The sequence below is a fragment of the Streptomyces capitiformicae genome (genome assembly GCF_002214185.1).
In the GTDB taxonomy this organism is placed as follows: domain Bacteria; phylum Actinomycetota; class Actinomycetes; order Streptomycetales; family Streptomycetaceae; genus Streptomyces; species Streptomyces capitiformicae.
In genome coordinates this window covers 1,259,173-1,316,843 of sequence record NZ_CP022161.1, presented here as the reverse complement: position 1 = coordinate 1,316,843, position 57,671 = coordinate 1,259,173, and the positions used below count along the sequence as shown (strand labels likewise).

Sequence of the window (57,671 nt, the reverse complement as noted above, 5' to 3'; positions counted from 1 at the left end):
TGGTGGAGATCAGGGTGCAGGACTACCGCCAGATCGACGACTCCCCCTTCGACGCGATCTCCTCGATCGGTATGGCCGAGCACGTGGGCGGGAAGCGGTACCGCGCCTACGCGGACATCCTGCACCACCTGCTGAAGCCCGGCGGGCGGTTGCTCAACCACCAGATAGCGCGGCGCCCTGTGCGGGACGAAGGGAAGTACCGCATGGACCCCTTCATCGACCGGTACGTCTTCCCCGACGGTGAGCTGGCTCCCGTCGGCTCCACCGTGTCGCTGCTGGAGCAAGCGGGCTTCGAGGTGCGCGACGTCGAGTCCTTGCGCGAGCACTATGCCCTCACGCTGCGTGAGTGGGTGGCCAACCTCGAAGCGCACTGGGACGAGGCGGTCAAGCTGACCTCGCCCGGGCGGGCGCGGGTATGGCGCCTGTACATGGCGGCCTCGGCGGTCGGGTTCGAGAACAACACGATGGGCGTCAACCAGGTGCTGGCGGTCAGGACCGACGGCGACGGCCGGTCCGGCATGTCGTTGCGCAGGGACTTCCTGGCCGCGTCGGCCTAGGCGCTCGCCCGACGCGGCGTCGGTCCGGTGCGTCGGTGGGTGGGACACGCCGCAGGCGGCCTGACGTGCTGCCTGCTGACACCGTCCTGCCCAACGGCCATGTCTGGACCGTGGACGCCCACGACCGGATCCAGAAGGCCGTCGCGATCCGAGCGGGCCGGATCGCCCTGGTCGGCACCGAGGAGGGCGCGCGCCGGTACGTCGGCGAGCAGCCCGAGGTCGTCGATCTCGGCGGCCGGATGCTGATGCCCGACAGGCTGACCGGGTGGGAGAGCACGTCGTGCATCTTGCGGGCGAGCTGGGCGCGTTCGCGGGCGAGGACGGCCTGGGCGTGCGGCAGGCACTCGTGTTCGCGGGCTTCCTCGATCTCGGCGAGGCGGCGGCTCGCCGCCGCCCGTGACACAGCCAGGCGGCGGCTCGCCGCCCGTGACACAGCCAGGCGGGCGCCACATCCGCCGGGCCGCTCCCGAAGCCGACGGACTGCACGTCGTCCGGATCGCCGTGACGGCTACGGGACGAGTGCGGGCGGTGGGCATCCACGTGGAGCTGGTGGCTCAGGGTCAGCTGTACGCGCGGCCGGCGGCCGGACAGCTCCTGGCCCCAGCGCAATGACCTACTACTGGGAGGCCAACAAGGCTCTGCTGCCGGCCGCCGACTTCACCCAGGTGCCGAAGGTCCGCCACTTCATCGCCCCGGAACATCCAGACGTACACGCGGATGCCCACCAGTCGGCGGCAGCGGACCGTGACCGGGCACGGGTGGCAAGGGCCGTCGATCCGGTTCGCCGGAAGCGAGCACCCCCGAAGCGAGCACCCCCGAGGCGAGCACCCCCGAGGCGAGCACCCTCGGAGCGGGTCAGCAGTACTCGCGACACGATTCGACTCCCGGTGCGGGCATGTCCCTGGCCTGGTGGGCAGCGCGCGCCGTTCTGGCTGGTGAGGGCGGTGAATGTGGAGGGTGGACGGTCGCCGCGGGTTCGCGCGGACTGGTTTCCGATGTGTTTCATGAGCTTTGCGTGAGGTATTGACACCCGCACGGCCGACTCCTACCTTTCCTTCACGCGAACCGGTTCGACACCGGCTTCAAGGATCCCTCCCACCTCTGCCCTGACCGGTCTCCTTCTCCTCTGAGAATGTCGAACCGGTTCGATGAAGGAGTCCCGTGAACATCGGTGAGATTGCCAGGCGGGCCGGTGTCTCGCGGAGCACTGTCTCGTATGCGCTGAGCGGCAAGCGCCCGGTGTCGGACGAGACCCGCGAGAAGATCCAGCGAGTCATCGACGACCTGGGCTACCGACCCAACGCGAGCGCACGCGCCCTGGCCAACGGCCGGACCAGCACCATCGCTCTGGTCTTCCCGCCGGCCGGCGATCACTACACCGGCATGCAGCTCGATTTCATCGGCAGCGTGGTGGAGGCCGCGGCCGCCCATGACTACGACGTACTGCTCTCCCCGAGCGGCGTGGACAGCGACCGCTCGTTCCAGCGGCTGCTGGGGGAGCGGCGGGTCGACGGCGCGATCCTGATGGAGATCAGGCTCCAGGACGACCGGGTCGACCACCTCCTCGCCGAGAACTTCCCCGCCGTCTGCATCGGCCGCACGGCCCGGCCGGAGGGCGACTGGTGGGTCGGCCTGGACCACACCGCGCTGGCGGCGGCCTGTGTCCACCACCTCGCGGACCTGGGCCACGACCGGGTCGCCCTCGTCAACCGGCCGGAGCGGCTGCTGCGCGCCGGGTACGAGTCCGCGCACCGCGGTCTGGACGGCTTCACCAAGGCCGCCGCCGAGCGCGGGCTCACCGTCCGGACGTACAACTGCGAGGACGACGCCCCCTCGGGGCAGGCGTGCCTGGAGCGGATCCTGCACGACGACCCCGCCACCACGGCCCTCGTCACGCTGAACGAGGCCGCGCTCGGAGGTCTCTACCGGGGTCTGGCCCACGCGGGCCGCCATGTGCCGCGCGACTTCTCCGTCACCGGGGTCGTGGCCGCCCGGTGGGCGGAGACGGTGACCCCGCAGCTCACCGCGGCGGACGTACCGGCGGAGGAGATGGGTCGGCGCGCCGTCGACCTGCTCATCGAGCGGCTCGCCCACCCGGACGCACCCCCGCGCCACCAACTGCTCGCCCCGCCGATCTCGCTCCGCGCCAGCACCGGACCCGTCGGCCCCCGCTCTCCGGGGGGCACAAGCGGGATCCCCGACGACTCGACCGCCTGACAGGCCGCCCTCCGCATCCCCTGTAGATCAAGGGCGGCCCTGCTCCTCCTCCGCTCCTCCTCCTCCGCTCCTCCTCCTCCGCTCCTCCGTCACCTCCCGCCCGTCACCGTTCAACCCGCCGCTTCGCGACCTTGCGTCTCGGCGGCGCCGTTCAGCCTGCCCTGCCATCCGGTCCACTGGCATGCCCATGCCAGACACACAGAGCAAGGAAACCCGATGAACAGATCCACCAGACGCCGTCTCACCGCCACCGCCATGACCGTCGTCGCCCTTACCACCGTCACCACCGCATGCTCCTCCGGCACTGGCACGACGTCCGCGAAGGCGGCGGACAGCGGCACGTACACCGTCTGGGACCCGTACCCGCAGTTCGCCAAGGACTCGGCCTGGGCGAAGCTGCTGGACGGCTGCGGCACCGAGGCCGGAGTGAAGATCAAGCGGACCGCCTTCGACACCAGCGACCTGTCCAACAAGGCGCTGCTGGCGGCGCAGCAGGACAACTCCGCGGACATCCTCATCCTCGACAACCCCGTGGTGTCGACGCTCGCCGAGGCCGGCGTGCTCACCACGACCGACGAGAACAAGCTCGACACCTCGAAGGCGGACCCCAACCTGCTCGCCGCCGGGCAGTCGGGCGGAAAGACCTACGGCACCCCGATCGGCGCCAACACCCTCGCCCTCTACTACAACAAGGAGGTCCTGAAGAAGGCCGGTGTGGACATCACCTCGGTCAAGGACTGGAAGTCACTGACGGCGGCGCTGGAGAAGGTCAAGAAAGCCGGCAAGAAGGGCATCACCTTCTCCGCGATCGGCACCGAGGAAGGCAGCTTCCAGTTCCTGCCCTGGTTCTGGGGCGCGGGCGCCCAGCTGACCGACCTCGACTCGGAGCAGGCCGTCTCCGCGCTCTCCCTCTGGAAGGGCTGGCTGGACAAGGGGTACGCCCCCAACTCGGTCATCAACAACACCCAGACCACCAGCTGGCAGGAGTTCGCGAGCGGTGACTACGCCTTCGCCGAGAACGGCACCTGGCAGCTCGCGAACGCCGAGAAGGCCGGCTTCGACTACGGCGTCCTGCCCATCCCCGGCTCAGGGGGCGGCAACGCGGCGGCCCCGACCGGCGGCGAGTTCGTCACCCTCCCGGTCCAGGGCGACACCGGCCGCTACGCCACCACGCGGAAGCTGGTGTCCTGCCTGACCAGCACCGAGAACCTGTACGACACCGACACCACCCTCTCCTACGTCGCCCCCACCGCCGTGGTGCAGGAGAAGCAGGTGGCGGAGAACGCCGAGCTGAAGCCCTGGGTCGACGCGGTCAAGGCGGCCAAGGGGCGCACCAGCGACGACCTCGGCACCAAGTACCCGAAGATCTCGGAGCAGATGTGGAAGGCCGTCCAGTCCGCCCTCAGCGGCTCCAAGTCGCCCAAGGACGCGCTCACCGCGGCACAGGACGCCGCCAAGTAAACCGTCAGGCAACCGCGATCCCGGGCTCCTCGATGAAGCACACGCCACACCTGCCGGACCGCCGACCGGTGCGTGACGGGAACGGGGCGGCGGCCACCGTCGCCCTGCCCCCGGCCCGTACCGCGCACCGCCGCCGGCGTCACACGTCCCAGCAGTGGGCCGCCTGGGCGTTCCTCGCCCCGGTCACCCTCTACCTCGTCCTCTTCTACGCCTATCCGCTGTACCGCAACCTCGACCTGAGCCTGCGCAACTACACCGTCCGCTCCTTCGTCCAGGGCAACGCCCCGTTCACCGGACTGGACAACTACCAGAAGGTCTTCGACGACCCGACCTTCGGCCCGGCACTCACTCACACGGTGATGTTCACCGTGGTGTGCCTGTTCTTCCAGTACGCCATCGGCTTGAGCCTCGCGGTCTTCTTCCACCAGCACTTCCGGTTGTCGGCGACCTTGCGGGCCCTGTTCCTGGTGCCGTGGCTGCTGCCGCTGATCGTGTCGGCCTCCACCTGGTCGTGGATGCTCAACAGCGACTCCGGTGTCGTCAACGCCCTGCTGGGCGTCCTGGGGATCGACCCCGTGAACTGGCTGACCTCGCCGTCCTGGTCTCTGGCCTCGGTGATCATCGCCAACATCTGGATCGGCGTCCCCTTCAACCTGGTCGTGCTCTACAGCGGTCTGCAGTCCATCCCGGCGAGCCTCTACGAAGCGGCCGCCCTCGACGGCGCGAGCGCCTGGAGACGCTTCTGGAGCATCACCTTCCCGCTGCTGCGCCCCGTGTCCGCCATCACCCTGCTGCTGGGCCTGGTCTATACGCTCAAGGTCTTCGACATCATCTGGATCATGACCAAGGGCGGCCCGGCCGACTCGTCCACCACCTTCGCCACCTGGTCCTACCAGCTCGGCTTCGGCAACCTGCTGCCCGCCTTCGGCCCCGGCGCGGCCGTCGGCAACCTGCTCGTCGCCGCCGCCCTGGTCTTCGGCCTGGTGTACCTGAGGGCCCAGCGAAAGCAGTACGCCTCATGACCACCCCGGCCACACGCCGCCCGAGACGCGGACGAACCACCTGGTGGAAGACGGCAACGGGTCTCCTGCTCACCGCCGTCATGCTCTTCCCCGTCTACTGGATGCTCAACGTGTCCTTCACCCGCGACCAGGACATGCGCAAGTCGCCGCCGGACCTGTTCCCCGTCCACGGCACGCTGGACGGCTACCGTGCCGTCCTCGACCAGCAGTTGCCCTACCTTGCCACGAGCCTGGTCATCGGCCTGGGCACGGTCGTGCTGACCGTGGCGCTGGCAGCGCCCGCCGGATACGCCCTGGCGAAACTCCGCCCCCGCGGCGGGGGAGTCCTCGGTTTCCTCTTCCTGGTGGCCCAGATGATCCCCGGGATCATCATGGCGATGGGCTTCTACGCCATCTACCTCCAGCTCGGCCTGCTCCAGTCCGTGCCCGGCCTGATCGTCGCCGACTCCACCCTCGCCGTCCCCTTCGCGGTCCTCATCTTCACCGCGTTCATGTCCGGCATCCCCGGCGAACTGCTCCAGGCCGCGCAGATGGACGGAGCCGGGCCCTGGCGCACCTTCCGGTCCGTGGTGCTGCCGATGAGCCGCAACTCGGTCGTCACCGTGTCGCTGTTCGCGTTCCTGTGGTCGTGGTCCGACTTCGTCTTCGCCAGCACCCTCGCCAACGGTGGCGTCCACCAGCCGATCACCCTCGGCATCTACCACTACATCGGCAACAACAACCAGGAGTGGAACGCCATCATGGCCACCGCCGTCGTGGCCTCGCTGCCGGCCACGGTGATCCTCGTCCTCGCCCAGCGCTACGTCGCCGCCGGCGTGACGGCCGGAGCCGTCAAGGACTGACCACTTCATCACCGCCGGTGACCCCTGCTGAAGAAACGAGTACCACTTGATGACCGCCGCCCGATCCGGCCCGGCTTTCTCCATCCACGACATCCCGTTCAGCACGCACGGCTCCTGGTTCGGCATCTCGCCCGTGCTCGCGGAGAAGACACGTGCCGAAGACCTGCACCTCGTCTCGCACCAGAACGGCATGCACGCCGTCCTGCGCTTCACGCCCCTCGACGCGACGACGGGCGACCAGGCCGGGACCCGCGTCGAGGCGACTCCGGGCCTGCTCAGCTGGACCGGCGAGCAAGGGCGCATCCGCCTCGCCTACGCCTCACCGGACACCGTCCGCCTGCGCGGCGAAGGACTGGGCCTGCGCATCACCGCGGCAGCCGACACGCTGACCCCCTTCACGGGCACCTACTTCTACCGCGACCCGGTGGACGAGTCGTACGTGTTCACCTCGTACGAGACCGGGCGCCGTTACCGGGTCACCGTGCTGTCGGGCACGGTCGCCGAGGCGTCCGGCAGCCAGACCCTCGGCAGCGGCGAACGAGGCGTCGCCGTCACCGCGGCCCCCGGCGGAGTCTGGGAAGCGGCCATCGAGGAACTGGACAGCGCACGCCTGCCCTACACGTCCTCGGAGACGTTCGACGCAGTCGTGGCAACCGCGGAGCACGCCTTCACCGCCTTCATCGAGGCGGTGGCACCCTGGCGCTCGTCCGGTACCCCGGCCGCCGAACTCGCCGCGTACGTCCTGTGGTCGGCGACGGTCCGCCCGGCATCCCTGGTCACCAGGCCCGCGGTGCTGATGTCCAAGCACTGGATGGACAAGGTCTGGAGCTGGGACCACTGCTTCAACGCCCTCGCCCTGGCCCCCGGAGCACCCGCCCTGGCCTGGGACCAGTTCTCCCTGCCCTTCGACCACCAGGACGAGACCGGCGCCCTTCCCGACTCGGTGACCCACTCCGAGGTCCTCTACAACTTCGTCAAACCGCCCATTCACGGCTGGACTCTGTCCCACCTGCGCAGACGGCTCCCCGAACCGCTCACCCCGGCACAACTCGCCGATATGTACGATCGGTTGGCCCGTTGGACGGACTTCTGGCTCACCGCCCGCCGCGCACCCGGCGCAGCCCTGCCCCACTACCAGCACGGCAACGACAGCGGCTGGGACAACGCCACCACCTTCGACCCCGAGCGCGTGGTCGTCACCGCCGACCTCGCCGCCTTCCTCACCCTCCAGCTCCGCGAACTCGCCGGCCTGGCCACCGAACTGGGCCTGCCCGACGAGGCCCGCCGCTGGACCCGTACCGCCGAGACCACCCAGGCGGCGATGCTCGACGAGCTGTGGACGGGAGAGCGGTTCGTGGCCCGCGGCGTGGACAGCGCGCAGACCTGGGACAGCTCCAGCCTGCTGGACCTGATGCCGATGGCACTGGGCGAGCACCTGCCCGAGCACATCGGCACGACCCTGGCCGCCCGGATCGAGACCCACCTGACCCCGTACGGCCTTGCCACCGAACTGCCCACCTCACCCCACTACCTGTCCGACGGCTACTGGCGCGGCCCGATCTGGGCACCCGCCACCGTCCTCATCGAGGACGGCCTGCGCCGCGCCGGCCACCACCGCCTCGCCGACGAGATCAGCGCCCGCTTCCGCGCCCTGTGCGAAACCCACGGCTTCGCCGAGAACTTCGACGCCCTCACCGGCACAGGCCTGCGCGACCGCGCCTACACCTGGACCGCCAGCAGCTACCTCCTGCTGGCCGAGGCACACGCACGCCGAGACAGCCGCTGACCGGCCGTCTCCCCACAGCCCCGGGGACGTTCCAACCCCGGTCATCCTCCCCGCTCACGTTCACGTAGGAGCCGCAGCATGGAATCCCGCTGGACACTTCCCAGCCCCGCAACCCGCACCGGACGCGGAGCGACCTCGTCCGTAGCCGTCCTCCTGGCCGCCCTGGCGGCGACCCTGGTGCCCGCCGGCCCGTCGCAGGCCGCGGACACCGGCGTCACCGTCGACTTCGCCAGCGCCGGAGGCGCCCCCACCTACCGCGCCTCGGGCATGATCTACGGGCTGACCGCCGACGGGTCGCTGCCGCCGGACCACTTCTTCAAAGACATCAAGTGGCACTTCATGCGGGCCGGCGGCGCGCAGCTCAACGGTGGCGGCTACGCCACCAGCCTCGCCCACTACCAGACCCGCTGGAACTCCACCCTCGCGCAGTACAAGCGCACCAAGGCGCTCGGCGGCACGTTCGTCATCCTGCCGCACGACCTGTGGGGCGCCGACGGCACCACCAGCCAGGGCTTTCCCGGCGACAACGGCAACTGGACGCTGTTCGACAACTTCGTCAACCAGCTCATCTCCGACGTCAAGGCCAACAACATGACGGTGGAGTGGGACCTCTGGAACGAGCCGGACCTCAGCGGCTTCTGGGGCCGGTCCCAGAGCCAGTACCTGCAGATGTGGTCGCGGTTCCACGCGGCCGTGCGGGCCAACCTCCCCGGTCAGCTCATCGTCGGCCCCAGCACGGCGAACCCGCCCAACGCGTCCAACACCTGGTGGACCACCTTCCTGAACCACGTCAAGGCCAACAACGTCGCCCCCGACATCTACAGCTGGCATGCCATTCCGCACGACCCCGTCACGGCCGTCAGCAACGCCAACTCGACCCTCGCCGCCGCGGGCCTGACCAACACCCGCCCGTACCAGATCAACGAGTACGCCGGGCGCGAGCAGCAGCACCCCGGTGGCGGCGGCTGGTTCATCAGCCGCCTGGAGCGGGCCGGCGCCGACGGCCTGCGCTCCAACTGGGGAGGGGGCCCCAGCCTGCACGACTACGCGGCCAACCTGCTCACCAAGAACAGCTCCGGCCAGTACCTGCCGCTCGGCGAGTGGTTCCTGTACCGCTACTACGGCTCGCAGACCGGAAACATCGTGAACCTCACGCCCGGTACGAACACCGACGGGCTGGCGACGAAGGACAACTCCGCGCGGAACGCGAAGATCCTGCTGGGCAGCAACGGCAACACCGGCAATGTCACCGTCAACCTCAACCGCCTCGACACCACGTCGGTGGTGGAGAACAGCCGGGTCCGCGCGATCGTCCAGCGCATACCGAACAACGGCGGCGGCGCGGTAACGGGTCCGGTGACGGTCTCCGACCAGACCCTGACCGTGAGTAACAACTCGGCCTCGGTGAGCGTGCCGTGGACGGACGCCGCGGACGGCTACACCGTCACCCTGCTCCCGCCGTCGAACACGACCGTCTCCACGGTCGCGGTGGTACAGCACAGCGGTCAGTGCCTGGACGACACCGACCTCAGCACCGCCGACGGCACGCAGTACCAGCAGTACCACTGCGAGGGCGGCTATCAGCAGATGCTCGACTTCAAGCCGGTCGCCGGCCGGGCGAACACCTACACCATCGTGAATGAGCACAGCGGTAAGTGCCTGGACGTCTCGGGCGCTTCCACGGCCGACGGTGCCGCCGTCATCCAGTGGACCTGCAGCGGCACCACGAACCAGATGTTCACCCTCAAGCCCGTCACCTCGACCGGCAACAGCAAGGACTACCAACTGGCCGCGGTGCACAGCGGCAAGTGCGTGGACGTCAGCGGGATCTCGAGCGACCCCCGCGCGAAGATCCACCAGTGGACCTGCGACCCGGCGACCGACCTGACCTGGAAGAAGAACCAGATCTGGCGCCTGCAGGGCATGAGCTGACCTGCGTTCCTCCCATGGGGGCTCCCGGCCACAGCAGGGAGCCCCCACACCGTGCCTCCACCTGGACCGCCAGCAGCTACCTCCTCCTCGCCGAAGCCCATGAACTCCGGCAAGCCGCACCCGCATCCGCCGCGCACACCGGCGGCTGAGAGCCCCCTGGGCGCCCCATCCAGGCAGCACCCACCCCCTCGGGAGATCACATGAGCATGTCCCGCGTCCTTCCTCCGCCCAGACACAGCACCGCAGAGTCCGGCTCCGCAGGAGGCCGCCGCCTGCGCAGGACCACCGCGCTCGCCGCGCTGTTCGCGTCGGTCGCGGCCGTCGCCCTTCCCGGCACGACGGCGCAGGCCGCCGACACCACCGTGGGCGTGGACTTCGCAACCGCCGGGGGCGCACCCACCTACCGCGCCTCGGGCACGATCTACGGCATGTCCGAGAACGGCGCCCTGCCGCAGGAGCACTTCTACAAGGACATCAAGTGGCAGTTCATGCGGGCCGGGGGCGCCCAACTGGACAACCCCGGCGGCTGGGTCGCCGGCAAGTACGACCGTCGCTGGAACTCCACCCTCGCGCAGTACAAGCGCACCAAGGCGCTCGGCGCCACCTTCGTCATCCTGCCGCACGACCTGTGGGGCGCCGACGGCACCACCAACCCCACCTTCCCCGGTGACAACGGCGACTGGTCCCGCTTCGACGCCTTCTACGACCGCCTCCTCGCCGACGCGCAGGCGGCCGGCATGACCGACATCCAGTGGGACATCTGGAACGAACCCGACTGGCATCCCTTCTGGGACCGGCCACAGGCCCAGTACCTGGAGATGTGGAAGCGTGCCTACCAGAGGATCCGCGCGGTCTTCCCGAACGCGGTGATCGTCGGCGCCAGCACCGCCGGCAAGCCCGCGTCGGGCGGCTCGTCCTGGTGGAACACGTACCTGGACTACGTCAAGGCCAACAACGTCGAGCCGGACATCTACAGCTGGCACAACCTCCCCGGCGACCCCGTAGAGGACTCGAACGCGGTCAGGTCGAAGCTGGCGGCCCGGTCGATGACCACAAGTCGCCCGTTCCAGGTCAACGAGTACGAGAGCGCCACCGAGCAGAACCCGGGCCGTGGCGGCTGGTACATCTCCCGCCTCGAGCGGGCCGGGGCCGACGGCCTGCGCGCCAACTGGGCGTCCGCGAACAACCTGCACGACTTCCAGGCGAAGCTGCTCACCAAGAACAGCGCCGGCCAGTACCTGCCGCTGGGCGAGTGGTTCCTCTACCGGTACTACGGCTCGCAGACCGGGAACATCGTGAAGGTCACGGCCGGCACGAACACCGACGGGCTGGCGACGAAGGACAACTCCGCGCGGAACGCGAAGATCCTGCTGGGCAGCAACGGCAACACCGGCAACGTCACCGTCAACCTTGACCGCCTCGACACCACCTCCGTGGTGGAGAACGGTCGGGTCCGCGCGATAGTGCAGCGCGTACCGAACAACGGCGGCGGCGCGGTGACGGGTCCGGTGACGGTCTCCGACCAGACGCTGACCGTGAGCGGCAACTCGGCCTCGGTGAGCGTGCCGTGGACGAACGCCGCTGACGGCTACACCGTCACGCTGCTTCCGCCGTCGAACACGACCGTCTCCACGGTCGCGGTGGCTCAGCACAGCGGCCAGTGCCTGGACGACACCAACCGTTCCACCGTCAACGGCACGCAGTACCAGCAGTACTACTGCGAGGGCGGCTACCAGCAGATGCTCGACTTCAAGCCGGTGGCCGGCCGGGCGAACACCTACACGGTGGTCAACCAGCACAGCGGCAAGTGCCTGGACGTCGCCAGTGCCTCCACGGCCGACGGTGCCGCGGTCATCCAGTACACGTGCAACGGCGCCACGAACCAGATGTTCACCCTGAAGCCCGTCACCGCGCTCGGCAACAGCCAGGACTACCAACTCGCCGCCGTCCACAGCGGCAAGTGCGTCGACGTCAGCCAGATCTCGACCGCGGCCGGCGCGAAGATCCACCAGTGGACCTGCGACCCGGCCAGCGCGCTGAACACCAAGAGGAACCAGATCTGGCGCCTCCAGGGCATGAACTGACCCGCGTTCCTTCCATGAGGGCTCCCGGCCACAGCAGGGAGCCCTCATGGGCTGTAGACACCGGCGCCGTTCCAGCATGACCCGTGCCCAGCCGGACGGCGGCGTCCGGTCTTGAAGGCGGCGCCGGCTGTCTTCGCGGCCGAGTTCGACCGGCCGTCATCGACAAGGACACCGACGTCACCTACACCGACCAGCTGTACGCGCAGCTCGAGCAGCGCACTCCCGGACTGAAGCGCATACGCCTCGGCTGCACCGCTGAGACCACCGACTGCCCCGGTCGCCCTCACCGACTCACACGTCCAGCAACTCCCCTGCCACCACCGGCCTCCCCGTCTCCAGCGACCGGTTCGCCGCCAGCCCCGTCACCAGCGACCGCGCCCCGTCCACCGCGTCCGCCGCCCGGCCCAGCCCGTCCGGTACCCGCTCCCCGAACAGGTCGGCCAGCATCCGTACGTCCCCACCGCCGTGCCCGCCCTCGCCCGTGGCCACCTTCACCTCGCGCGGCCGCTCCCAGTGTCTGCGCACCAGCAGTTCGGTCCGTCCGGCCTGGTCGTCGGCCTCGGCGCCGTGCAGCACCGGACTCGCACCCGTCGTTCGGACATGGGGCCGCGTCCACGTCGACTCCTCCACCAGCAGCTCGATCCGCCCCTCGCTGCCGTTGAAGGAGATCCGGTAGCCCTCCCAGGGCGCGTACGCCGTCAGGTGGTACGTCAGGGTCGCCCCGGACGCGTACCGCACGAGGACCGCCATGTCGTCCTCGATCGTCACGCCGGGTCCGAACACGTTCTGGTCGCGGTGGTAGCCGTCCTCCCGCTCGGCGTCCAGGTACAGCGCGCTGAGGACGGGCGAGTCCTTGAGGTGGAGGGCGAAGGGGTCGCCCTCGGCGGCCGGGGAGCCGTGGGCGCGGTCGTAGTCCCTGGCGAGACCGCGGCGCCGGCCCGCCTCCTCGCCGTAGAAGAAGAGACCGCCCTGGGCGAAGACGGTCTCGGGGCGGCTGTCGAGCCACCAGTTGACCAGGTCGAAGTGATGGGTCGACTTGTGGACCAGGAGGCCACCTGAGTCGGCTCTGTCGCGGTGCCAGCGGCGGAAGTAGTCGGCGCCGTGCCGCAGATCGAGCAGCCACTCGAAGTGCACCGAGCCGACCTCGCCGATCTCGCCGCCCGCGATCAGCTGCCGTACCGCCGAATGCACCGGGTTGTAGCGGTAGTTGAAGGAGACGCGCACCTCGCGGCCCGTCCGGCGGCGGGCGTCCAGGATGCGGCGGGCGCGCTCGGCGTCGGTGGTCATCGGCTTCTCGGTGACCACGTCGCAGCCCGCCTCCAGCGCGCCCACGATGTAGTGGTCGTGGGTCCGGTCCACGCTCGTCACGACGACCAGGTCGACGCGCTCGCGGCGCAGCATCTCCGCGAACTCCCCTGCCCCGTAAGCCGGTACGGGCGCACGGCTCGGGTGGTCGGCCGTGATCCAGTCGTTGTGGACGGCCATGCGGCGCGCGTTGGTGTCGCAGAGGCCCACCAGGTCGATCCGGTCAGCGAAGGGGCCCGTCAGTGCCTCGGTGAACATCCGGGCGCGGGCGCCGAGACCCACCACGGCGGCACGGCGGCGGCGTTCCAGGGAATCGGTGCCGGGGTCTTGTCGTGTCATACGGACCTTCCCTAGGGTCATGCAGGGGGTGGAAGCGCTTTCTAGTGAAAGAGGTGACCCACTCATGCCCGGAAACAGGACAAGGAAGTCCTGTGCGACGGCCGTGGTCCTCGCCCTGTGCGCGGTGCTCGCGGGCTGCTCGGACGCGGACGAGTCGTCTCGCGCGGGCGGCAAGGTCGTGCTGCGCTACACCTGGTGGGGCAACCCGGACCGGGCGGCGAAGACCCAGGCGGCGGTCGACCTCTTCGAGGAGAGAAACCCCGGGATCGACGTACAGACCTCCTTCACCGGCTACGAGGCCTACAAGCAGAAGCTCGCCACACAGGCCGCCGGCGGCGACGCCCCCGACGTGATGCAGCTCGACTACCGGATGATCGACCAGTACGCCACCGGGGGCGTGCTGCTCGACCTGAGCAAGCAGCAACAGGCGTTGAGGACCAGCGAGTTGGAGCCGGGACTGCTCGCCACCGGCAAGGTGGACGGCAGGCAGTACGCCATCCCGCAGGGCCGCGGCACCGAGACCATGGTCTACGACACCGAGCAGTGGAAGGCCGCTGGACTGGAGCCGCCCCGGGTGGGCTGGACCTGGAGCCAATGGGCCGACGCGATGCGGACGGTGGCCGAGAAGACCGGCGAGCCCGGCGGCACCGATCCCGGCCAGAGCGAGGACGCCTTCGAGGTCTGGCTGCGCGGCCAGGGCAGGACCCTGTACACCGAGGACCGCCGACTCGGCTTCACCGCCGACGACTTGACCCGCTGGTGGACGTTCACCGACAAGCTGCGCCGCGAAGGTGCCGTCTCGCCCGCCGAGCAGACCACCCAGCTCGACGGCAGTGTCGAGAACACCCCGCTCGGCCGCGGAAAGGCCGCCTCGGACGTCAACTGGGACGCCCCCGCGAGCGGTTACCTCGCCCTCGTCCCCACCGGGATCTCGCTCGCCCCCATGCCCGCGGGCGAGGACGGCACACCCGGCCAGTACTTCAAGCCCTCCATGTTCATGGGCGTGGCCGCCGACTCCGGCCATCCCGAGGAGTCCGCGAAGCTCGTCGACTTCATGCTCAACGACAAGGACGCCGCGAAGATCCTCGGCGCGACCCGGGGCATCCCCGTCAACGAGTCGATCCGCGAGGACATCGCCGCCGACCTCAAGGACTTCGACAAGACCATCTACGACTACCAGGCCACGGTCGAAGGCAAGCTCGACGCCCCGCCCCAGGCACCCCCGTCGGGCGACACCGCGCTGCAGACCACCTTCATGCGCGACTACGACCAGGTGTCGTACCAGCGGATGTCCCCCCGCGAGGCCGCCGAGAACTACATCACCGAGGCGAAGGCGGAGCTGAGGTCATGACCACCGCACAGATGCCGAAGGCCGCACCCGCCCCGGAAGCCGCCGCCGTACCGAGGCCCCCGCGCCGGCGCCGCGAGGGCGCCGCATGGGTGTTCCTCTCGCCCTGGGTGCTCGGGGCCTGCGTCCTGACGCTGCTCCCCATGGCCGTCTCGCTCTACCTCTCCTTCACCGACTACGACCTGTTCAACTCCCCGAACTGGGTGGGCCTGCGCAACTACACGCAGATGTTCACCGAGGACCCGCGCTACTGGCGCTCGGTCGTGGCGACCCTGACGTACGTCGTCATCGCCGTCCCCCTGCAACTCGCCCTCGCGCTCATCGTGGCCCTCGCCCTGAAGAACATGAAGCGCGGCAAGGGCTTCTACCGCTCGGCGTTCTACGCCCCCTCCCTGCTCGGCGCCTCCATGTCCATCGCCCTCGTCTGGCGGGCGATCTTCAACGACGGGGGCACGATCGACAACCTCTTCGGCACCGGCGGCTGGGTCTTCAAACCAGGCTGGGCGCTGCTCGCGGTGGCCCTGCTGACCGTGTGGCAGTTCGGTGCCCCGATGGTCATCTTCCTCGCCGGACTCCAGCAGATCCCGGGGGAGTTGTACGAGGCGGCCGAGGTGGACGGCGCGGGAAGGTGGCGCCAGTTCCTGTCGATCACGGTCCCCATGCTGTCGCCGGTGATCTTCTTCAACTTGGTCCTCCAGACCATCCAGGCCTTCCAGGTCTTCACCCCCGCCTTCGCGATCAGCGCCGGCAAGGGCGGCCCCGCCGACTCCACCCTCTTCTACACGCTCTACCTCTACGACCGGGGCTTCGTCGCCTCCCACATGGGCTACGCCTCCGCCATGGCCTGGGTCCTGCTGATCGTCATCGGCGTGGTCACCGCCGTCCTGTTCCGCACGTCCCGCTCCTGGGTCTTCTACGCCTCCGAGGGGGACCGATGACCACCACGACCACCTCAACTCCCGTTGCCCGCAAGCCGGTTGCCTGGGGCCGTGTGGCCCTGCACGCCGGCTGTCTGGCCGCGCTCCTGGTCATGCTGTACCCGCTGGCCTGGCTCCTCGCGACCTCGCTGAAGCCGGCGGACGAGGTCATCGCGAGCCTCGACCTGCTGCCCGGCCGACTGGAATGGTCCAACTACGAGACGGCGCTGGAGGGCGTGAACGACATCTCGGTCGGCCGGCTGCTCGGCAACTCCCTGCTGATCGCCGGCGGCGCGGTCGTCGGGAACGTCCTGTCCTGCTCCCTCGCGGCCTACGCCTTCGCCCGTCTGCGGTTCCGCTTCCGGGGGCCGCTCTTCGCCTTCATGATCGCGACGATCATGCTGCCGCATCACGCGGTGCTGATCCCGCAGTACATCATCTTCAACCAGCTCGGCATGGTGAACACCTACTGGCCGCTGATCCTGCCGAAATTCCTCGCCACGGAAGCCTTCTTCGTCTTCCTCATCGTGCAGTTCATGCGCGGACTGCCGAGGGAACTGGAGGAGGCGGCGCGGATCGACGGTTGCGGGCCGTTCCGGAGTTTCCTGCTGGTGATCCTGCCGTTGACGCGACCCGCCCTGATCACGACCGCGATCTTCACCTTCATCTGGACCTGGAACGACTTCTTCACCCAGCTGATCTATCTCTTCTCACCCGAGAAGTTCACGCTCACGCTGGCCCTCAGGTCGTTCGTGGACGCGTCGAGCACCTCGGCCTTCGGCCCGATGTTCGCCATGTCGGTGATCGCCCTGCTGCCGATCGTCCTGTTCTTCCTCGCCTTCCAGCGGTTCCTGGTGGAGGGCATGGCCAACTCCGGGATCAAGGGGTGAGCGGTGTGCGGACCAGCCGGGAGGCGGGCGAGGTCTTCGGGCCCCGGATGACGCTCTTCGCTGACGTGCTGAGCGTGGGCATCGCCGTGGCGGTGGTGAGCCTGCCGCTGCTGACCCTGCCCGCGGCCCTGTCGACGGCGTGCGCGGTACTGCGGGGAGCGCGGGAGGGACGTCCGGCCACAGCCGGGCGGTTCTTCGCGGAGCTGAGGCCCCGCCTGCGCGTCGGCGACCTGGCCGCCGGGCTCGTCACCCTCGCCGCGCTGGCCCTCGTCCTGGTCGACCTCGCTCTCGTCGGCGCCGGACTCCCGGGCGGCCCCGCCTTCGCGCTCCTCGCCGCCGCCGTGACCATCTGCGCCACCGTGGTCGGCCTGCGCGCCTGCGCCCGCCCCGAGTCCACCACCGACTGGCCCGAGGCGGTACGGAGGGCGGCGCGGGACGGGGTACGGGACGTGGGAGGCAGCGGCCTGGTGCTGCTGGCCCTGGCGGCCGCCGCCCTGTGCGCCTGGATGCTGCTCCCGCTCGCCTTCCTCGCCCCGGGCCTGCTGGCCCTGGCGCTCACCGCCGTGGACGTACGGGCGACTGGAACGGCCTAGAAGGCGTACGGCCCGAACCGGCCCCAAGCCACCACGGCCGCCAGTGCCAGCAGCACCACGCTGATGAGGATCGCCTGGTTCTCCTTGCGGCGGGCGTGGAAGATCACCGCGCCGATCATGATGAGGACCAGGCCGGTCGCCGCGAGCGGGACGAATATCGGGGCGATGTCCACGGCGGCCGGCAGGATCAGGCCGATTGCCGCCAGGGCCTCCAGGGCGCCGATGGTCTTGACCGCGCCGGGGGAGAAGCTCTCGTGAGGGAAGAATCCCCTTTGACAGTTGCGAAGTCGGCCCGCAAGGTGAGCCGCGTACGCACGTTCTGGACCGGTCCAAAAGGGTGAAGGCAGTCATGGTGAGTGCGCTCGGTGTCGCCGTCGTGGGGTTCGGCTGGATGGGACGGGTGCACACCCAGGCGTACGCCCGCGTGCCGCACCACTTCCCGCGGCTGACCGTACGGCCGGAGCTGATCACCGTCGCCGAAGAGGTCCCGGGGCGTGCGGAGGAGGCGGCTGAGCGGTACGGATTCGCCGCCACCGCCCGCGACTGGCGCGAGGTGGCCGCCGACCCCCGGGTCCAGGCCGTGAGCATCACCGCGCCGAACTTCCTCCACCGGGAGATCGGTGTCGCCATGGCCGAGGCCGGCAAGCACATCTGGATCGAGAAGCCCGTCGGCCTCACCGCCGCCGACGCCCGCGCCGTGGCCGACGCGGTCGCCGAGGCCGGCGTCCAGGGCGCCGTCGGCTTCAACTACCGCAACGCGCCCGCCGTCGCGGCCGCCCGCGAACTGATCGCCGCCGGCGAGATCGGCACCGTCACCCACGTCCGGATCCGCCTCTTCAGCGACTACGCCGCCCACCCCGACTCCGCGCTGACCTGGCGGTACGAGCGCGAGCGCGGCGGCAGCGGGGTCCTCGGCGACCTCGCCTCGCACGGCGTCGACCTCGCCCGCTTCCTCCTCGGCGACATCGCCGCTCTCACCGCCGACACCGCGGTCTTCGTCCCCGAACGGGCCCGCCCCACCGGCGCCACCGCCGGGCACACCCGTGCGAGCGGCGGCGAACTCGGCCCTGTGGAGAACGAGGACTACGTCAGCTGCCTGCTCCGCTTCGCCTCCGGCGCCCGCGGCGTCCTGGAGGCCTGCCGGGTCTCCGTCGGCGAGCAGAACAACTACGGCTTCGAGGTCCACGGCACCAAGGGCGCCGTCTCCTGGGACTTCCGCCGCATGGGCGAACTGGCCGTCAGCAGGGGAGACGCCTACCAGGACCAGGCCGTCAGCACCCTCTTCGTCGGCCCCGGCCACGGCGAGTACGCCGCCTTCCAGCCGGGCTCCGCCAACGCCATGGGCTACGACGACCTCAAGGTCATCGAGGCGTACCACTTCCTCCGCTCCATCGCCGAGGGCACCCCGTACGGCACCACCCTGGACGACGCCGTGCACAGCGCCACCGCACTGGACGCGATGAGCCGCTCGGCGGAGTCCGGGGCGTGGGTGAGCCTCTGAACAACTGCCGTGCGGGGACGGTCAGTTGCGGACGAGTAGCTGGAAGTCGAAGGAGTAGCGCGAGGCACGGTAGATGTGGCTGCCGTACTCGACCGCGCGGCCGGTGTCGTCGTACGCCGTGCGCTGCATGGTGAGCAGGGCGGCGCCCTCGGGCTCGCCGAGCCGCTCGGCCTCGCCGGCGTTCGCGTTCCGGGCGCCGACGGTCTGGTGGGCGCTGTGCAGGGTGATGCCGGCGTTGCGCATCATCCGGTACAGGCCCGTCGACTCCAGCCGTTCGGTGTCGAGGTCCAGCAGTCCCGCCGGGACGTAGTTCGACAGGAACGCCACCGGCTGGCCGTGGGTGAGGCGCAACCGCTCGAACAGGTGCACCTCGGTGCCCTCGGCGATACCCAGGGCGGCGGCGACCTCGTCGGAGGCGGTCCGGACCTCGCTCAGCAGCACCCGGGTCGTGGGCTGCTGCCCGGCCGCCTCCAGGTCGTCGTACAGGCTGCTCAGCTCCAGCGGCCGCTTGACCTGGCTGTGGACCACCTGTGTTCCCACGCCCCGGCGGCGTACGAGCAGGCCCTTGTCGACCAGCGACTGGATGGCCTGCCGTACGGTCGGCCGGGACAGGCCGAGGCGGCCCGCGAGCTCGATCTCGTTGCCCAGCAGGCTGCCCGGGCCCAGTGCGCCGTGCTCGATCGCGGACTCCAGCTGCCGGGCCAGCTGGTAGTACAGCGGCACCGGGCTGCTCCGGTCGACGCTGAGGCCGAGGCTCTGCGTACTCCCTGTGGTCGCACTGGTCACGCTATGAGGGTATCCGTCCGTCTGGATGACAGGAACCCCTGTCATTGCATTGTCCTTACATGTGGCTCCCGGGGCGCGGGCGCTCGGGTCGGTAAGACTTTGTTCTGACATAAAGACCTGCTCGTGAAATGATGTCTTAACAAAGTATTGACAGGCGGGTGTGTCAGCGGTTTGTATCCCGTCCCAACGGAAGAGCCCGACGCGAGAGCCCGACGAAACGGCGCGGTCGGCCTACCGGCACAATGATCCGGACTTTCACGTCCGGGCCCGCGCGGGCACCCCCGCCCGACGCTGTCCCGCTCCTTTCCCCCCGTCGCACAGTGAGGTGCAGGAAAGATGGACCGCACGTTTCACCCCCGCTCGCGCAGAGTGGCCCCCTTCTTCGCGCTGGCCGCGGCATCCGCGCTGCTGATCGCGGGATGCTCCAGCGAATCCGGCGGTAAGGAGGCCGAGGAGGGCGGAACGAACGCCTCCGCGGGTAAGGCCGACACCCCGCAGATGACGGTCGCGATGGTGACCCACGCCGGGCAGGGCGACACCTTCTGGGACATCGTCCGCAAGGGCGCCGAGACGGCGGCCGCCAAGGACAACGTCAAGCTCGTCTACTCCAACGACCCGAACGCGGCCAACCAGGCCAACCTCGTGCAGAACGCGATCGACCAGAAGGTCGACGGCATCGCCGTCACCCTCGCCAAGCCGGACGCCATGAAGGGCGTCATAGCCAAGGCGGAGAAGGCCGGCATCCCCGTCGTCGGTCTGAACTCCGGTATGGACGTGTGGCAGGAGCAGGGGCTGCTCTCGTTCTTCGGGCAGGACGAGACGGTCTCCGGTGAGGCCTTCGGCAAGAAGCTCAACGAGACCGGCGCCAAGCACGCCGTCTGCGTCGTCCACGAGCAGGGCAACGTCTCGCTCGAGGCTCGCTGCGCCGGTGTGAAGAAGACGTTCGAGGGCGAGACCGAGAACCTCTACGTCAACGGCACCGACATGCCGTCGGTGAAGTCCACCGTCACCGCCAAGCTCAAGCAGGACACCTCCATCGACGAGGTCATCACCCTCGGCGCCCCGATCGCGCTGACCGCCGTGCAGTCGGTGGACGACGCGGGCAGCAAGGCGAAGGTCGCCACCTTCGACCTGAACAAGGAACTGACGGACGCCATCAAGGCGGGCACCATCGAGTTCGCCGTGGACCAGCAGCCCTACCTCCAGGGCTACCTGGCCGTGGACTCGCTGTGGCTCTACAAGAACAACGGCAACTACAGCGGCGGCGGTGAGGCACCGGTCCTGACCGGGCCGGCCTTCGTCGACAAGGACAACGTCGACACGATCGCCTCCTTCGCCGCGAAGGGCACCCGGTGATCCGACCATGACCCAAGCAACGGCACCGGCGGCGAGCTCCTCGCCGCCGGCTCCGCCGGCCACCCAGAAGGACGGCCGTACCACACAACGCTCCCTGGGGCGCCGCCTGTTGGCCCGCCCCGAGGTCGGCGCGCTGATCGCCGCCATCGGCGTGTACGCCTTCTTCTTCGCGGTGGCCCCTTCCTTCCGCGAGGCCGGCTCGCTGGCCACCGTGCTCTACCAGGCGTCGGTCATGGGCATCATGGCGCTGCCCGTGGCGTTGTTGATGATCGGCGGCGAGTTCGACCTGTCCGCCGGTGTCGCGGTGACCAGCTCCGCGCTGACCGCCGCGATTCTCAGCTTCCAGCTGACGCTCAACGTGTGGAGCGGCGTGATCGTCGCGCTGGTCGTGTCGTTGGCGGTCGGCGCGTTCAACGGCTGGCTGCTGATCAAGACCGGTCTGCCCAGCTTCCTGGTGACCCTGGGCTCGTTCCTGATCCTCCAGGGCTCCAACCTCGCCGTGACGAAGATCTTCACCGGCAACGTGGCCAGCGACTCGATCGCCGAGATGGACGGCTTCGACCAGGCCAAGAGCGTCTTCGCCTCCGAAGTGTCCATCGGCGGCGTGGACTTCAAGGTCACGATCTTCTACTGGCTGGTCTTCGCCGGGATCGCGACCTGGCTGCTGCTGCGCACCAGGTTCGGCAACTGGATCTTCGCGGTCGGCGGCAACAGGGACTCCGCGCGTGCGGTGGGCGTACCGGTCAACCTCACCAAGATCGCCCTGTTCATGGGCGTCGGCGCGGGCGCCTGGTTCGTGGGCATGCACCTGCTGTTCTCGTTCAACACGGTGCAGTCCAACGAGGGCGTGGGCAACGAGTTCCTGTACATCATTGCCGCGGTGATCGGCGGCTGTCTGCTCACCGGCGGCTACGGCTCCGCCATCGGCCCGGTCATCGGCGCCTTCATCTTCGGCATGGTCAACCAGGGCATCGTGTACGCCGGCTGGAACCCCGACTGGTTCAAGGCGTTCCTCGGCGCGATGCTGCTGCTCGCCGCCCTCGTCAATCTGTGGGTCCGCCACCAGGCGACCCGGAGGTGAGGACCCATGACTGACACCAACGGAAGCACCGCCGCGCAGTCCGCGGTCAAGGACGCGGTGCCCGGGCCGGCCAAGCCGGTCGTGGAGCTGCGCGGTGCGGGCAAGTCGTACGGCAACGTCCGTGCCCTGCACGGGGTGAGCCTGCAGGTGCACCCCGGCAAGGTGACCTGCGTGCTGGGCGACAACGGCGCCGGCAAGTCCACACTCATCAAGATCATCTCGGGTCTGCACCAGCACACCGAGGGCGAGTTCCTCGTGGACGGCGAACCGGTACGTTTCGTCACCCCGCGTGAGGCCCTCGACAAGGGCATCGCCACGGTGTACCAGGACCTCGCCGTGGTCCCGCTGATGCCGGTGTGGCGGAACTTCTTCCTGGGCTCGGAGATGACCAAGGGCCCCTGGCCGATCCGCCGCCTCGACATCGAGAGGATGAAGAAGACCGCGGACGAGGAACTCCGGAACATGGGCATCGTCCTGGACGACCTCGACCAGCCCATCGGTACCCTCTCCGGCGGCCAGCGCCAGTGCGTCGCGATCGCCCGCGCGGTCTACTTCGGCGCCCGGGTGCTCATCCTGGACGAGCCGACCGCCGCCCTCGGCGTCAAACAGTCGGGCGTGGTGCTGAAGTACATCGCGGCCGCCCGCGACCGCGGCCTCGGCGTCATCTTCATTACCCACAATCCCCACCACGCCTACATGGTCGGCGACCACTTCAGCGTCCTGCGCCTGGGCACCATGGAACTCTCCGCCGCCCGCGACCAGGTCAGCCTCGAAGAACTCACCAACCACATGGCCGGCGGCACCGAACTCGCCGCCCTCAAACACGAGCTGGCTCAGGTCCGTGGCGTCGACGTCGAGGAACTCCCCGAAGAGGAGGACCTCACCGCCCCCGTGGCGACGTCGAAGGACGGGGCGGCGTGAGGATGCGGGCGATCGCGACCGCAGGCCTCCAACCGTAGGGTGATCGAGCCGCCAACCCTTGGCATCAGCCCCGGGGTTGGCCTCGCCCGCCTCATCCGACCGGCGTACACGCATCCCCCGGCTCCGGCCGGTGCACTCCCCGAGGTCGGTATCCCAGTGCGTCGGAGCGGCCCAGCAGGTCCGCCAGCAGCCAGAGGATGGCCAGCCACATCTCCGTACCCTGCAAACCCGCCTCCGGCCCCGGCCCTGCCGTACCCGGCCCGAACCCGAAGCCCTTTCCATCCTGCCAGCGGGCCAGGGTGGCCGTGAGCTGCCGTTCGGCCCAGGAGCGGATCTCGGCGGACCGGTAGCCGTCGTCCCGTCCACCCCCGCCGGCCGGCTGCCGTGTGCACAGCCACAGCGGATGGGCGACGTCCAGGACGTTGCAGGCGTTCTCGCGGCCCGCACCGAACCAGCGGGTGTCACGGGCATGGTCCAGCACCGCGTCCACGACCCGCTCCGGATGCGGGACGGGCACTCCGAACTGGGCGAAGGAGCCGCGGGTGAGCCGGTAGTAGCCGTTCACGACCTGGAGGCGTCCGGTGGCGGTCGAAGGGCTGCCCCACATGGCGGTCCAGGGGTCCGCTCGGGTCAGCAGCCAGCCGAAGAGGGCTTCGAGGGAGCCCGGGGTCATACCGTCGCCGTCGGTGTGGCGGAGGTTCCAGTGGGCGGCCGTGGCCCAGGTGTCGATCCAGGCGCCGGCGCCCCAGGCGTGGTCGCGCCAGGGCAACCCTTCCAGACGGGTGATGAGTTGATCGGCCGTCATGTTCCGTACGCCGTGGACCGGTTGGGGGAGGGCGGCGCCCAGGAGGTCCAGCGCGTAGCCCACGGACAGTACGTGGTAGAGAGGAGCGCCCTCGCCGATGAAGCCGTCCGCGTCCATCGGGGGAACCCGCTCACCGAACTCGGGTACCAAGCCCGTTTCCTTGTCCTGGAGGGCGCTCAGCCGCTCGATGTGTTCGTCGCTGCCGAGTTGCTCAGGGGCGGTCCCCAGCAGCAGGTCGGCGATCTCCACGGCGTCGCAATGCGCTCGTACGGTCGGCTCGGCGCCTGGGCGGTCGACGTAGCGGTCGCCGGTCCAGCAGCGGGCCAGGAGGTCGGCGGCCTGGGCGCGGGCGGTGTCGGCGAACCGGGCCAGCACGTCACCGTCACCGGTTTCTCTCCTCGTCTCCCGGCGGTCGCGTATCCGGCGGGCCGGGTTTCCGGCCGCCACCGTCCACGCCGGCATGTCCTTCGTGACGACGGACCCCGCGCCGATGACGCAGTGGTCGCCGATGGTGACGCCGTCGACCACGACCACGTGGGAGCCGATCCAGACGTCGTCGCCGACGGTGATGCCGCGGCTGGTGTGCGGTTGCCGGAAGACGGGGCGGTCGGGGGCGGTGGAGTGGTTGAAGCCGAGGAGGGAGGTGTGGGCGCCGATGCGCACGGCACTGCCCAGCTCGACCGTGCCGCGTACCACGGTGAACGGGTTCAGGGTGCAGTCCGTGCCGGTGGTCAGGTCTCCGGTGACATAGGCGTGGGCGGCGATGTACGAGTCGTCGCCCAGCCGTAGGAGGTCGGGGAACACCGCCGCCGACTCGGCCACGTAGCACCGCTCGCCGATCTCGTTGTCCCCGCCGAGCGACCGCTGCCGCTCCCGTTGCGCGGCTCGCTGGTCCTCCGTCGCTTCCTTCTCGAACAGCCAGGGGCAGTGGTCGAAGTGGCTTACGGACGGCGGCTGTCGGTGATCCATGAGCCGCACGTTAGGCTGGGCGGGTGAAGGAGAGCCACCGGCCGGTGCGCCTCGCCTCCTGACCGAGGGCGAGTAATCAATCCTTTTGTCGGATTAATGGGTGGCTTCTAAGGCGGGGTATGCGCATCAGTTCGAACGGCGTCTCGGGTGGCACCCAGACCGGTACGAAGACGCGGGCCGTCGCGTCGGCAGGCCCGTCGGCCGACGTGGCCGCCCGTCTCTCCGTCTTTGCGCCGATCCTCGCCGTGGCCGGCGCGTTCACACTGGCTCAACTCGTCCTCGTACCGCCGTGGTTGGGGCTCGGCTGGGACGAGGTGGTGTACGTCAGTCAGGTCAGTCCGCACGCGCCGGCGTCGTTCTTCAGCGCGCCGCGCGCCCGTGGTGTCCCGCTGCTGGTGGCACCGGTCGCCTCGTGGTCGTCGTCCACCGTGGTGCTGCGCGTCTATCTGGCGGTGCTGGCCGGGCTGGGGCTGTACCTCGCCCTGCGCGCCTGGCGGGGGCTGTTCCCGGTGCGCGTACTGGCACTCGCGGGCGCGCTGTTCGCCACCTTGTGGGTGACCCTCTTCTACGGGCCGCAGGCCATGCCCAACTACTGGGTCGCGGTCGGTGCGCTCATCTGCGTGGGGTGCTTCCTGCGCGCGCGGGCCGACTCCGCGGACCGGGCTGCCTTGTGGGGCGCGGCCGCCGGAACCGCGCTGATGGCGTGGATGCGGCCCACCGACACCGTGTGGGTGACGCTTCCGCTGTTCGTTCTGCTCGTGGGCGTACGGCGGTGGTGGCATCCGCGGCTGCTGCTCGCGATGTCGGCCGGGCTCGGCACCGGGGCCGGGGCGTGGGTCGTCGAGGCGTACGTCCAGTACGGCGGGCTGGGGCAGCGGCTCGCCGATGCCTCGCGGATCCAGGGCGGGCTGGGGTGGAACATCGCCGTCGACGATCAGCTGCGCAGCCTGGGCGGGCGGATACTGTGCCGTCCCTGCACCGGTGACATGCCGCATGTGGTGGTCATGGCATGGTGGTTCGTCCTGCCGCTGCTCGCCGCGCTCGGGGTGGCCGTGGCGCTCAGGGCGCGGCGCGGGACACCCACGCTGGTGGTGCTGGCCTGCGCCGCGACGGCCGCCGTGCCCTACCTCTTCCTCATCGGGTACGCCGCTCCCCGCTTCCTGCTCCCCGCGTACGCCCTGCTCGTGATCCCGGTCGCCGACGCGCTGCTGACGCTCGTCACCGGGCCGGGCGGCGCCTGGCGCCCGGTGGTCGGGACGCTCGTGGCGCTCGGGCTCGTCGGGCATCTGGCGGTGCAGTACGTGGTGTTGTCGAGCACCGTCGAGCGCACGACCTCGGCCCGCCGCGACTGGGATCGCGCCGCCGCCGAACTGCGGCGACTGGGCGTTCGGCCGCCCTGCCTGCTGACCGGTGACACCGCCATCCCCATCGCCTACTACGCCGGCTGTGCCTCCGGCAACACCCGCGGCAACAACGCCAACATCACCCGCGAGGGCATCCTGCGCACCGCCGAGCGCGTCCCGGTCGCCACCCTCGTCGCCCCGGGTGGCCGCCCACCCCGGTACGCCCGCGCCTGGCCCGCCCACCGGATCGCCGGGTTCCGGGTGCATGTGGCGCCGACGGGGCCCCAGGGGGAATGAGAGGCGGCGCGGCGGTCAGGACCCGCTCGTGACGAAGCCGTCCCTCACCTTGTCGAAGACCGGGCGGTAGGTGTCCCACTTCTCGTCGGGGGCCGAGAGATAGATGTCGTACTCGCGCTCGCCCTCCCGGCCGAAGCCGAGGTCGATGGCGCGGAAGGCCCGGGCCCGGCCCTGGAACGTGAACTCCCAGATGGCGGCCGGCTGTCCGCGGAAGGTGGTCTTCTGCATACGCAGCTTCCGGTACGTGTTGGGGTAGTTGACCTTCGTGTTCGCCTCGATGTCGGCGAAGTGGGCAATGGGGTGCGAGCCCGCAGGATCCACGACGCCGATCCTGATTTCGGCCAAGCGGGTCGGGTCGACGTAGGTGACCTGCTCAGCCGTCCGCTTGTTTGGCTTCCAGCCGTCCGGCACGGGGAAGGAGACCCCGAGGCTCTCCTCCTTGACCAGGTGGAAGCCGTCGGGGACGGGGGAGGGGGAGTACGAGGGGGTCGCGGCACCCGCGTTCTGCCGGGAGTCGGAGTCGTTCGTGGTGTTGTCCGCCCGCATGTAGAGCGTGGCCCCGACGACCGTGGCCACGACGGCGAGCGCGACGCCGACCGGCACCAGGACCCGCTTGCCCCGCCCACGCCCAGGCTCCGCGCCCCGGCTCCCACGCCCCCGGCCCCGCCCCGTCTCCGGCGGCTCGGCGCCCGAGCCCTGCGAGGCCGGCTTCGGCAGCGTCACCGTCGTCACCCCGGACACCACGGCGCGCAGCGCCTCCTCCGTCTGCTCCGCCGTGGGGCGGTCGGCGGGATCCTTGGACAGGAGGGCCACGATGAGGGGTTCCAGCGCGCCGCCCTGCTTCAGCGGCTCCAGCGGATCCACGGCGATGGCATACGCGGCCTCCATCGCGGTGAGGCGGCGGAACGGCGGGCGTCCCTCCACCGCCTGGTACAGCGTGGCGCCCAGCGCCCACAGGTCCGAGGCGGGGCCGGGCGTCTGGCCACGGATGCGCTCGGGGGCCATGTAGTGGATGGAGCCGACCATCTCGCCCGTCTTGGTCAGGGTCGAGGCGTCGGCCGTCATCGCGATGCCGAAGTCGGTGAGGACGACCCGTCCCTCGGCGCCGAGCAGGACGTTGCCGGGCTTGACGTCGCGGTGCAGTACACCGGCGGCGTGGGCGGCGCGCAGCGCGGCGACCATGCCCAGGCCGATACGGGCCGAGTCCTCGGGCGGAATGGTCCGGCCGTCCCCGAGGAGATCGGCGAGCGTGGGCGCCGGGACGTACTCCATGACGATGCAGGGCCGCCCGTCGCCGGCCTCGCCGTATCCGTCACCGGCGTCGAGGTGGTCGTCCACGACGTCATGGACGACGATCACGTTGGGATGCGCGATACGGGCGGCGCTGCGCGCCTCACGGCGGGTGCGCTCGTAGAGCCTGACCAGGTCGTCGGGGGAGAGGTGCGGCTGTACGTGCAGCCGTTTCAGCGCGACCTGGCGGTCGAGGACCTCGTCCCCCGCCCGCCACACCGTGCCCATACCGCCACGGCCGATCTGCTCCGTGAGCCGGTAGCGCCCGGCGATGAGCCGCCCTTCGTCCGACACCACGTGCCCTCCGCCAGCCCGCATACGTTCGATTTGCCTCGTCTCGCTCGTCACAATAACCGGCCACCTTTACGGGCCTTTGCGGCGGACCCTGTCTCCGGCCGGCGGTGAGCAGGCCGGATCCGGTCGGCGCGGGGCCCGGGGTGGGATGCGTCACGTGGCCGAGAGGCGTGCGCGGCCGGTCGGCGCGTAACGTCGGGACTGTGGACCTCACGGCTGACGGTCTGGTGTCCCGTGCCGCGGGTGAGCTCGGATCGAGAGCGGACGAGCTGATCGCCGAGGTGGAGCGGTGCCTGCGGCGGGACGTGCCCGAACTGTGGGAGCACGCCGACGCCATGACCTCGGAGAACGTCGCCGGGCACGTGGTCGCTGTGCTCTCCGGTCTCGAACGCGGTGCCGGGCCGGACGGGATCGAGGGGCCGGCCGCCGAGCTGGTGCGCATACGCCGGCTGGCCCGGTACGGCGTCCCCTTCAGTCTGGTGCTGCAGGCCTTCCGGGTCGGGCAGGGCATCCTCCTGGACCGACTGCTCCAGGAGCTGCCCCGGTTCACCGACGACTCCGAGCTGGTCAGCGCGGCGGCGCGCAGGCTGATCGCGGCGGCGACCGGGTATCTGGACCGCTCGTCCAGGCGGGGCTTCGTGGCGTACACCGAGGAGCGGGACCGTCGGCTGCGGTGGCGGCTGTCCCTGGTGAACGAGGCGAGCATGCGCATCGGCACCACCCTGGACATCGGCCGCACCACCCAGGAACTCGCGGATTTCGCCACCGAGTCCTCCGCCGGTTCCATCGGTTCCATCGGTTCCATCGGTTCCCACGGCGATTCCTTCGCCGGCCGCGCCCCCGAACCGTTCGCCGACCTCGTCACCGTCGACCTGCTCGACTCCGTGCTGCACGGTCACGACAGCACCCCGCCGGAGGGCCCGCTCGTAGTGCGTCGGGTCGCTCTGCGGTCGGTCGTGGGGCCCGACCCGGCGTCGGACCGGGCGTCGGACCGGGCGTCGGGCCGGGCGTCGGGCCGGGCGTCGGGCCGGGCGTCGGGCCGGGCGTCGATGACCGCCCCACGGCAGTCGCACACGTTTCCGAATGGGTCGCCGCCGGCCCGCGCCCTGGCCACCGGCCACCCCTCCCGGCACCACCGCGCGGACGGCACCGACCCGGCCCTGGCCCCGGCCCACTCGACCCTGGTCGTTCCGCTGCGTGCGCGGGAGGCCACCCTGGGGGTCGCCCAGTTCTTCCGGCACCGCAACCCCGAGCCGTTCGGCGACGAGGATCTGCTCCTCGCCCAGGAGATCGCGGCGCGGGCGGCGGTGGCCGTCGACAACGCCCGCCGCTACACACACGCCCGCGCCACCGCCCTCACCCTGCAACGCAGCCTCCTCCCGCGCCGTACGCCCCCGCAGTCCGCGGTGGAGGTCGCCTTCCGCTACCTGCCCGCCGGCGACAGGGCGGGCGTGGGCGGCGACTGGTACGACGTCATCCCGCTCTCCGGAGCCCGGGTCGCCCTCGTCGTGGGCGACGTCGCCGGCCACGGCATCCACGCCGCCGCCACCATGGGCCGCCTGCGCACCGCCGTACGCACCCTGGCCGACATCGACCTGCCTCCCGACGAACTCCTCACCCACCTCGACGACGTCGTGATCCGCCTGTCCACCGAAGCGGCCACCGAGACGGAGTGGGAGGAGGAGGCCGGCGGGGACTCCGCGGCCACCTGTCTGTATGCCGTGTACGACCCCGTCTCGCGCCGTTGCACCGTCGCCCGGGCGGGGCATGTGCTGCCTGCCGTGGTGGCTCTGGACGGCACCGTCGACGTTCTCGATCTGCCGCCCGGGCCGCCGTTGGGGCTGGGTGGGCTGCCGTTCGAGGCGGCGGAGTTCGAGTTGGCCGAGGGGAGTCTGATCGCCCTCTACACGGACGGCCTGCTGGAGGCACGCGGCCAGGACGCCGGCGCGGGTCTCGCCGCACTCCGCGACGCCCTCGCCCGGCCCGCCCCTTCTCTGGAGGCCGCCTGCGACGCCGTACTCGAAGCCCTGCTGCCCGCCCGGCCGCCCGACGACGTCGCCCTGCTGCTGGCCCGCACCCGTGCCCTCGGAGCGGGGCAGGTCGTCACCTGGGACGTGGAGGCGGGCCCCGCCGCCGTCGCCGGGGCCCGGGCGAACGTGTCCCGGCAGTTGGGCGTCTGGGGGCTGGAGGAACTCGAGTTCACCGCTGAGCTGGTGGTCAGCGAACTCGTCACCAACGCCATCCGCTATGGCCGCCCGCCGATCAGGTTGCGCCTCATCCACGACCGCACCCTCATGTGCGAGGTCTCCGACGCCGGCAGCACCACCCCGCACCTGCGCCGGGCCCGCGTCTTCGACGAGGGCGGACGCGGACTGTTCCTGGTCGCCCAACTCGCCGACCGCTGGGGAACCCGCCACGCCCGCCACGGCAAGACGGTCTGGGTCGAGTGCGCTCCGGGCAACCGCTCCTGAGGTGCGGTCGACGGCTGTCAGTCGCTGTGGGCCGGTATCCGCAGGCTCACCTCGTAACCGCCCTGTGGTGTGGGGCCCGACTCGAAGGCTCCGCCCAGGAGTTCGGCGCGCTCCTTGAGCCCGACGAGGCCCTGGCGGGAGCCGGGGAGAGGGAGCGAGGGGCGGGTCGGTGGGGTGTTCGTGACGGTGACACCGAAGGCGGTACCGTCGTCGGCCCGCCACAGCCGTACGGTCGCGGAGGCGCCGGGCGCGTGTTTGCGGACGTTGGTGAGGGCTTCCTGCACGGTGCGGTAGACGGCGCGCTGCCCGGTGGTGCCGACGTCCGGCGGGAGTTCACCGGTGAGGGCCGTGTCGATGCCGCTGGTGGCGACGAGCGTCTGGAGGTCGGCGAGCGTGGGCTGCGGGGTGAGTTCCGTGGCGCGGCCGCCGGAGGCCCTGAGCAGGGTCACCATGTGGCGCAGTTCGTCGAGGGTGTCGACGCTGAGGGAGCGGATCGTACGGGCGCCCTCCTTGAAGTCCGGGTCTGCGGCGGCCACTTGGAGGGCACCGGCCTGTACGGCGATCAAACTGACCTGATGCGAGACGACGTCGTGCATCTCGCGGGCCAGCTGGGCGCGTTCACGGGCGAGGACGGCCTGGGAGTGGAGCAGCCGTTCATGCTCCCGCGCCTCCTCGATCTCGACGAGCCGCCGGGCCAAGTCCCGCCTGGCCTGGACGAGTTGGCCCAGCAGGACGGGCGCGGCGGCCGTGGCGAGGGTGTAGAAGAAGTAGACCACCGTCCAGGTCCTGTCCTGCGGGGTGGCGTGGTGCAGCGGCCACGGGGTGGCGGACGCGACGGCCATCACCACCGCGCACACACCGAGCAGACGGCGGTCGCGGGACCGTTCGGCCAGGGTGAACAGGGCCGCGAACGGGGCGAACACGATGTCCAGCATCAGGGCGCCCGGGATCGTGCACGCGAACACCGGCAGCGGGAAGAGCCTGCGGAGTGCGAGCCCGGCACAGCCCGCTCCGGCGATCGCCGTCGCGGTGGGGGAGGCGTCCCACTGGTTCAGCGCGACATCGGCGGCCGCGATCGCCACGACGACACCATCGACGACGGGCTCCGGCACCCGCGCCCACCAGCCCCTGCACCCGGTCACCGGCCGACCCCCGCCGTGGCCCCGGACACCGCGATCGCAGGCCGCTCGCTCCGGGTTGGGGGTGTTGTGTTTGGTGGGTCGTCGGTTCGGGTTGGGGGTGTTGTGTTTGGTGGGTCGTCGGTTCGGGTTGGGGGTGTTGTGTTTGGTGGGTCGTCGGTTCGGGTTGGGGGTGTTGTGTTTGGTGGGTCGTCGGTTCGGGTTGGGGGTGTTGTGTTTGGTGGGTCGTCGGTTCGGGTTGGGGGTGTTGTGTTTGGTGGGTCGTCGGTTCGGGTTGGGGGTGCTGTGCTCGGTGGGTCCTCGGTTCGGGCTCGGGGTGCTGTTGGCGGTGGGTTCTTGGTTTGGGTTTGGGATGTGGTCATCGGTCGTCCCCCGCTCCGGGCTTCGGGCGCTGTTGTCGGTCGTTCTTCCCTCCGGGCTCGGGGTGCCGTCGTCGGTCGTCCCTCCCGGCCCCCGCCCGCTGTCACCGGCCGCCCCTCCCTCCCGGCCCCGCACCCTGTCATCGCCCGGTCCCCGACGAGCGCCGCCCTCCGTCGTCCAGTAGCCCGGCCCGCTGGGCGAGCAGGGCCGCCCGGACCCGGCTGCCCACCCCGCAACTTGGTCAGGAACGCGCTGACGTGGTCCTTCACCGTGCCCGCGCCGAGACGGACACGGTCGCCGACGTCGGCGTCGGCGTCGGCGTTGAGACAACCCCTCCGCTACCAGCACGAGCACCTCGCGCTCCCGCTCGGTCAGCCGTCCCACCCGGGCCGCCTCGACGTCGTCGATCGCCGGGCCCGCCCCGGGATGGCTCTGGCTTTAAGCCGGACCGCACCAGGGCCATTCGTCGACCACCATCACCCGGATCACGCGCGTTCCGCCTCGTCATCCCTGCGTGAACGTCGCCGGCCGCACGTCGTTGTCGCCCACCACCGGGTCGACCGTAGAACGGGAAGCCCTCGTGAGACGGCCGATCGGGACACTCTCCCCACTTGGCGAGAGCGTTCCGGCGTCAAGGGGGCACACGAGAACCGGAGCGCCCCCGCGAGGTGGCGCGCGCCCCGCCGGGTGGCGGGGTCGGACCGGACACCTGCCGGATACTCCGCGCTCGGGCCCCTCCCCAGCCTGAAGGCATGACCCAGAACGCAGTCGACCCGGCGACCGGGAAACCGGCCGCTGTCTCGCCCCATACCTCCGGAACCCCCAGCCCCGGCGCCTCGACAGGCCGGCTGATCGGTGTGGACCTGGCCAGAGGGCTCGCGGTGTTCGGGATGTACGCCGCGCATGTCGGGCCCGACCCCTCGGAGGGCGGAGCGGTCGGCTTCGTCATGGAGCTGTCGCACGGCCGGGCCTCCGCGCTCTTCGCCTTCCTGGCCGGCTTCTCGATCATCCTGATCACCGGTCGGCACGCCCCGAAGACGGGCCGGGCGGGCCGGCAGGCCGTCGCCAAGGTGGTGATCCGGGCGCTCGTCCTGCTCGTCGTGGGCACCGGACTCACCCTGACCGGCACCGCGGTCGAGGTCATCCTCGCCTTCTACGGCCTGTACTTCCTGCTCGTCCTGCCCCTGTACCGGCTGGGCGCCCGCCCGCTGGCGATCATCGCCGGAGCCGCCGCGCTGGTCCTGCCGCAGATCCTGTACGTCGTCCATCGCGCGCTCGACGCCGACGAACCCGGCGGCATTTGGACCTGGCCCGCCGACGCCGACGGCCTCCTGTCGCTCCTCTTCACCGGCAGCTACCCCGCCCTGACCTGGATCCCCTTCGTCGTCGCCGGCATGGCCGTGGCCCGCCTCGATCCGGCCGCCACCGCCGTACGCCTGCGTCTCGCGCTCACCGGTGCCGGTCTCGCCGTCCTCGGGTACGGCGGCTCCTGGCTGGCCCTGCATCTGGTTCCCGGCGCCCTCGCGGCGGTCGCCGAGTCGGGTGGGGAGGACGGCGGTTCGGCAGCGTCGGCCTGGTGGTCCGACACCTGGGGCTACCCGAGCGGTGACAGCCCGGCCGAGCTTCTGGTGGCCGCGCCGCACAGCGAGACGACACTGTCCATCGTGGGCAACTCCGGTGTCGCGGTCCTCGTCCTGATCGCCTGCCTGGCCGCCGTGGACGCCTTCCCGCGTCTGCACCGCCTCGCCCGACCGGTCATCACCGTCGGCACGATGTCCCTGACCGCGTACGTCCTCCACGTCGTCGGCATCCAGGCCCTCGGCATCGAGGAACTGCCCGGTTCCCCGCCGCACGTGCTGCTCGGCTTCCTCGTCGCCGTGACGGTCTTCGCCACGCTCTGGTCCCGCTTCTTCCGGCGCGGCCCCCTGGAGTGGCTGCTGGGCAAGGCCGCCGAGCCCGCCCGACTGGTCCGCTGAACGCCCGTGACCGGCCGTGGCCCGGCCCGGCTCAGCGCGCCGGGACCGTGTCCAGCAGCTCGCGGGCAACGTCCCGGGCGGGCTCCGTGACCTGTTCGGCGACGCGTCGGAAGGTCTCCTGGGCCGGGCGGGCCGGCCAGGACGGGGGAAGGTGCCGGGTGGGCAGCCGGGGGTCGGTACGGATGGTCCACAGCCATTCGCTGACCAGCCGCAGCCGGGTGCCGATCGGGTCGTCCCCGACGCCCCCGCCCAGGTGGGGCGTCCACCGCTTGCCGAAGGTGACATAGCGGGCGGCGATGGATTCCAGGTCCCAGGTGTCACGGACCATCAGATCGATGTCGGTGGACACCTCGGCCTGAGCATGGAAGATCTTGACGTGGTCGGTGAGCCCGAGCTCCGCGACGACACCGGTGACGTCGACCTCACCGGGAGCGATCCACAACCCGCTGTACAGCGCGCCGAATCCGGACCAGGTGAGCCGTGAGCGCAGATCGTGGCGCTGGCGCTTCCAGGAGTCGGGCAGGGAGAAGCCGAGCAGGGTCCAGGTGCCGTCCCAGTCGTCGTTGACGGCGCCCTGTTTCCAGATACGGGTGCGGCCGTCCAGCAGGACGCGCGTCGCCTGCCGGGTCAGGCCGAAGTACATCTTGCGGCCCTCGCGTTGGCGTCGCAGCAGGCCGCGGTTGACCATGCGGGTCAGCGTGGAACGTACGGCCTGTTCACCGACGCCGACGCGGCCGAGCACGTCGATGATGCTGCCCGAGTACACGCACAGGTCACGGTCCTCCTCTTCGACGACGTGGTTGCCGAAGAAGGCGAGCATGAGCGACCGCGGGCGCGGCGACGGCCCGTCCGAGGCGTCGCTGTCCGGCGTGTCCAGGATGTCGTAGTCCTCCACGGAGGCAAGGGTACGGCCGCCCACCGACGCTCCGGCGGGCGGCCGTACGACCTCGTCAGCCCTGGTCGGCGCCGGTGTTGCCAGTCACCAGGTCCAGCGCGATGTCCGTGATCATGTCTTCCTGGCCGCCGACCATGCCGCGCCGGCCGACCTCGACGAGGATGCTTCGGGTGTCCAGGCCGTAGCGGGTGGCGGCGGTCTCGGCGTGGCGCAGGAAGCTGGAGTACACGCCCGCGTAGCCGAGGCTGAGGGTCTCGCGGTCCACCCGCACCTCGCGGTCCTGCAGCGGTCGTACGAGGTCGTCGGCGGCGTCCATCAGCGGGAACAGGTCGCAGGCGTGAGCCCAGCCCATCAGGTCGGCGACCGCGACGAACGCCTCCAGGGGCAGTTGCCCGCGCCCGCGCCCGCGCCCTGCCCGGCGAGCGAGGCGTCGACCCGGGCCGCGCCGCTCTCGACGGCGACGACGGTGTTGGCCACACCGAGGGCGAGGTTGTGGTGGGCGTGGATGCCGAGTTCGGTGGTGGGATCGAGTACGTCGCGGTAGGCGCGGAAGCGGTCGCGGACGCCGTCGGCCCCGAAGTCGGGCTGATCCACGCCCAGTTGGCGCTGTACGGCCACGGAGGTCAGACCGATCTTGCGGCCGACGATCCGGCGGCCCGTGTCCTGGCCGCGCCGGACGCCCAACTGCTGCACGGCGTAAGCGGTCTCCAGGTCGCCGCCGCCCTCGATCAAGGTCCGCGCTACGCACCGGTGGACCGTCGCACCCGGCGTGGCACGCGACCACGGCGGCGGCACTGTTGTGCATCCCCGCCACCGTCCTGGGGCTTCACGGCGGTGATCCGATCGTCCGCGGGGCGGGGGCGCGCCGGTGGGTGTTCCGGTGAGTCGCATTCCCCGCCTCGCGGGCGATCGGATCACCGGGGTCGTCAGTCGATGCCCCGCCAGATGTGCGGCTCCTCGCGGCAGGCGTCCTCGTCCTCGCCGGCCAGTAGGACCGGCTGCTGGGCGGTCCTGGGCTCGGGCTCGTGGGGCCGTGGTCCGCGGGCCGGGGTCTCGTGGGCATCACGGTCCTGCCGTGCGTGCCGTTCCCGCTCCGGTGCCGGAGCGATGGTTGCTGTCGGTACTGTCAAGGCGAACACCTCCAGGGACAGGTCTGGGACAGGGGCGCCGGGGCGGTGGTCACACGCCCAGCCGCCGGCCCAGCGGCCCGCGGGCCAGTACCAGGGCCACCGCGGCCGCCAGCGTGACCAGGCTCAACGCGAGGAAATAGCCGGCGGACGGCGACTCGTCGCCCGACACCTTCAGGGCGTTGCCGCCCAGGCCGCCGCCAAGCGCTCCGGCCAGCCAGAACAATCCCACCATCTGGCTGACGAAGGTCGCCGGTGCCACGGCGGTGGTGGCGCTCATCCCGACCGGGGCGAAAGCCACTTCCCCGGCGGCCAGCAGCAGGAACGCGATCACCAGCCACCACGGTGACACCAGGCCGCCCTCCGCCGACGCGGCCCGCCACGCGGCCAGCGCCATCACACCGAAGGCGACCGCGGTGCACGCCATGCCGATACCGAACTTGACGGCGGTGCCGATCCGGTCCCCCGCGCGCTTCCACAGCGAGGCGAACAGCGGGGCGGTGAGCAGCACGAACAGCGGTGTCGCGGACTGGAACCAGCTGGTGGGCACGGTGAAGCCGAGCACCGAGCGGTCCGTGGACTCCTTGGCGAAGATCGAGAAGACGGAGCCGCCCTGCAGGAACATCGCCCAGAACAGGGCCGAGGCCAGGAACAGCCAGATGTAGGTCTTCACCCGGACCCGCTCCGGCGGGGTCAGCAGCGGGTTGCGGATCAGCCGCCAGAAGAAGACCACAGGTACGACGACGGTCAGCAGCCCGATCAGCCCCATGACATGAGCGATCCTGAAGGACCCCGCGGCCGCGTCCGCGCCGTAGGCGATGACGACCACGGCCAGCGTGAGACCGCTGGCCCGCAGCACCCGGGTCCGCTGGGCGGGGGTGGCGGCGCGTTCGGGTGCCCGGCCGGTCTCACCGAAGTGGTGCGAGCCGCGCGCGTACTGGAGCAGCCCGATGGCCATGCCGACGGCCGCGAGCCCGAAACCCAGATGCCAGTCGACGGTCTCGCCGACCGCCCCGACCACGACGGGCGCCACCAGCGCGCTGACCTGGACGCTCATATAGAAGATCGCGAATCCGGCGTCCCGGCCGGCCCGGTCCCCAGGAGCGTAGAAGGCGCTCAGCAGATTGGCCATGTTGGGCTTGAGCAGCCCGGTGCCGCCCGCGATCAGCAGCAGCCCCGGATAGAAGAACGCCTGTCCGGGCAGGGCCAGCGACAGATGCCCGAGCCCGATCAGAACGCCCCCGTACAGGACGGCGCGAGAGGAACCGAACAGCCGGTCGCCGAGCCAGCCGCCAGGTACGGAGCAGAGGAACACCGAGGCCATGTACAGGCCGAAGAGCAGCGTGGCGTCCTCGTTGGTCATCCCGAGCCCACCGTCGGCGGTCGGCTCCGTGGCGTAGAGGACGAGGATCGCGGTCATCCCGTAGAAGCTGAACCGCTCCCAGATGTCGGTGCCGAACAACGTGGTGAACCAGCGAGGCCAACCCAGGGGACCTCGTCGGCCGGTACGTCCGGACGGACCCGACGGCTGGACGGTGGGGGACTGGGCCGGCGGCGCGGTCATGGATCCTCCAAGGGGTCACTGGGAGAGCACGGGGAGAGAAGGAGAGACTCCCGCCGCGGTGTCGGAGACCGGTCGAGGACGAGTCGAGGTGTCCCTCGAGCTGCCGTCGAGCCGAGTCACGGAGACTGGGCGCCCCGAGTCGACCCCGTCACGCGTCGGAGGCCAGTCAGATGCCGGATTCCCTTCCTTTCCGTGTGATGCTCCGCATGGAGACAGTCCCTGGCCGGGGCGCCGAGTTCGAGAAGGTGTGGCAGGAGGTGGGCAGGGGCATCGCCGCCCAGCCGGGCAATCTCTGCCAGTCCCTCGCCCGGTCGGCGGACGAGGAGGACGTCTACTACGTCGTCACCGACTGGGTCGATGCGCCCAGCTTCCATCGGTTCGAGCACAGCGAGGAGCACGTCGAGAACCGGCGCCTCCTGGCCCCGTACCGGCGCGGCGGAGAGATGCGGCTGACACAGACCGTATGCCTGCTGCAGGGCACGTCCGCCCGGTAGGGCCCTGAGTCCGCCGGTGTCACCAGGGCCTGTCGTCACCTTCCCGTCGTCGCCCGGAGGGCGGCCCCGCGCCCGCGGCAGCGGCTGATGTCCGCGTAGTTGCGTGCCCTCGGTGTGCCGGGCATACACCCTCGCACTTGGATGTACTTGGGTGTGTGCCCGGTGCGGCGGTGGGGGTCCCTCCCGCTCGAGCGGAGCCGAGAGCGGGGGAGCGTGCATGGCGTCGCGGGGCAGACGGGACTTTCGCAACACGCCCTAGCGAGCCGCCGGGACGCGTGGGGCGTCCCGGCGGCTTCCTCGTGACGCCGGACCGGGGTGTCAGCCCGGCAGGGTGAGCTCGTGGTGTTCCAGCCAGGTGTTGAGCTTGAGCGCCAGTTCCAGCTCGGTGCGGCTGAGCCGGGGCTCCCCGGCCGGGTCCCGCCGCAGTCCGCGCACCACGTCCATGTCCAACAGCGGCAGCACCGGCGCGTCCGGCCGGTTGGCCAACTCGCCCAGTTCGGTGCGGAGCTTCAGGTCGTAGCCGTCGTCGTGCGTCATGGGGTAGCCGGACTTCCGGCGCTCCAGCACCGACGCGGGCAGCAGATCCGCAACGGCGGCGCGGAGCACGCTCTTCTCCCACCCGTCGAACGTCTTGGTGCTCCAGGGGATGTTGAGGGCGTACTCCACCAGCCGGTGATCGCAGAACGGCAGCCGTACGTCGACTGCGACCGCCGCGCCGAACCGGTGGGCCCGATCCAGTTGCTCGGGCAGGAAGCGGGTGACGAACAGATAAGTCAGCTCGCGCATCCGCCGCTCCAGCGGCTCCTCCCCGGGCAGGCCGGGAATCTCCGCGAGGGCGTCACGGTAGTGGTCGGCCCGGAACGCGAGGACCTCGAGTTCCTTTATCGCCGGGGCGAACAGCGTGCCGACCAGCTCGTCGGTGGTCGGCGTCCACGGGAAGTCGGGAGCCTGCGCCCGGCGCGGATGGTGGAACCACGGGAAGCCCCCGAAGAGCTCGTCCGCGCCCTCACCGCTCAGCAGGACCTCGACCCGCCCCCGACGGCCCGGTACAGCAGGGCCATCGAGGGCTCGGTGTCCGCGAACAGCCGTGGCTGGTCCAGCTCCGCCACCAGGCGGGCCCATACCTCGGCGCGGGTGAGGTCACCGGTGGTGAGGACCACGTCGGTGCGGTCGGTTCCCAGATGGGCGGCCATGTCGCGGACGAACGGGCTGTCGGGTTCCGGCCGGACGATGTGCGGCCGGAAGTTCTCCTCGTACCCCTGGTAGTCGACCGCGAAGGTGGGCACCGGGCGGTTGTGCCGTCCGGCGAGCAGCGCGGCGAGCGCGCTGGAGTCCAGCTCACCGGACATCAGACTGCCGACGCGGCCGTCCGGGCAGCCGCTCTCCTCACCCACGGCGTCGGCCAGCAGTTCGCGGACCCGCCGGGTGGTGGTGGGGATGTCGTCGTGGTGCTCCGCCGCTGTCGGCCGCCAGTACCGGTGCTCGGTACGGCCGGACCGGGAGAACCGTACGAGGTGGCCCGCCGGGACCTCCCGGATGTCCCGGAACACCGTCTTTCCCGGCACGTTGATGCCGGCCAGCACCATGCGCGGGGCGTCCTCGTCCAGCCGCGCACGCACCAGCGGATGGGCCATCAGGGCGTCGGGCCGGGAGGCGAAGAGCACGCCGGTCGCCAACTGGACGTAGTGCAGCGGGCGGGTGCCCATCCGGTCCCGGACCAGGGTCAGCTCCGCGCGCCCCGGCTCCCACACAGCAAGGGCGTAGGAGCCGCGCAGCCGGTCTACGGTGCCGCGGCCCAGCGCCAGCCAGGACCGCAGGACAGCTTCGGCGCCCGAGGCGGCCGTACCGGGACGGGACCGCGGCAACTCGGCGCGGTTGTCGCATACTCCGGCGAACGACACGACGGCCGAGACGGGGGCGCCGGGGCCCTCCCCTCCCGCCAGCGGTCCGGGGGCCGCGTCCAGGGCGCCGGCCGGCGACGGGCGCAGGCCGAGGACGGGCGCAGGCCGAGGACGGCTCCGGGCCCCGTCCAGAACCGGGCGCCCGCGGCGTCGCCCGCGCGCAGCGCGCGGACCATCGACGCGATGGCGTCCCGCCCTTCGGGGAGCGCATGCTCGAACTCCACCCATCCTGCGAGCTCTGACACGGAACACGACCTCCTTGGACACGCTTCGGTGGCTGGGGCCCTTCGTGCTTCCCGGACACGGTCCGGGCTCAGGGGCTCGGAACCCTGTGTGGCCGCGGCATCCGCCGGCCGCGGCATCCGCCGGCCGCGGCATCCGCAGGCCGGGGTATCCGCAGGCCGGGGTATCCGCAGGCCGGGGTATCCGCAGGCCGGGGTATCCGCCGGCCGGGGTATCCGCCGGCCGGGGTATCCGCCGGCCGGGGTATCCGCCGGCCGGGGTATCCGCCGGCCGGGGTATCCGCCGGCCGGGGTATCCGCCGGCCGGGGCATACCCGGTCGACGACCTCGTCCAGGCGGGTCCCCCGGGCGATCTGCTGCCCGGGCTCGCGTTACCCGTGCCTCTCATGCTGGTGCTGGAACTCCTCGGAGTTCCACAGCAGGACAGTCCACAGCTGTGCGCGTGGACGGACACCGCTTTCAGCATGACGAGGCATTCCCAGGAAGAGATCAAGGCCGCACGAGGCCACCTCGAGGAGTACGTCGCCGGCATGATCGGTGAGCGCCGCGAACGCCCCGGCGACGATCTGCTGGGCGCCCTGGTCGCCGAGCGCGACGAGGGCGGAAGGCTGACCGAGAAGGAGCTGATCGGCTTCGCCTTCCTGCTGCTCACCGCCGGTTACCTCAGCACGGTCAACGCCATCTCCAGCGGGATACTGACCCTGCTGCTCCACTCCGCCGAGCTGGACCGGCTGCGCGCCCGTCCCGAGCTCGTGCCCACCGCGGTGGAGGAACTGCCGCGCTACAACCCGTCGGCGATCAGCGGAGCGCTGCCCAGGGTCGCCCTGGAGGATGTCGACCTGGGCGGCGTCACCGTACGGGCGGGTGAGGCCGTGGTCCCCGCGATCGGCTCGGCCAACCACGACGCGTCGGTCTTCCACGCACCCGAGCGGGTGGATGTGGCCCGCGAGGCCAATTCCCATCTCGCCTTCGGCTACGGCGTTCACCGCTGTCTGGGCGCCCAGATGGCCCGGATGGAGCTCCAGGTGGCCGTGGCCACCCTGCTCAGGAGGCTGCCCACGATCCGGCTGGCCGTCCCCGAGCACGAGCTGCGCTGGAAGGACCACCCGGTCTCCCGCGGACTGCTCTCGTTGCCGGTCACCTGGTGATTCCCGCCGCACCCGCGCGGTCCCGCGCCGGTGCGGCTGTTAGGTACGTCCTGTTCGGTACGTCCTGTTCGGTACGTCCTGTTCGGTACGTCCGCCCGGCGGCCGCTGCCGCCGGGCGGACGCGGCTCAGTGCTTCTCCACCTTCACCTCCGGAAGTGCCCTGGCCAGCACCCGCGGCAGCCACCAGGCGTGGCGGCCCATCAGCCGCATGGCCGCCGGCAGGATGAGACAGCGGATGACGACGGCGTCGATGAAGATCGCCACCGCGAGACCGAAACCGAACTGCCGCAGCATGCGGTCCTGGCTGAGCATGAAGGCGCCGAACACCACGATCATGACGGCGCCGGCCGCGGTGACGACCGCTCCGGTGTGCGCCAGCCCTTCCCGGACCGCCTTGGCCGCGTCCTTGGAGCGGAGCCACTCCTCGCGCATCCGGGAGACCAGGAAGATCTCGTAGTCCATGGACAGACCGAAGACGATGGCGAAGATCATGGTCGGCAGGAACGCCTCGATGGGGCCCGGCTCCGCGCCGAACCAGCCGTGCTGGAACACCAGGGCGACCGCGCCCAGCGCGGCACCGACGCTCAGGAGATTGAGCACGGCGGCCTTCAGCGGGATCAGCACCGAGCGGAACACCGCCATCAGCAGGACCACCGAGAGTCCGATCACGATCACCACGAACAGCGGCATGCGTCCCTCGATGGAGTCGGAGAAGTCCACCACGGACGCCGTCGCCCCGCCGACCAGGTAGGTGACGTCGGTCCGCTCCGTCACCTTCGGCAGCACATCGTCGCGCAGCCGGTGCACCAGCTCCTTGGTCGCGGTGTCCTGCGGAGCGGTCTTCGGGACGGCGATGACCATGGCGGCCGCGCCGTCCTCGGTGGGGAACGGGTCGTTGACCATGGCGATGCCCGGGGTGTCGCCGAGCGTGTCCGCGGCCGCCTGGGCCGCCCGCACGGCGTCGCCGCCCTCGCCACCGTCGGCCACGATGACCAGAGGGCCGTTGAATCCCGGGCCGAACCCCTCCGCGAGCAGGTCGTACGCCACGCGGCTGGTGGTGCCCTCCGGGTCGTTGCCGGCGTCCGCGAGGCCGAGCCGCAGATCCGCCACGGGGACCGCGAGAGCGCCCAGCGCCACCACGGGCACCACCAGCGCGGCCCACGGACGCCGCTGTACGGCCTGTCCCCAGGCGCGCCACCGGGCGCCCTCCTCCGCCCTGCCCTTGGCCGCACGCTTGCGGGCCCGCTCCGTGAACTGCCGGGCGAACCGCTTGCCGAAGATCGCGAGCAGCGCGGGCAGCAGCGTCAGCGAGGCCAGCATGGTGAGCAGCACGGTCAGCGCGACCGAGAGCGCCATGCCCCGCAGCGCGCCGAGACCGAGCGCGACCAGGCCGAGCAGGGCGATGATCACCGTGCAGCCGGCGAAGAGGACGGTCCGGCCGGCCGCCTCCAACGCGCCGCGCGAGGCCTGGTCCGGGGCCACGCCCTTGACGAGCTCGGTCCGGTAGCGGGCGAAGATCAGCAGCGCGTAGTCGATGCCCACGCCCAGGCCGACCAGGGTCATCACATAGGGGGAGTAGCTGGCGATGGTGAACTGGTGCGAGGCGAGCACGATGATGCCCAGCGTGGTTCCGACCGCGAACACGGCGGTGATCACCGGAAGGCCCGCGGCGATGACCGTGCCGAACATGAACAGCAGGATCACCAGCGCCGCGAAGATCCCGGCTCCCTCCGCGCCGCCGCCCTGACCCTCGGCCAGTTTGCGCGCGGCGCCTCCGCCCAGTTCCACCTGCAGCCGGTCCGTCTGTATTTCCCGCGCGGTCTCCAGGAGCCGCTCGGTCCGCTCGGCAGGCACATCTTCGGCCGGACGGTCCAGGACCACGGTGGCGTACCCGATGGTGCCGTCGGACGAGATCGCGGACTCGTCCTCGTAGGGGCTGCGGACCTGGACCACGCCCGGCAGCTCGGCCACCTGCTCCAGCATCCGGGCCACATCGGACTCGGTTCCGGAGCCGCGGAGCCCGTTCTTGTCGTGCAGCACGATCTCGACGGTGTTCCAGGCGTTCTGCGCACCGTGTTCCCGCAGCACCTCAAGGGCTTGCTGGGTCTGGGTGCCCGGCAGTGAGTAGTCGTCGCGGTAGTGGTCGCCCGCTCGCGAGGCGCCGACCCAGACGCCGACGAGCACAACCAGCCACAGGATCAGAGCTGTCCATCGGTGCCGACCGGCGAACCCCGCCATTTTGGAGAAGACACCGGCGTGTTCGGACCGCTCAGCGGAAACGGAGTCGGGCGGACGAGTAGACATGATGGTCGCGATCCCCTTGTCGGACGATGGGGGGTCATCAACTCACCGGGCACTCGTGCCGGTATACAGCCTGACTAGAATCACGCGGTCCGCCCCGGCCACCGGGGTTTCACCACGGAATGGTGGTGTCCCTGCGCAGGAAGACCCCCGAAGGCCCGTCGTCCGGCAGCGTGGCGGCGTCGGCGATGTGCCGCGCGGCCTCCTGGGGGGACTGTTCGGCGTCCGGGCGCATCCGGGTCCTGACCATCCCCGGGTTGATGGAGTTCACCAGCACCCCGGTGCCCTCCGTCTCCTTCGCCAGCATCACGGTCAGCGCGTTCAGCGCCGTCTTGGACGCCGAGTAGGCGGGGCACTGTGCCGCGGGGCCGTACGCGAAGGACGCGGCGCCACTGGAGACGTTGACCACCCTGCCCCAGCCGCGATCCACCATGCCCGGCAGGAACGCCTGGGCCATCCGCCAGGCGCCCAGTAGGTTCACCTCGAGGGTGTGCCGCACCCGGTCCAGGTCGACGGCCGAGGGGGACTCCCCCCAGTCCAGCTGCACACCGGCGTTGTTGATGAGGACGTCCACGGCTCCGGTGTACTTGACCGCCCGGTCCACCGACTCCTGGTCGGTGACGTCGAGCGCGAGGGGGACGGCTTGGCCGCCCAGTCGATCGGCGGCCTCGGCCGCCGCGCGCTCGTCGCGTGCGGCCAGCAGAACCCGGTGTCCCCGGGCGTGCAACTGGGCGGCCACCGCGAGGCCCAGCCCCCGGTTCGCTCCGGTCACCAGTGCGGTACGGGAAGGGGGCACGTCGACTCCTGATCCGGTGGCGGGCACGGGGACGTACGGGAGCATGCGGGGCACCCCTCGAGAACCGCTCGAGCGGGTCGAAAAGCGGGAGGGTGTGGCCGGCGCGAGGCCACGGAATTGAGCCGGAGTCGAGCAATATTCAGGCAAGACTCCAGTGGGCGACCCGATGATTGCCCCATGACTGGTAGCCACAGTTCCACGACCGACCATCACAAGGGAAGCGGGGAGGACGAATCGGCCGTGGTGCGCGGCGGCGAGAGCGGACCCGGCCAGAAGGCGCCGACGAAGCGCCCACGGACGATCCGACGCAGGATTCTGCTGATCACGGGCGGTGTCATGGGCGTCGGCCTGCTGGGCGCCGGCGCCTACGCGGCCAACTTCGCCGTGGTCTACAACGGACGCAAGTTGAGCAATGTCGGTGAACTCTCGTTCGCCAACAAGGTGCGGATCCCCCCGCTGTTGGAGGGGAAGCCCGACGGATCCGGACGCCGTGTGTTCCGGCTGACCGCCCAGACCGGCGAGAGCAAGCTGCTGCCCGGCAAGCAGACGCCGACCTGGGGGATCAACGGCGCCCTCCTGGGGCCCACGCTACGGGCGCGCCGCGGACAGAAGGTGTCGGTGTCGCTCACCAACAGCCTTCCGGACGCGACCACACTGCACTGGCACGGCATGCATCTGCCCGCCGAAATGGACGGCGGCCCGCACCAGATGGTGCGGCCCGGAGCCGACTGGAACCCCGAGTGGGAGATCAGCCAGCCGGCCGCGACGCTCTGGTACCACCCGCATCCGCACGGAAGCACGGCCGACCACGTACTGCGGGGCCTCGCCGGCATGTTCATCATCGAGGACGACGAGGCGGACCGGTCCGGTCTCCCCAACTCCTATGGTGTGGACGACATTCCGCTGATCCTGCAGGACCGGCAGTTCAACGACGACGGCACCCTCGATCTGAGCGGGGCCACCTTCATGCAGAGCCTGGCGGGCGTGGGCAGTCCGGGTGTGCTCGGTGACACCATCCTGGTGAACGGCACCTATGACCCGCACGTCCAGGTCTCCACCACACTGGTGCGGTTCAGGCTGCTGAACGGCTCCGGCGCCAGGACCTACAACCTGGGATTCACCGACAGCCGGGAGTTCCACCTGGTCGCCCAGGAGAACGGGTTGCTGGAGAAGCCCCTACCGCTGCGACGGCTGCAGCTCACCCCCGGTGAACGCGCCGAGATAGTGGTGGCCTTCAAACCGGGGGAACGGGTCGTGCTGCGCAGTTTCGAGCCCGAGCTCGGTCTGCAGTTCCCGACCGCCCGACTCGGCGGCCAGGAGGACACCTTCGACATGATCGAGGTGCGGGCGCGTGACCGGCTCACCGAGTCCCGCCCACTGCCCGACACCCTGCGCGGGGCTCCCTCCGCGATCAGCGTTCCCGAGAAGGCGCGCACCCGCAGCTTCGCGTTCAACAGCTTCACGATCAACGGCAAGAGCATGGACATGAGCCGCATCGACGAGGTGTGTCCGGCCGGGGAGGTCGAGATCTGGGAGGTGACCGGCGACGCGGAGGTGGTGCACAACTTCCACGTCCACGGAGCCACCTTCAACGTCATCGAGTACGCGGGGAAGAAGCCCGACGCGTGGCTGCGCGGGCCGAAGGACACCGTGCGCGTGCCTCCGGGAGACACCGTGCGGCTGGCGGTCGCGCTGCCGCCCCACACCGACGCGAAGACCCCGTACATGTATCACTGCCACATTCTCCGTCATGAAGACCTGGGCATGATGGGGCAGTTCACCGTTGTGGAGCCGGGTACGGAGAGCGGCGCCCCGCGGACGATCGACAGCGCCCACCACTGACGCCCCTCGCTGGAGTGCCCCCGCGCAACGACTCGGGCCCGGACTTCCCGGCCTTCACTTGACAATCAAGTATCTCGACCCTCAAGATAAAGAAGTGCCTTGACGGTCAAGGGAGTTGGCCCTCAAGGAGAGTTGCCCTTTTCGAAAACGGGAATGTTGCCCGGGTTCCAGGAGGAACACTGTGATGAACACCCCGCACAGCGCAGCCGCACTCCAGCAGATTTCGACCGGAATCCCCACAGAGCGTTGCTACGGTCACGCGCCAGTAGTGCCGCGCCGGCCCGCGGGCCGATCCAAGACGACGAGGTGGACTGATGCGTGACGTGGAGACGACCCGGACAAGGAGTGCGGCCCTGATCGGCTGCGGTATCGCCGGGCCGGTCTTGGCCATGTTCCTGCAGAAGGCGGGAATCGAAGCCGTCATCTACGAGGGAAGTGAAAAGCCCCGTGACGACGTCGGTGCCTTTCTGAACCTGGCACCCAACGGACTGGCCGTACTGGACACCCTGGGTGTCCGCGAAGACGTCGAACGCGTGGGAAGCCAGACCACCAGCACCGCCTTCCTCAACCATCACGGCAAGAAGCTCGGCGAGAACCCCGCCGAGACCCTGCTGCTGAAGCGGGGCCTGCTCAACCAGGCCCTGCGCGAGGCCGCGGTGAACCGCGGAATCCGGGTGGAGTACGGCAAGTTCTTCGAGAGTGTGGAGGAGGTCGGCGACGGTGTCCGGGTGCGCTTCGCCGACGGCACCACCGCCGAGGCGGACATCCTGATCGGCTGCGACGGCATCCACTCCAAGACCCGGTACACCGTGATGCCCGACGCTCCCCACCCCGAGTACACCGGTGTGATCGGCACGGCCGGGTACACCCGTTCCAAGGACGCCGCGCCGGCCGACGGGGTCATGCGGATGTCCTTCTGCTACAAGGGCTTCTTCGGCTACCAGACCATTCCGGGCGGAGAGGTCTACTGGTTCGAGAACTACCACCAGGCCAAGGAACCCGCGCGGGGCGAGACGGAGCGGACTCCCCACGAGGAGTGGAAGTCCCGGCTGCTGGAACGCCACCGCAAGGATCACCACCCCGTCTCGGCCATCATCGACTCCACGGCGAGCGGCATCATCGGCTACCCCATCTACGACATGCTCACGTTGCCGCTGTGGCACCGGGGCAGGGTCTGCCTCGTCGGCGACGCCGCCCACGCCACCTCGCCGCACGTGGGGCAAGGGGCCTCCATGGCCATGGAGGACGCGATCGTCCTGGCCAAGTGCCTGCGCGACCTTCCCACCCCGCAGCAGGCCTTCGCGGCCTTCCAGTCCCTCCGCCAGGAGCGGGTGGAGAAGATCATCAAGGAGGGCCGCAGGACCGGCAACCAGAAGGCGGCGGCCAACGGCTTCCAGCGCTCGGTACGGGACCTGGTCCTGCCGTTCTTCCTGAAGCTCGGCGTCAAGGCGACCGTTCCCGTGTACTCGTACCGGGTTTCCTGGGAGGAGCGGGTGACCGAGAACGCGACGGCCGCCGCCCTGTGACGGACGGCGGCCGGTGGAGCCGGCAGGGCACGCGCCCTGCCGGCTCTCTCTCGTCGTGCTCCTGAGCGCTCGTGATCAGCCCTCGGTGTGCGTGATCAGCCCTCGGTGTGCGTGGAGATCTGCACGAGGTTGCCCTCGGGGTCACAGATGTAGGCCTGACGCTCGCCCCACGGCTGGTCCTTGGGGGCCATGAGCACATGCGCCCCGGCGTTCTTGGCCTTGGCGAATGCCTGGTCGACGTTGTCGACGAGCACGGCGATGTCCGACTGCTTGAACCCGGACTTCTGGATGTGCTTCAGGCCCGTGTACGTCCGGATCGTGTCGTACGTGGTGAAGGTGATGTAGTAAGTGCCCCCCTTGCTCACGGTGCCGAACACCGCGGGTCCTTCCGCCGGGAACCGGTGATCCACCGTGAAGCCCAGCGCCTTGCTGTAGAAATCGAGCATCTTGTCGACGTCGCTGGTGTACAGGTTCGGCTGCCCGTAGCGGGTCGCCGCCGCGACTACGTCACCCTTGTCCTTCTTGGCTTCGGTGGCGTTTCCGACGCTTCCCAGGCCGACTACCAGCAACGCGGATGCCGCGGTCCCCGCAGCCCATCTACGCGCGTTCAACGACGTCCTCATCGGGTCACTCCTTTTGCTTGTGGTGAGCGGGGCCCATTAGGCCATCAGGTGGCCGAATCCAGCTCGTGTCCCGCTGGAGGGGCGCATCGAGCCCACCTCCACCCCTCTTCCAGTGGCCGAAGCGACGGTGGTCAGCGGCATCCCATCCCGCTACCGCGTCCCGGGGACGCAGAGATTGGAGAGCTCATGCGCGACTCCACCCAGATTCTTGTCATCGGGGGAGGTCCCGCCGGCTCCACGGCGGCCGGTCTGCTGGCCAAGGAGGGATTCGAGGTCACGCTGCTGGAACGGGACAAGTTCCCGCGCTACCACATCGGCGAGTCGATCCTGCCCTCCTGCCGGCCGATCCTCGAATACCTCGGTGTCTGGGACAAGGTGAACCGTCACGGCTTCCAACCGAAGGGCGGTGCCTACTTCTTCTGGGGCCCGGAAGAGTGGGAGGTCAACTTCAGCGGTCTCGGTACGGACGGCACCAACGCCTGGCAGGTGGTGCGTTCGGAGTTCGACGAGATCCTGCTGCGGCACGCGGCCGAGCTGGGGGTGACGGTGGTGGAGGAAACCACCGTCAAGGAGGTCCACTTCGAGAACGGCCGGCCGGTGGCCGCCAGTTGGGTGGGCACCAAGGACCCCGGCCGGTCCGGCCGGATCGCCTTCGACTACGTGATCGACGCCTCCGGCCGCACCGGGCTGATCGCCGCCCGGCAGCAGCGCAGCCGGAAGTACCACGAGGTGTTCCAGAACGTGGCCGCCTGGAGCTACTGGAAGGGCGTCAAGCGGCTCGACCGGGGCCCGGACGGCGCCATCGCGGTGTGCTCGGCTCCCGACGGCTGGTTCTGGGTCATCCCGCTGCACGACGGGACCACCAGCGTCGGACTGGTCACCGGGCGCGACATCTTCAACGAGAAGAAGCGCGCCCAGGGCGGCATCCAGGAGGTCTACGACCAGGTCGTCGCCGAGTGCCCGACCGTGGCGGGACTGCTGGACGGCGCCGAGCAGGTGTCCGGAATGAAGGTGGAACAGGACTACTCGTACACCGCCGACCGCTTCTGCGGGCCCGGCTATCTGCTCAGCGGTGACGCGGCCTGCTTCCTGGACCCGCTGCTGTCCACCGGGGTCCACCTGGCCACGTACAGCGGGATGCTGAGCGCCGCCAGCCTGGCCAGCGTGCTGCGCGGAGAGGTCGCGGAGGAGGACGCCTGGGAGTTCTACCAGACCGTCTACCGGCACGCCTACGAACGGCTGCTGGTCCTGGTGTCCGTCTTCTACGAGAGCTACCGCGGCAAGGAGCACCACTTCTACAACGCCCAGCGGCTCACGCAGAACCAGCGCGACAACCTCAACCTGCAGGAGGCGTTCGACCGCATCGTCACCGGCATCGCCGACATGGACGACGCACAGGACGTGTACGCCAGCGTCCACGCCCACCTCAACGGCGCGGAGAGCGGTGACCCGAACCCGCTGGCCAACCTCAACAAGGTCCACGAGCAGAAGCAGGCTCCGATGAGCCCGGCCAACGCCGTGGGCGGGCTGTATCTGTCCTTCGGGCCCCGCCTGGGCCTGCGGCGAGCGGAAGGAGCGCCGGTCCGATGACGAGTCAGAACACAGCGGTCTCCCCTGAGGACATCACCAAGATCAGCGGCCTCGGCCACAGCTTCACCGTTTCCAAGCTGCTGCTCAGCGCTCTCGAGGTCGGCGTGTTCACCGCGGTGGCGAACAGCGCCGAAGGCAGCGCCGAGACCGAGGAACTGCGGGCCGCCACCGGGCTGCACGCGCGGGCCGCCACCGACTTCTTCGATGCCCTGGTGGCCCTCGGGCTGCTGGAGAAGAAGGACGGCCGCTACCACAACAGCACGCTGGCCCAGACGTGCCTGGTGCGCGGCGAGAACTACCGGGGCGGCTTCCTGGACGGGGCGAACTTCGTGCTCTACCCCGCCTGGGGACGGCTCACCGAGGCGCTGCGCACCGGCAAGCCGCAGGCCGAGGGCGACTTCGAGGAGATGCTGAACGATCCTCGGGCCCGGCAGACGTTTCTCGCCATGCAGGACGCCCTCAGCTCCCCGCTGGTGCCGCAACTGCTGGAGGCGGTCGACTTCAGCGGGTTCCGCACCCTGGCGGACATCGGCGGTGCGCGCGGCAACCTCGCCGGGCTCATCCTCCAGGCGAGGCCGGGGCTGACCGGCCAGGTCTTCGACCGCCCCCAGAACGCCGAGCCGTGCGCGGAGCACGCCAAGGCCCTGGGGGTGGACGGCAGGCTGGAGTTCACCGGCGGGGACTTCTTCGCCGACCCGCTGCCCGCCGCGGACGTGCTGGTCATCGGTCATGTGCTCGCCGACTTCTCGGTCGACGAACGCAAGCAGCTGGTGGCGAAGGCTTTCGAGGCCGTCAACCCGGGTGGTGCGCTGCTGGTGTACGACCCGATGCCGGGGGACGAGCCCCACCTGCCCGCGCTGGTGTCGAGCCTGCACATGCTGGTGATGACTCCGGCCGGGGCGGGTTACCACCCCGGCGACTGCGAACAGTGGATGCGCGTGGCCGGGTTCAGCGAGGTCACCCGCCATCCGCTGCTGCTCGGCAACACTCTGCTCGTCGCCCGCAAGCCCGTCTGAGGGAAGGGAGCCCGCCATGGAGATAGGAGTGGGGCTGCCCACCACCGTGCCGGACGTCGACGGGCACCGGCTCACCACCTGGGCCAGGCAGGCCGAGAACCACGGCTTCGCCAGTCTGGGCGTGCTGGACCGGCTGGTGTACGACAACTACGAGTCCCTGACCTCCCTCGCGGCCGCCGCCGCGGTGACCGAGCGGATCCGGCTGACCTCCAGCATCCTGATCGCCGCCTACCGGCCGGGCACGGCGGTGCTCGCCAAGCAGGCGGCCACCGTCCACGCGCTCTCCGGCGGGCGGCTGACGCTGGGAGTGGCGGCCGGCGGCAGGGAGGACGACTTCCAGGCCACCGGCGCGCCCTACCGGGACCGCGGCCGACGGCTGGACGACATGATCACCGAGATGAAGGCCATCTGGGCGGGCAAGGGACCGGTGCCCGGCATCGGTCCGTTCTTCCCGGACGACAACGGCCCCGAGCTGATCGTGGGCGGGCACACTCCGGCCGCCATGGCCAGGGCCGCCCGGCACGCGGACGGCTGGATCGCCGGGGGCAGCTCGGCCACCGGGTACGCGGAACTGGCCGACCGGGCCCGCCAGGCCTGGCGGACGGCGGGGCGCGCGGAGAAACCCCGGCTGGTCGCGTTGATCTACGCGTGCCTGGGCCCTGGCTCCCGCGAGGTGGCTGAGCGCTACCTGCGGGCGTACTACGCCTTCATCGGCCCCAAGGCCGAGATGGCCGCCAAGGCCGTCATCACCGGCGCCGAAGGGCTGCGCGAGACCGTCTCGGCGTACGCGGAGGCGGGCTGCGACGAGCTGCTGATCTTCCCCTGCACGGCGGAGTCGAGCCAGCTGGAGCTGCTCGCGGAGGCCACGCTGGGCTGAACCCCCGCTTCCCGGCACGAGCCGGGCGGACCGGCTACCGAAGCCGGCCCGCCCGGCTCGCCGTGCGCGCCGGGTATGCGCGCAGAGCGTGTGGTGGGGGATACGGGTGTGGCGTACGGGTGTGGCGTAGGGGTGTGGCGTACGGGTGGGGCGTACGGGTGGGGCGGTACGACTTGAGCGTGCAGGCGCTTGGGGGGTGCTGTGCGGGACTTTCGCGACCCTGGGCCTTGGCCGCCGCGGCTGTCCTGCCAGAGAGGCCGCCCACGGCCGGGGACGGGGTTGGGCATGCCCGGCCGTGGGCGGCCTCTTCAGCCGCGTCGGGTGGAGGGTGGGACGGTTACCTCTCGGGGAGCGGTGGGCGGGAACGGGACAGCGTTGACGTGTCGTCCGCGGTGGCGGTCCCGTCGGGGTCCGGCGCGTGCGGCGCGTGGTCGCGGGCGGCCAGGTCCTGACGTATCCGCTCATCGGGATACACGAACGGCAGCAGGATGCCGGCCATGCCGGTCGTGACCAGGGCCATCACGACCATGAGCGAATAGAGGGGCTGATCCAGCACCCCGATCTGCAGTCCGACCGTCAGCACGATCAGCTCGGTGAGGCCGCGGGTGTTGATGAGAACGGCCAGCACGACCGAGTGCCGCGGTCGCACGCCATTGAGCCGGGCCCCGAGGAACGCGCCGACGAACTTGCCTCCGATCGCCACCAGGAGGATCAGGCCCAGCTCGCCGAAGGCCGTGGCGTCCATCGACGACAGGTCGACCTTGAGGCCGGCGACCATGAAGAACACCGGGAGCAGCAGGGTCGAGCAGATCCGCTCGACCCGGGGCAGGGCGTGCGCGCGCAGCCTCGAGGCACCCTGACGCGGCATGACGATGCCGAAGAGGAACGCTCCGAAGATCAGATGCAGGCCCATCCATTCGGTCGCCTGGGCCGACAGCAGCAGTCCGGCCGCGACGGCGAGCAGTACGCCCGCGTCGGCCGGCCACCCGGTGGGCCGACCCGCCGCCGCACCGCGCTCGGCCAACCGGGCCAGCAGCGGTCGTACGACCCACAGCATCGCGGCGGCGTAGGGCAGGACGAGCAGGACGTGCCAGGGGGCGCCGCCGGCTCCGGCCAGCGCCGCCACGACGGCCAGCATCGTCCAGGCGAGCACGTCGTCGACCGCCGCGGCGGCGAGTGCCAGTCCGCCGATGGGGGTGTCGATAAGGCCCTTGTCGGTCAGGATGCGGGCGAGCACGGGGAACGCCGTCACGGACATCGCCGTACCGAGGAACAGTACGAAGGCGAGCCGGTGCCCGGTGGGATGGTCGTCCACGAGGTGCAGGGCGAGCAGCGCTCCGAGGGAGAACGGCAGGACGACCGCGCTGAGCGACACGCCTGCCGCGATGCGGCCCTGACCGCGCAACAGATCGCGGTCGAACTCCAGGCCGACGAGGAACATGAACACACATACGCCGATGCTCGCCAGCATCGTCAGGGACGGCCGGACCTCGGCGGGGAAGAGGAAGGCGGTTATCCCGCCGTGGAACAGCGTCGGCCCGAGGAGGATCCCGCCGAGGATCTCGCCGATCACGGCAGGCTGCTTCAGGCGCCGGGCCAGCGCACCGAGCAGGCGCGCCAAGACGACGATCACCGTCAGATCGAGCAGCAGCGTCACCAACGTGCTCAGTTCCACCGGGAGCCCCCTTCCCTGTCGACAGGGGCCGGGGCGGGTGCCGACGTCACCGCGAGGCCGGCGAATGGCGCTTCAGTCTGGTCCTGGGGCATCGAATGGCTCCCTCTGTATGACGTGGCCTGCCCGCCGGGGGTGTACGGGCAGGCCACGAACCTAGGGGGAGCCGCTCAAGACTCTGTCGAAGGCCGTCAGACGTCGCCGAAAGCCGTCAGACAGGCCGTCAGACAGGCCGTCAGACAGGCCGTCAGGCAGGCCCTCAGACGTCGTCCTTCGGCCGCGGGCCGGGCAGGGACGGGTCGGGGAGAGCGGGGTGGTCGCCCTCGCGGTGCGCCCTGCGGGCCTCCTCGACGAACTCGCGGGTGAACATCGTGCTGAGGTTGGCCATGCCGCCGCGGGAGATCCTGATCTCGCTGTGCTGCAGCCGCCCGGTGAGCCGGATCCGCCGTCCGTCGTCGGCGGCGGGGGCGTGCCGCTGGGCGTCCTTGACCTTCGAGCGGTCCGGCAGTTCCAGTTCCGTCTCGTCCACGACGGCCCCGTCCGGGACCAGCAGCTTGACCGTGGAGCGCTCGGCGTGCAGGTGCACCACGATCTCGCCCTCGGGGATCCGGTGGGAACGCAGGTCGAGATGGAGGGAGGACCGCCTCGCCCGGACATCGATCCGGCGGGCCTCGGTCCAGTGGCCGAGCTTCTTCTCCGTGGTGTAGAAGGCCTCCACCTGGACGGTGTCCTCGCTGGGCGCGGTGGCGTCGGTCGCGGTGGCGTCGGTCGCGGTGTGGTGCGGTTCGGTGTGGTGCGGGGTGTTCATCACAGTGTTCCTTCCTGGAACCCGGGCAACATTCCCGATCTGATACGGCTTGATTTTCCTTGGGGGTCAACTATCTTGACTCTCAAGGTGTACCTCTATCTTGAAGGTCGAGATACTTGAATGTCAAGTGAAGCTGCGGACGGCCTGAGCAAAGAGGCGCTGTGCTGGGAACTCGCCGGCGAGATCCGTGCCCTGCAGGGCGCGGTGGAGGCGGTCGACGCGGCGGCCGCCGCCCGGCTGGGAATCAACCAGACCGATCTGCGCTGCCTGGATGTGCTGCTGCAGCGTGAGAGCGCCGCACCCGGGGAACTGGGTGCGGCGCTCGGACTCACCACCGGCAGCGTCACGGCCATGCTGGACCGGCTGGACCGGCTCGGCTATCTGACCCGGGAGCCGGATCCGGCCGACCGGCGCAGGTCCGTCGTACGGGCCAGCGACCGCACCCGCCAGGCCGCGGACGAGATCTACCGGCCGCTCGCCGAGGAGGCGAACGAGGGGCTGCAGCGCTACTCGGCGGCGGAACTCCGGCTGCTGCTGGACTTCGTCCGCGGCAGCCGCGAGATCCAGGAGAAACACGTGTCCCGGATCCGCGGCTGAGCGGCGCGGGCCCCGGGCGCCTGCGACGCCGAAGCGGCGCGGGCATCCGGCGCCGGGGAACGCGCGGCCGCGGGTCACTCCTTCCTGGCGATGACCAAGGTGACGTCGTGGCCGAGCGAGGTGTGGCTGACGGACGCGAAGCCGGCCGCCCGCATCCACTCGGCGCACTGGGCCAGGTCGTACCCGGTGCCGTGCGGCGTCATCAGCTGGAGGTTGAGGCTGCGGATGAGGTTCCTCAGGTAGCTGTCCTCCCCGTCCACGATGACCGGGTCCCACACCAGGAACGCCCCACCGGGTCGCACCGCCGCGAAGGCGTTGCGGACCAGTCGCTGCCGCTGCTCGTCGTTCCAGTCGATGAGCGAGTGGCCGATCATCAGCACATCGGCCTCGGGCAGCGGACCCGCGAAGAAGTCCCCGCCGTGGAACCCGACCTTGCCGGTCATCCCGATCGCCGCCATGTGCGCGGTGAAGTCGGACTCCAGCTGTGGCAGATCGAACACGCGGGCGTCCAGGTGCGGATGGGCCCGGACCAGCCCGGCCAGCACGTTGCCGCGACAGCCGCCGAGCTCCAGCACCGAGTGGTGGGCCGCCCAGTCGAAGCCGGCCGCCAGCGCGGGGATGAGCGGACGGCTGGCGTCCTCGGCCATGCCGACCAGCCCGTCCTTCTTCTCCTCGCTGTCGTACAGCTCGCCGAACATGTCCTCGCCGCTGAAGGTGGCGGCCTGCGGCGCGCCGGTGCGCAGCGACTCGGAGAGCCGGCCCCAGGCCGGGTACATCACCCGGTCCGCGGCCCGCAGAAAGCCGCCCAGGTAGCCCTCGCCGCCCGGCACCAGGCAGCGCCGGGTGGTGTCCGAGTTGCGGTACCGCCCGGATTCCTCGCGCTCCAGGAATCCCAGCTCGGTCAGGGCCGCCAGGAAGTGTCCGGTGCCCCGGGGATGGAGGTCGAGCCGCTTGCGCAGCTCCTCCTCGTCGCCAGGCTCCTCGGCCAGCGCCTCGAACAGGCCCAGCTCCATCCCGGTCAGGACGAGTTTCGCCGACTGGAACGCCATGGCCTGGCCCAGCACGGCCGCCGGTCCGGCGGCGGTGTCGGTGTCAGTCATCTCGGGCATCTCGGGGGTCCTTTCAGACCGTGGCCGGCTCATGGCCGGACACACGGGCGATCACATCGGACAGCACCGCCAGCGGGTCGGCCACGGACTCCGCCGATCGCCAGGACACGAAGGCGTCCGGGCGGACCAGCACCGCGCCCGCCGGGCCCACCCCGTAGACCTCGGTCCACTCGCGGTCGGTGGGCCGCAGCTCCTCGTCCGGACCGATCGCATGGGTGCGCAGCGGTATCCCGAGTTTCTCCGCGACCTTCGTCGCCGCCTCGGCCCAGGGGGCGCCGTCGGGGCCGGTGAGCAGCACGTACGAGTCCCAGAACAGGTCGATCGTGGAGATCGTCTCCTCGCCCCGGCGCAGCCACAGGTGGGGAGCGCGGGTGCCGGGCTCGCCGGTGAGCTCCAGGTCGGGGGTGAGTACCTTGGCGTCCGCCGGAGCGAGCACCGACGAGGAGCGGTAGCGGTAGCCGAGCGTGATGATGACGTCGTCGACGAAGTCGGCCCTGTCCTGCTCGGTGGCGTAGCCGTGCCGGATCCGGTTGCGGACCAGCGCCTGCTCGGACATGGCCGTGCCCAGGGGGCGGCGCTCGGCGTCGTACGTGTCCAGCAGGGCGTCGGTGCCCCAGCCCTGCAGCTCCGCGGCCAGCTTCCAGGACAGGTTGTGGGCGTCGTGAATACCGGTGTTGGCGCCGAACCCACCGGCCGGCGGGTGCACATGCGCGGCGTCACCGGCCAGGAACACCCGGCCCACCCGGAAGGTGTCGGAGACCAACTGGGCGCCGCGCCACGGCACCTTGGCGACGACCTCCACGTCGATGTCCTTGCCGGCCGAGCGGCGCACGATGTCGACGCAGCGCTCGTCGGTGTAGTCCTCCGGCTTCTCCCCCTTCTCCGGGTAGTAGAGGGGAGTCGCCAGCCAGGGGTCGCAGCCGTGCAGCCGGGACAGACCCATCAGCGTGCCGCTGGCACTGGCGTAGCAGAGGATGAACTTACGGTCCTTCAGCAGCTTTTCCAGCTCGGGCGCCCGGAAGTAGATGCTGAGGGCGTTGAAGACGGTGCCGCGGCCGCTCCGCTCGACCCCGAGCGACTCCCGGGTGAGGCTTCCGGCGCCGTCCGCGCCCACCAGGTAGTCGGCCCGGATGGTGTACCGCTTGCCGCCGTTCTCCTCCGCGACGGCGGTGACGCCGTCCTCGTCCTGCTCGAAGGAGATCAGACGGGTGCCGAAGCGGACGTCGGCGCCGGCCTCCCGCGCCTTCTCGGCCAGGACCTTCTCGTAGCGGTCCTGACCACAGCCCATGACCCGCTCGGGGCTGACCGTCGGCCCGTCCAGCGAAGGGGCTTCCAGAAGCTCGGCGTCATCGATGCCGGCGAAGGTGTGCACCTTGATGATGCCGCCCTCGAAGTAGGAGTGGGAGTCGCCCATCTCCAGGGCCCGGATGTCCTGGCCGAGACCCGCTGCCCGGAACAGTTCCATCGTGCGGGCCTGCAGACCCGGGGCGCGCGGCAGGGTGGAGGTGCTGTCACGCTTCTCCAGCAGCATCGTGCGCACACCACGTCGCCCGCTGAAGAGGGCGGTGGACAGGCCCACGGGCCCTCCACCGATGATCAGTACTGGGATCCTCACGTCGTACATGCATGTCCCCTCTGGACGATCCGGTCGTTCGGACGGA

General features: G+C 70.4%; 45 protein-coding genes and 3 pseudogenes (1 of these 48 running past the window's edge). 27 read left to right on the top strand and 21 right to left on the bottom strand.

What is annotated here, in order from left to right:
- Positions 1–557, top strand: the 3' end of a protein-coding gene (locus CES90_RS05935) for an SAM-dependent methyltransferase (RefSeq protein WP_189780300.1). Its footprint begins 781 nt before the window's first position; the window shows 557 of its 1,338 coding nt (coding positions 782–1,338); the start codon falls outside the window, past its left edge; the stop codon is at positions 555–557.
- A gap of 243 nt (positions 558–800) precedes the next feature.
- Here the strand turns inward: CES90_RS05935 and CES90_RS49320 are convergent.
- A pseudogene (locus tag CES90_RS49320) lies at positions 801–942 on the bottom strand (two-component sensor histidine kinase); the annotation flags it as partial.
- Between the two features lie 776 nt (positions 943–1,718).
- Here CES90_RS49320 and CES90_RS05930 point away from each other — a divergent pair.
- The 7 genes from CES90_RS05930 to CES90_RS05900 all read left to right on the top strand — a co-directional run bounded on the left by CES90_RS05930 (position 1,719) and on the right by CES90_RS05900 (position 11,901).
- Positions 1,719–2,774 (top strand): LacI family DNA-binding transcriptional regulator, encoded by a 1,056-nt coding sequence (locus tag CES90_RS05930; protein WP_189780299.1) that lies wholly within the window; start codon positions 1,719–1,721, stop codon positions 2,772–2,774.
- Between the two features lie 216 nt (positions 2,775–2,990).
- Positions 2,991–4,235, top strand: coding sequence for a sugar ABC transporter substrate-binding protein (locus CES90_RS05925; protein WP_189780298.1), 1,245 nt, complete (start codon positions 2,991–2,993; stop codon positions 4,233–4,235).
- Between the two features lie 32 nt (positions 4,236–4,267).
- A complete protein-coding gene (locus CES90_RS05920) occupies positions 4,268–5,257 on the top strand; it encodes a carbohydrate ABC transporter permease (protein WP_189780297.1) in 990 nt (329 codons plus the stop codon).
- Positions 5,254–6,099 (top strand): carbohydrate ABC transporter permease, encoded by an 846-nt coding sequence (locus CES90_RS05915; protein ID WP_189780296.1) that lies wholly within the window; start codon positions 5,254–5,256, stop codon positions 6,097–6,099. Before CES90_RS05920 ends, CES90_RS05915 begins: the two co-directional genes overlap by 4 nt.
- A 49-nt stretch (positions 6,100–6,148) precedes the next feature.
- Positions 6,149–7,885, top strand: a complete 1,737-nt coding sequence (locus CES90_RS05910; RefSeq protein WP_189780295.1) for an amylo-alpha-1,6-glucosidase — start codon at positions 6,149–6,151, stop codon at positions 7,883–7,885.
- Positions 7,886–7,963: 78 nt separating this feature from the next.
- Positions 7,964–9,817 carry an RICIN domain-containing protein gene (locus tag CES90_RS05905; RefSeq protein WP_229913520.1) on the top strand — a complete coding sequence of 618 codons (1,854 nt, stop codon included), beginning with the start codon at positions 7,964–7,966 and terminating at the stop codon, positions 9,815–9,817.
- Positions 9,818–10,017: 200 nt separating this feature from the next.
- On the top strand, positions 10,018–11,901 hold the full coding sequence (locus CES90_RS05900; protein WP_229913519.1) for an RICIN domain-containing protein: 1,884 nt from the start codon (positions 10,018–10,020) through the stop codon (positions 11,899–11,901).
- 291 nt (positions 11,902–12,192) lie between these two features.
- On the opposite strand, the gene CES90_RS05895 is transcribed toward CES90_RS05900, so the two are convergent.
- Positions 12,193–13,545, bottom strand: a complete 1,353-nt coding sequence (locus CES90_RS05895; RefSeq protein WP_189780294.1) for a Gfo/Idh/MocA family protein — start codon at positions 13,543–13,545, stop codon at positions 12,193–12,195.
- Positions 13,546–13,609: 64 nt separating this feature from the next.
- On the opposite strand from CES90_RS05895, the gene CES90_RS05890 reads away from it, so the two are divergent.
- The 4 genes from CES90_RS05890 to CES90_RS05875 are packed head-to-tail and all read left to right on the top strand — an operon-like array spanning position 13,610 to position 17,293.
- Positions 13,610–14,896 (top strand): ABC transporter substrate-binding protein, encoded by a 1,287-nt coding sequence (locus tag CES90_RS05890; protein WP_189780293.1) that lies wholly within the window; start codon positions 13,610–13,612, stop codon positions 14,894–14,896.
- Entirely contained in the window at positions 14,893–15,831 is a 939-nt protein-coding gene (locus tag CES90_RS05885) for a carbohydrate ABC transporter permease (protein WP_373313226.1), read from the top strand. Before CES90_RS05890 ends, CES90_RS05885 begins: the two co-directional genes overlap by 4 nt.
- Positions 15,828–16,700: a carbohydrate ABC transporter permease gene (locus CES90_RS05880; RefSeq protein WP_189780292.1), complete on the top strand. Its 873-nt coding sequence runs from the start codon at positions 15,828–15,830 to the stop codon at positions 16,698–16,700. The genes CES90_RS05885 and CES90_RS05880 overlap by 4 nt, the downstream gene beginning before the upstream one ends.
- Positions 16,697–17,293, top strand: a complete 597-nt coding sequence (locus CES90_RS05875; protein WP_189780291.1) for a hypothetical protein — start codon at positions 16,697–16,699, stop codon at positions 17,291–17,293. Before CES90_RS05880 ends, CES90_RS05875 begins: the two co-directional genes overlap by 4 nt.
- On the opposite strand, the gene CES90_RS05870 is transcribed toward CES90_RS05875, so the two are convergent.
- The gene (locus CES90_RS05870; protein WP_189780688.1) at positions 17,290–17,640 is read right to left on the bottom strand and encodes a DoxX family protein; all 351 of its coding nucleotides are present in this window, start codon (positions 17,638–17,640) and stop codon (positions 17,290–17,292) included. The two genes, CES90_RS05875 and CES90_RS05870, sit on opposite strands and share 4 nt — an antisense overlap.
- 2 nt (positions 17,641–17,642) lie before the next feature.
- Here CES90_RS05870 and CES90_RS05865 point away from each other — a divergent pair, with 2 nt between their 5' ends.
- The gene (locus CES90_RS05865; RefSeq protein ID WP_189780290.1) at positions 17,643–18,794 is read left to right on the top strand and encodes a Gfo/Idh/MocA family protein; all 1,152 of its coding nucleotides are present in this window, start codon (positions 17,643–17,645) and stop codon (positions 18,792–18,794) included.
- A 21-nt stretch (positions 18,795–18,815) separates the two neighbouring features.
- On the opposite strand, the gene CES90_RS05860 is transcribed toward CES90_RS05865, so the two are convergent.
- Positions 18,816–19,580 carry a GntR family transcriptional regulator gene (locus CES90_RS05860; RefSeq protein WP_189780289.1) on the bottom strand — a complete coding sequence of 255 codons (765 nt, stop codon included), beginning with the start codon at positions 19,578–19,580 and terminating at the stop codon, positions 18,816–18,818.
- A 336-nt stretch (positions 19,581–19,916) separates the two neighbouring features.
- On the opposite strand from CES90_RS05860, the gene CES90_RS05855 reads away from it, so the two are divergent.
- From CES90_RS05855 to CES90_RS05845, 3 genes are read left to right on the top strand one after another with little or no spacing between them, the layout of a single operon-like run.
- A complete protein-coding gene (locus CES90_RS05855) occupies positions 19,917–20,936 on the top strand; it encodes a sugar ABC transporter substrate-binding protein (RefSeq protein WP_189780288.1) in 1,020 nt (339 codons plus the stop codon).
- 7 nt (positions 20,937–20,943) lie between these two features.
- The gene (locus tag CES90_RS05850; protein ID WP_189780287.1) at positions 20,944–22,017 is read left to right on the top strand and encodes an ABC transporter permease; all 1,074 of its coding nucleotides are present in this window, start codon (positions 20,944–20,946) and stop codon (positions 22,015–22,017) included.
- Positions 22,018–22,023: 6 nt separating this feature from the next.
- Positions 22,024–22,938, top strand: a complete 915-nt coding sequence (locus CES90_RS05845) for an ATP-binding cassette domain-containing protein (RefSeq protein ID WP_189780286.1) — start codon at positions 22,024–22,026, stop codon at positions 22,936–22,938.
- 91 nt (positions 22,939–23,029) lie between these two features.
- On the opposite strand, the gene CES90_RS05840 is transcribed toward CES90_RS05845, so the two are convergent.
- Positions 23,030–24,712, bottom strand: coding sequence for an acyltransferase (locus CES90_RS05840; RefSeq protein WP_189780285.1), 1,683 nt, complete (start codon positions 24,710–24,712; stop codon positions 23,030–23,032).
- 119 nt (positions 24,713–24,831) lie between these two features.
- On the opposite strand from CES90_RS05840, the gene CES90_RS05835 reads away from it, so the two are divergent.
- A complete protein-coding gene (locus CES90_RS05835; protein ID WP_189780284.1) occupies positions 24,832–26,352 on the top strand; it encodes a hypothetical protein in 1,521 nt (506 codons plus the stop codon).
- Positions 26,353–26,367: 15 nt separating this feature from the next.
- Here the strand turns inward: CES90_RS05835 and CES90_RS05830 are convergent, their stop codons facing one another.
- Positions 26,368–27,960: a serine/threonine-protein kinase gene (locus tag CES90_RS05830; protein ID WP_189780283.1), complete on the bottom strand. Its 1,593-nt coding sequence runs from the start codon at positions 27,958–27,960 to the stop codon at positions 26,368–26,370.
- Between the two features lie 179 nt (positions 27,961–28,139).
- Here CES90_RS05830 and CES90_RS05825 point away from each other — a divergent pair, with 179 nt between their 5' ends.
- On the top strand, positions 28,140–30,407 hold the full coding sequence (locus CES90_RS05825) for an ATP-binding SpoIIE family protein phosphatase (RefSeq protein WP_189780282.1): 2,268 nt from the start codon (positions 28,140–28,142) through the stop codon (positions 30,405–30,407).
- A gap of 17 nt (positions 30,408–30,424) precedes the next feature.
- Here the strand turns inward: CES90_RS05825 and CES90_RS05820 are convergent, their stop codons facing one another.
- Positions 30,425–31,549 (bottom strand): sensor histidine kinase, encoded by a 1,125-nt coding sequence (locus CES90_RS05820; RefSeq protein ID WP_229913517.1) that lies wholly within the window; start codon positions 31,547–31,549, stop codon positions 30,425–30,427.
- A gap of 496 nt (positions 31,550–32,045) precedes the next feature.
- A pseudogene (locus CES90_RS49315) lies at positions 32,046–32,338 on the bottom strand (response regulator transcription factor); the annotation flags it as partial.
- Between the two features lie 320 nt (positions 32,339–32,658).
- Between CES90_RS49315 and CES90_RS05815 the strand changes: the two are divergent.
- Entirely contained in the window at positions 32,659–33,882 is a 1,224-nt protein-coding gene (locus CES90_RS05815) for a heparan-alpha-glucosaminide N-acetyltransferase domain-containing protein (RefSeq protein WP_189780281.1), read from the top strand.
- A 31-nt stretch (positions 33,883–33,913) separates the two neighbouring features.
- Here the strand turns inward: CES90_RS05815 and CES90_RS05810 are convergent, their stop codons facing one another.
- The 4 genes and pseudogenes from CES90_RS05810 to CES90_RS05795 all read right to left on the bottom strand — a co-directional run bounded on the left by CES90_RS05810 (position 33,914) and on the right by CES90_RS05795 (position 37,468).
- Entirely contained in the window at positions 33,914–34,777 is an 864-nt protein-coding gene (locus tag CES90_RS05810) for a PaaX family transcriptional regulator (protein ID WP_229913516.1), read from the bottom strand.
- A gap of 55 nt (positions 34,778–34,832) precedes the next feature.
- Positions 34,833–35,347: pseudogene (locus CES90_RS51900) on the bottom strand (4-hydroxy-2-oxovalerate aldolase); the annotation flags it as partial.
- Between the two features lie 356 nt (positions 35,348–35,703).
- Positions 35,704–35,907 (bottom strand): hypothetical protein, encoded by a 204-nt coding sequence (locus CES90_RS05800; RefSeq protein WP_189780280.1) that lies wholly within the window; start codon positions 35,905–35,907, stop codon positions 35,704–35,706.
- A gap of 49 nt (positions 35,908–35,956) precedes the next feature.
- A complete protein-coding gene (locus CES90_RS05795; RefSeq protein WP_189780279.1) occupies positions 35,957–37,468 on the bottom strand; it encodes a peptide MFS transporter in 1,512 nt (503 codons plus the stop codon).
- 170 nt (positions 37,469–37,638) lie between these two features.
- Here CES90_RS05795 and CES90_RS05790 point away from each other — a divergent pair, with 170 nt between their 5' ends.
- Complete coding sequence (locus CES90_RS05790) at positions 37,639–37,962, top strand: antibiotic biosynthesis monooxygenase family protein (RefSeq protein WP_189780278.1); 324 nt, start codon at positions 37,639–37,641, stop codon at positions 37,960–37,962.
- 318 nt (positions 37,963–38,280) lie between these two features.
- Here the strand turns inward: CES90_RS05790 and CES90_RS51205 are convergent, their stop codons facing one another.
- The gene (locus CES90_RS51205; RefSeq protein WP_189780277.1) at positions 38,281–39,084 is read right to left on the bottom strand and encodes an asparagine synthase-related protein; all 804 of its coding nucleotides are present in this window, start codon (positions 39,082–39,084) and stop codon (positions 38,281–38,283) included.
- The gene (locus CES90_RS51200) at positions 38,976–39,863 is read right to left on the bottom strand and encodes an asparagine synthase-related protein (protein WP_189780276.1); all 888 of its coding nucleotides are present in this window, start codon (positions 39,861–39,863) and stop codon (positions 38,976–38,978) included. The genes CES90_RS51205 and CES90_RS51200 overlap by 109 nt, the downstream gene beginning before the upstream one ends.
- A gap of 628 nt (positions 39,864–40,491) precedes the next feature.
- Here CES90_RS51200 and CES90_RS05775 point away from each other — a divergent pair.
- Positions 40,492–41,253, top strand: coding sequence for a cytochrome P450 (locus tag CES90_RS05775; protein ID WP_189780275.1), 762 nt, complete (start codon positions 40,492–40,494; stop codon positions 41,251–41,253).
- Between the two features lie 126 nt (positions 41,254–41,379).
- On the opposite strand, the gene CES90_RS05770 is transcribed toward CES90_RS05775, so the two are convergent.
- Together CES90_RS05770 and CES90_RS05765 are read right to left on the bottom strand one after the other, a co-directional pair.
- The gene (locus tag CES90_RS05770) at positions 41,380–43,557 is read right to left on the bottom strand and encodes an MMPL family transporter (RefSeq protein ID WP_189780274.1); all 2,178 of its coding nucleotides are present in this window, start codon (positions 43,555–43,557) and stop codon (positions 41,380–41,382) included.
- A 109-nt stretch (positions 43,558–43,666) separates the two neighbouring features.
- Complete coding sequence (locus CES90_RS05765; protein WP_189780273.1) at positions 43,667–44,395, bottom strand: SDR family NAD(P)-dependent oxidoreductase; 729 nt, start codon at positions 44,393–44,395, stop codon at positions 43,667–43,669.
- Positions 44,396–44,527: 132 nt separating this feature from the next.
- Here CES90_RS05765 and CES90_RS05760 point away from each other — a divergent pair, with 132 nt between their 5' ends.
- Entirely contained in the window at positions 44,528–46,192 is a 1,665-nt protein-coding gene (locus CES90_RS05760) for a multicopper oxidase family protein (protein WP_189780272.1), read from the top strand.
- A gap of 314 nt (positions 46,193–46,506) precedes the next feature.
- Complete coding sequence (locus tag CES90_RS05755) at positions 46,507–47,718, top strand: FAD-dependent monooxygenase (RefSeq protein ID WP_189780271.1); 1,212 nt, start codon at positions 46,507–46,509, stop codon at positions 47,716–47,718.
- A gap of 95 nt (positions 47,719–47,813) precedes the next feature.
- Here CES90_RS05755 and CES90_RS05750 read toward each other — a convergent pair whose 3' ends face one another.
- Entirely contained in the window at positions 47,814–48,341 is a 528-nt protein-coding gene (locus CES90_RS05750) for a VOC family protein (protein WP_189780270.1), read from the bottom strand.
- 186 nt (positions 48,342–48,527) lie between these two features.
- On the opposite strand from CES90_RS05750, the gene CES90_RS05745 reads away from it, so the two are divergent.
- The 3 genes from CES90_RS05745 to CES90_RS05735 are packed head-to-tail and all read left to right on the top strand — an operon-like array spanning position 48,528 to position 51,824.
- Positions 48,528–49,931: an NAD(P)/FAD-dependent oxidoreductase gene (locus CES90_RS05745; RefSeq protein ID WP_189780269.1), complete on the top strand. Its 1,404-nt coding sequence runs from the start codon at positions 48,528–48,530 to the stop codon at positions 49,929–49,931.
- Positions 49,928–50,947 carry a methyltransferase gene (locus CES90_RS05740; RefSeq protein ID WP_189780268.1) on the top strand — a complete coding sequence of 340 codons (1,020 nt, stop codon included), beginning with the start codon at positions 49,928–49,930 and terminating at the stop codon, positions 50,945–50,947. The genes CES90_RS05745 and CES90_RS05740 overlap by 4 nt, the downstream gene beginning before the upstream one ends.
- A 16-nt stretch (positions 50,948–50,963) precedes the next feature.
- On the top strand, positions 50,964–51,824 hold the full coding sequence (locus CES90_RS05735) for an LLM class flavin-dependent oxidoreductase (protein ID WP_189780267.1): 861 nt from the start codon (positions 50,964–50,966) through the stop codon (positions 51,822–51,824).
- A 337-nt stretch (positions 51,825–52,161) separates the two neighbouring features.
- Here CES90_RS05735 and CES90_RS05730 read toward each other — a convergent pair whose 3' ends face one another.
- Positions 52,162–53,499 carry a cation:proton antiporter domain-containing protein gene (locus tag CES90_RS05730; protein ID WP_189780266.1) on the bottom strand — a complete coding sequence of 446 codons (1,338 nt, stop codon included), beginning with the start codon at positions 53,497–53,499 and terminating at the stop codon, positions 52,162–52,164.
- A 256-nt stretch (positions 53,500–53,755) separates the two neighbouring features.
- Entirely contained in the window at positions 53,756–54,304 is a 549-nt protein-coding gene (locus CES90_RS05725) for a hypothetical protein (protein WP_229913512.1), read from the bottom strand.
- A 120-nt stretch (positions 54,305–54,424) separates the two neighbouring features.
- Here CES90_RS05725 and CES90_RS05720 point away from each other — a divergent pair, with 120 nt between their 5' ends.
- Entirely contained in the window at positions 54,425–54,901 is a 477-nt protein-coding gene (locus tag CES90_RS05720; protein WP_189780265.1) for a MarR family winged helix-turn-helix transcriptional regulator, read from the top strand.
- 74 nt (positions 54,902–54,975) lie between these two features.
- Here the strand turns inward: CES90_RS05720 and CES90_RS05715 are convergent, their stop codons facing one another.
- Entirely contained in the window at positions 54,976–56,010 is a 1,035-nt protein-coding gene (locus CES90_RS05715) for an acetylserotonin O-methyltransferase (RefSeq protein ID WP_229913511.1), read from the bottom strand.
- A 13-nt stretch (positions 56,011–56,023) separates the two neighbouring features.
- Positions 56,024–57,634 (bottom strand): FAD-dependent monooxygenase, encoded by a 1,611-nt coding sequence (locus tag CES90_RS05710; RefSeq protein ID WP_189780264.1) that lies wholly within the window; start codon positions 57,632–57,634, stop codon positions 56,024–56,026.
- Between the last annotated feature and the right edge of the window lie 37 nt (positions 57,635–57,671).

Coding starts and splice junctions, on each gene's coding strand:
- CES90_RS05905 (WP_229913520.1), top strand. CDS start 7,964: ATGGAATCCCGCTGGACACTTCCCAGCCCCGCAACCCGCACCGGACGC.
- CES90_RS05830 (WP_189780283.1), bottom strand. CDS start 27,960: ATGCGGGCTGGCGGAGGGCACGTGGTGTCGGACGAAGGGCGGCTCATC.
- CES90_RS05880 (WP_189780292.1), top strand. CDS start 15,828: ATGACCACCACGACCACCTCAACTCCCGTTGCCCGCAAGCCGGTTGCC.
- CES90_RS05850 (WP_189780287.1), top strand. CDS start 20,944: ATGACCCAAGCAACGGCACCGGCGGCGAGCTCCTCGCCGCCGGCTCCG.
- CES90_RS05920 (WP_189780297.1), top strand. CDS start 4,268: ATGAAGCACACGCCACACCTGCCGGACCGCCGACCGGTGCGTGACGGG.
- CES90_RS05735 (WP_189780267.1), top strand. CDS start 50,964: ATGGAGATAGGAGTGGGGCTGCCCACCACCGTGCCGGACGTCGACGGG.
- CES90_RS05855 (WP_189780288.1), top strand. CDS start 19,917: ATGGACCGCACGTTTCACCCCCGCTCGCGCAGAGTGGCCCCCTTCTTC.
- CES90_RS05840 (WP_189780285.1), bottom strand. CDS start 24,712: ATGGATCACCGACAGCCGCCGTCCGTAAGCCACTTCGACCACTGCCCC.
- CES90_RS05900 (WP_229913519.1), top strand. CDS start 10,018: ATGAGCATGTCCCGCGTCCTTCCTCCGCCCAGACACAGCACCGCAGAG.
- CES90_RS05710 (WP_189780264.1), bottom strand. CDS start 57,634: ATGTACGACGTGAGGATCCCAGTACTGATCATCGGTGGAGGGCCCGTG.
- CES90_RS05790 (WP_189780278.1), top strand. CDS start 37,639: ATGCCGGATTCCCTTCCTTTCCGTGTGATGCTCCGCATGGAGACAGTC.
- CES90_RS05910 (WP_189780295.1), top strand. CDS start 6,149: ATGACCGCCGCCCGATCCGGCCCGGCTTTCTCCATCCACGACATCCCG.
- CES90_RS05915 (WP_189780296.1), top strand. CDS start 5,254: ATGACCACCCCGGCCACACGCCGCCCGAGACGCGGACGAACCACCTGG.
- CES90_RS05775 (WP_189780275.1), top strand. CDS start 40,492: ATGCTGGTGCTGGAACTCCTCGGAGTTCCACAGCAGGACAGTCCACAG.
- CES90_RS05715 (WP_229913511.1), bottom strand. CDS start 56,010: ATGCCCGAGATGACTGACACCGACACCGCCGCCGGACCGGCGGCCGTG.
- CES90_RS05765 (WP_189780273.1), bottom strand. CDS start 44,395: ATGCTCCCGTACGTCCCCGTGCCCGCCACCGGATCAGGAGTCGACGTG.
- CES90_RS05865 (WP_189780290.1), top strand. CDS start 17,643: ATGGTGAGTGCGCTCGGTGTCGCCGTCGTGGGGTTCGGCTGGATGGGA.
- CES90_RS05890 (WP_189780293.1), top strand. CDS start 13,610: ATGCCCGGAAACAGGACAAGGAAGTCCTGTGCGACGGCCGTGGTCCTC.
- CES90_RS05750 (WP_189780270.1), bottom strand. CDS start 48,341: ATGAGGACGTCGTTGAACGCGCGTAGATGGGCTGCGGGGACCGCGGCA.
- CES90_RS05885 (WP_373313226.1), top strand. CDS start 14,893: ATGACCACCGCACAGATGCCGAAGGCCGCACCCGCCCCGGAAGCCGCC.
- CES90_RS05835 (WP_189780284.1), top strand. CDS start 24,832: ATGCGCATCAGTTCGAACGGCGTCTCGGGTGGCACCCAGACCGGTACG.
- CES90_RS05755 (WP_189780271.1), top strand. CDS start 46,507: ATGCGTGACGTGGAGACGACCCGGACAAGGAGTGCGGCCCTGATCGGC.
- CES90_RS05725 (WP_229913512.1), bottom strand. CDS start 54,304: ATGAACACCCCGCACCACACCGAACCGCACCACACCGCGACCGACGCC.
- CES90_RS05845 (WP_189780286.1), top strand. CDS start 22,024: ATGACTGACACCAACGGAAGCACCGCCGCGCAGTCCGCGGTCAAGGAC.
- CES90_RS05760 (WP_189780272.1), top strand. CDS start 44,528: ATGACTGGTAGCCACAGTTCCACGACCGACCATCACAAGGGAAGCGGG.
- CES90_RS05720 (WP_189780265.1), top strand. CDS start 54,425: ATGTCAAGTGAAGCTGCGGACGGCCTGAGCAAAGAGGCGCTGTGCTGG.
- CES90_RS05925 (WP_189780298.1), top strand. CDS start 2,991: ATGAACAGATCCACCAGACGCCGTCTCACCGCCACCGCCATGACCGTC.
- CES90_RS05795 (WP_189780279.1), bottom strand. CDS start 37,468: ATGACCGCGCCGCCGGCCCAGTCCCCCACCGTCCAGCCGTCGGGTCCG.
- CES90_RS05770 (WP_189780274.1), bottom strand. CDS start 43,557: ATGTCTACTCGTCCGCCCGACTCCGTTTCCGCTGAGCGGTCCGAACAC.
- CES90_RS05815 (WP_189780281.1), top strand. CDS start 32,659: ATGACCCAGAACGCAGTCGACCCGGCGACCGGGAAACCGGCCGCTGTC.
- CES90_RS05740 (WP_189780268.1), top strand. CDS start 49,928: ATGACGAGTCAGAACACAGCGGTCTCCCCTGAGGACATCACCAAGATC.
- CES90_RS51205 (WP_189780277.1), bottom strand. CDS start 39,084: ATGGGCCCGCCTGGTGGCGGAGCTGGACCAGCCACGGCTGTTCGCGGA.
- CES90_RS05745 (WP_189780269.1), top strand. CDS start 48,528: ATGCGCGACTCCACCCAGATTCTTGTCATCGGGGGAGGTCCCGCCGGC.
- CES90_RS05895 (WP_189780294.1), bottom strand. CDS start 13,545: ATGACACGACAAGACCCCGGCACCGATTCCCTGGAACGCCGCCGCCGT.